The sequence below is a fragment of the Roseovarius nanhaiticus genome, assembly GCF_900156535.1.
Taxonomy (GTDB): domain Bacteria; phylum Pseudomonadota; class Alphaproteobacteria; order Rhodobacterales; family Rhodobacteraceae; genus Roseovarius; species Roseovarius nanhaiticus.
The window spans coordinates 1-48,408 of record NZ_FTNV01000006.1; the positions used below are offsets into that span (position 1 = coordinate 1).

Annotated in this window: 46 protein-coding genes and 2 pseudogenes; 20 read left to right on the plus strand and 28 right to left on the minus strand. The window is 63.6% G+C overall.

Annotated elements, in window-relative coordinates; translation table 11 throughout:
- Positions 1–149 precede the first annotated feature (149 nt).
- From BW975_RS17090 to BW975_RS17130, 8 genes and pseudogenes are all read left to right on the plus strand, one after another.
- Positions 150–890 carry a helix-turn-helix domain-containing protein gene (locus tag BW975_RS17090; protein ID WP_170846627.1) on the plus strand — a complete coding sequence of 247 codons (741 nt, stop codon included), beginning with the start codon at positions 150–152 and terminating at the stop codon, positions 888–890.
- A gap of 102 nt (positions 891–992) precedes the next feature.
- Positions 993–1,499: a 2Fe-2S iron-sulfur cluster-binding protein gene (locus BW975_RS17095; RefSeq protein ID WP_076535595.1), complete on the plus strand. Its 507-nt coding sequence runs from the start codon at positions 993–995 to the stop codon at positions 1,497–1,499.
- Complete coding sequence (locus BW975_RS17100; RefSeq protein ID WP_076535550.1) at positions 1,496–2,488, plus strand: FAD binding domain-containing protein; 993 nt, start codon at positions 1,496–1,498, stop codon at positions 2,486–2,488. Before BW975_RS17095 ends, BW975_RS17100 begins: the two co-directional genes overlap by 4 nt.
- On the plus strand, positions 2,485–4,692 hold the full coding sequence (locus tag BW975_RS17105; RefSeq protein ID WP_076535551.1) for a xanthine dehydrogenase family protein molybdopterin-binding subunit: 2,208 nt from the start codon (positions 2,485–2,487) through the stop codon (positions 4,690–4,692). The genes BW975_RS17100 and BW975_RS17105 overlap by 4 nt, the downstream gene beginning before the upstream one ends.
- A 220-nt stretch (positions 4,693–4,912) precedes the next feature.
- Positions 4,913–6,769: a chemotaxis protein CheB gene (locus BW975_RS17110; protein WP_076535552.1), complete on the plus strand. Its 1,857-nt coding sequence runs from the start codon at positions 4,913–4,915 to the stop codon at positions 6,767–6,769.
- Entirely contained in the window at positions 6,711–7,733 is a 1,023-nt protein-coding gene (locus BW975_RS17115) for a PAS domain-containing protein (protein WP_076535553.1), read from the plus strand. Before BW975_RS17110 ends, BW975_RS17115 begins: the two co-directional genes overlap by 59 nt.
- A 99-nt stretch (positions 7,734–7,832) precedes the next feature.
- A pseudogene (locus BW975_RS18315) lies at positions 7,833–8,837 on the plus strand (sensor histidine kinase).
- Positions 8,815–9,171 (plus strand): response regulator, encoded by a 357-nt coding sequence (locus tag BW975_RS17130; RefSeq protein ID WP_076535556.1) that lies wholly within the window; start codon positions 8,815–8,817, stop codon positions 9,169–9,171. The pseudogene BW975_RS18315 and the gene BW975_RS17130 overlap by 23 nt, the downstream one beginning before the upstream one ends.
- A 65-nt stretch (positions 9,172–9,236) precedes the next feature.
- Here the strand turns inward: BW975_RS17130 and BW975_RS17135 are convergent, their stop codons facing one another.
- The 7 genes from BW975_RS17135 to BW975_RS17165 all read right to left on the minus strand — a co-directional run bounded on the left by BW975_RS17135 (position 9,237) and on the right by BW975_RS17165 (position 15,175).
- Positions 9,237–10,253: a C45 family autoproteolytic acyltransferase/hydolase gene (locus BW975_RS17135; RefSeq protein ID WP_076535557.1), complete on the minus strand. Its 1,017-nt coding sequence runs from the start codon at positions 10,251–10,253 to the stop codon at positions 9,237–9,239.
- A 111-nt stretch (positions 10,254–10,364) separates the two neighbouring features.
- Positions 10,365–11,444, minus strand: coding sequence for an extracellular catalytic domain type 1 short-chain-length polyhydroxyalkanoate depolymerase (locus tag BW975_RS17140; RefSeq protein WP_076535558.1), 1,080 nt, complete (start codon positions 11,442–11,444; stop codon positions 10,365–10,367).
- Between the two features lie 27 nt (positions 11,445–11,471).
- Positions 11,472–11,888 (minus strand): CopG family transcriptional regulator, encoded by a 417-nt coding sequence (locus BW975_RS17145; protein WP_076535559.1) that lies wholly within the window; start codon positions 11,886–11,888, stop codon positions 11,472–11,474.
- Positions 11,889–11,953: 65 nt separating this feature from the next.
- A complete protein-coding gene (locus tag BW975_RS17150) occupies positions 11,954–12,898 on the minus strand; it encodes a YihY/virulence factor BrkB family protein (RefSeq protein ID WP_076535560.1) in 945 nt (314 codons plus the stop codon).
- Between the two features lie 69 nt (positions 12,899–12,967).
- Positions 12,968–14,221: a DUF3618 domain-containing protein gene (locus BW975_RS17155; RefSeq protein WP_076535561.1), complete on the minus strand. Its 1,254-nt coding sequence runs from the start codon at positions 14,219–14,221 to the stop codon at positions 12,968–12,970.
- Positions 14,211–14,609 carry a phage holin family protein gene (locus BW975_RS17160; RefSeq protein WP_076535562.1) on the minus strand — a complete coding sequence of 133 codons (399 nt, stop codon included), beginning with the start codon at positions 14,607–14,609 and terminating at the stop codon, positions 14,211–14,213. The genes BW975_RS17155 and BW975_RS17160 overlap by 11 nt, the downstream gene beginning before the upstream one ends.
- Positions 14,606–15,175, minus strand: coding sequence for a hypothetical protein (locus BW975_RS17165; protein ID WP_076535563.1), 570 nt, complete (start codon positions 15,173–15,175; stop codon positions 14,606–14,608). The genes BW975_RS17160 and BW975_RS17165 overlap by 4 nt, the downstream gene beginning before the upstream one ends.
- Before the next feature lie 307 nt (positions 15,176–15,482).
- On the opposite strand from BW975_RS17165, the gene BW975_RS17170 reads away from it, so the two are divergent.
- A complete protein-coding gene (locus BW975_RS17170) occupies positions 15,483–17,645 on the plus strand; it encodes a PAS domain-containing sensor histidine kinase (RefSeq protein ID WP_170846626.1) in 2,163 nt (720 codons plus the stop codon).
- A 196-nt stretch (positions 17,646–17,841) separates the two neighbouring features.
- On the opposite strand, the pseudogene BW975_RS17980 reads toward BW975_RS17170, so the two are convergent.
- A pseudogene (locus BW975_RS17980) lies at positions 17,842–17,949 on the minus strand (transposase domain-containing protein); the annotation flags it as partial.
- Between BW975_RS17980 and BW975_RS18475 the strand changes: the two are divergent.
- Complete coding sequence (locus BW975_RS18475; protein ID WP_418314386.1) at positions 17,896–18,132, plus strand: hypothetical protein; 237 nt, start codon at positions 17,896–17,898, stop codon at positions 18,130–18,132. The pseudogene BW975_RS17980 and the gene BW975_RS18475 sit on opposite strands and share 54 nt — an antisense overlap.
- A 76-nt stretch (positions 18,133–18,208) precedes the next feature.
- On the opposite strand, the gene BW975_RS17180 is transcribed toward BW975_RS18475, so the two are convergent.
- From BW975_RS17180 to BW975_RS17210, 7 genes are all read right to left on the minus strand, one after another.
- Positions 18,209–18,919 (minus strand): RraA family protein, encoded by a 711-nt coding sequence (locus tag BW975_RS17180; RefSeq protein ID WP_076535566.1) that lies wholly within the window; start codon positions 18,917–18,919, stop codon positions 18,209–18,211.
- 38 nt (positions 18,920–18,957) lie between these two features.
- Entirely contained in the window at positions 18,958–19,716 is a 759-nt protein-coding gene (locus tag BW975_RS17185; RefSeq protein WP_076535567.1) for an SDR family NAD(P)-dependent oxidoreductase, read from the minus strand.
- A complete protein-coding gene (gene hisD / locus BW975_RS17190; RefSeq protein ID WP_076535568.1) occupies positions 19,713–21,041 on the minus strand; it encodes a histidinol dehydrogenase in 1,329 nt (442 codons plus the stop codon). The genes BW975_RS17185 and hisD overlap by 4 nt, the downstream gene beginning before the upstream one ends.
- 25 nt (positions 21,042–21,066) lie before the next feature.
- Positions 21,067–21,819: an HpcH/HpaI aldolase family protein gene (locus BW975_RS17195; protein WP_244512632.1), complete on the minus strand. Its 753-nt coding sequence runs from the start codon at positions 21,817–21,819 to the stop codon at positions 21,067–21,069.
- Positions 21,819–23,723 (minus strand): TRAP transporter permease, encoded by a 1,905-nt coding sequence (locus BW975_RS17200; RefSeq protein WP_076535570.1) that lies wholly within the window; start codon positions 23,721–23,723, stop codon positions 21,819–21,821. Before BW975_RS17200 ends, BW975_RS17195 begins: the two co-directional genes overlap by 1 nt.
- An 80-nt stretch (positions 23,724–23,803) precedes the next feature.
- Positions 23,804–24,769 (minus strand): TAXI family TRAP transporter solute-binding subunit, encoded by a 966-nt coding sequence (locus BW975_RS17205; protein ID WP_076535571.1) that lies wholly within the window; start codon positions 24,767–24,769, stop codon positions 23,804–23,806.
- A gap of 88 nt (positions 24,770–24,857) precedes the next feature.
- Positions 24,858–25,895, minus strand: a complete 1,038-nt coding sequence (locus BW975_RS17210; RefSeq protein ID WP_244512631.1) for a LacI family DNA-binding transcriptional regulator — start codon at positions 25,893–25,895, stop codon at positions 24,858–24,860.
- A 267-nt stretch (positions 25,896–26,162) separates the two neighbouring features.
- On the opposite strand from BW975_RS17210, the gene BW975_RS18480 reads away from it, so the two are divergent.
- Positions 26,163–26,498 (plus strand): beta family protein, encoded by a 336-nt coding sequence (locus BW975_RS18480; RefSeq protein ID WP_472506461.1) that lies wholly within the window; start codon positions 26,163–26,165, stop codon positions 26,496–26,498.
- Positions 26,499–26,720: 222 nt separating this feature from the next.
- Here BW975_RS18480 and BW975_RS17220 read toward each other — a convergent pair whose 3' ends face one another.
- The 11 genes from BW975_RS17220 to BW975_RS17270 form a co-directional block, all read right to left on the minus strand.
- Positions 26,721–27,614, minus strand: a complete 894-nt coding sequence (locus tag BW975_RS17220; protein WP_076535574.1) for an amidohydrolase family protein — start codon at positions 27,612–27,614, stop codon at positions 26,721–26,723.
- Entirely contained in the window at positions 27,601–28,488 is an 888-nt protein-coding gene (locus BW975_RS17225; protein WP_076535575.1) for an ABC transporter permease, read from the minus strand. Before BW975_RS17225 ends, BW975_RS17220 begins: the two co-directional genes overlap by 14 nt.
- Positions 28,485–29,450, minus strand: a complete 966-nt coding sequence (locus tag BW975_RS17230) for an ABC transporter permease (protein ID WP_076535576.1) — start codon at positions 29,448–29,450, stop codon at positions 28,485–28,487. The genes BW975_RS17225 and BW975_RS17230 overlap by 4 nt, the downstream gene beginning before the upstream one ends.
- 19 nt (positions 29,451–29,469) lie before the next feature.
- Positions 29,470–31,032 carry an ABC transporter substrate-binding protein gene (locus BW975_RS17235; protein WP_076535577.1) on the minus strand — a complete coding sequence of 521 codons (1,563 nt, stop codon included), beginning with the start codon at positions 31,030–31,032 and terminating at the stop codon, positions 29,470–29,472.
- Between the two features lie 28 nt (positions 31,033–31,060).
- Positions 31,061–32,737 (minus strand): dipeptide ABC transporter ATP-binding protein, encoded by a 1,677-nt coding sequence (locus tag BW975_RS17240; RefSeq protein ID WP_076535578.1) that lies wholly within the window; start codon positions 32,735–32,737, stop codon positions 31,061–31,063.
- Positions 32,734–33,771 carry a dipeptidase gene (locus tag BW975_RS17245; RefSeq protein WP_083687181.1) on the minus strand — a complete coding sequence of 346 codons (1,038 nt, stop codon included), beginning with the start codon at positions 33,769–33,771 and terminating at the stop codon, positions 32,734–32,736. Before BW975_RS17245 ends, BW975_RS17240 begins: the two co-directional genes overlap by 4 nt.
- Positions 33,768–34,490, minus strand: a complete 723-nt coding sequence (locus tag BW975_RS17250; protein WP_076535579.1) for an RraA family protein — start codon at positions 34,488–34,490, stop codon at positions 33,768–33,770. The genes BW975_RS17245 and BW975_RS17250 overlap by 4 nt, the downstream gene beginning before the upstream one ends.
- Entirely contained in the window at positions 34,487–35,458 is a 972-nt protein-coding gene (locus BW975_RS17255) for an NAD(P)-dependent oxidoreductase (protein ID WP_076535580.1), read from the minus strand. The genes BW975_RS17250 and BW975_RS17255 overlap by 4 nt, the downstream gene beginning before the upstream one ends.
- Positions 35,458–36,417, minus strand: coding sequence for a LysR family transcriptional regulator (locus BW975_RS17260; RefSeq protein ID WP_076535581.1), 960 nt, complete (start codon positions 36,415–36,417; stop codon positions 35,458–35,460). The genes BW975_RS17255 and BW975_RS17260 overlap by 1 nt, the downstream gene beginning before the upstream one ends.
- Positions 36,418–36,609: 192 nt before the next feature.
- Positions 36,610–37,014, minus strand: a complete 405-nt coding sequence (locus BW975_RS17265) for a hypothetical protein (RefSeq protein WP_076535582.1) — start codon at positions 37,012–37,014, stop codon at positions 36,610–36,612.
- Positions 37,015–38,030: 1,016 nt separating this feature from the next.
- The gene (locus BW975_RS17270) at positions 38,031–39,596 is read right to left on the minus strand and encodes a phytoene desaturase family protein (RefSeq protein WP_076535583.1); all 1,566 of its coding nucleotides are present in this window, start codon (positions 39,594–39,596) and stop codon (positions 38,031–38,033) included.
- A 156-nt stretch (positions 39,597–39,752) separates the two neighbouring features.
- On the opposite strand from BW975_RS17270, the gene BW975_RS17275 reads away from it, so the two are divergent.
- The 6 genes from BW975_RS17275 to BW975_RS17300 all read left to right on the plus strand — a co-directional run bounded on the left by BW975_RS17275 (position 39,753) and on the right by BW975_RS17300 (position 43,576).
- Positions 39,753–40,439, plus strand: coding sequence for a YoaK family protein (locus BW975_RS17275; protein ID WP_170846625.1), 687 nt, complete (start codon positions 39,753–39,755; stop codon positions 40,437–40,439).
- Positions 40,440–40,576: 137 nt separating this feature from the next.
- Entirely contained in the window at positions 40,577–41,863 is a 1,287-nt protein-coding gene (locus tag BW975_RS17280) for a sulfite oxidase (RefSeq protein ID WP_076535584.1), read from the plus strand.
- Between the two features lie 57 nt (positions 41,864–41,920).
- Positions 41,921–42,313, plus strand: a complete 393-nt coding sequence (locus BW975_RS17285) for a cytochrome C-552 (RefSeq protein ID WP_076535585.1) — start codon at positions 41,921–41,923, stop codon at positions 42,311–42,313.
- 130 nt (positions 42,314–42,443) lie between these two features.
- Complete coding sequence (locus tag BW975_RS17290) at positions 42,444–42,701, plus strand: type II toxin-antitoxin system ParD family antitoxin (protein WP_076535586.1); 258 nt, start codon at positions 42,444–42,446, stop codon at positions 42,699–42,701.
- A complete protein-coding gene (locus BW975_RS17295; protein ID WP_076535587.1) occupies positions 42,698–43,033 on the plus strand; it encodes a type II toxin-antitoxin system RelE/ParE family toxin in 336 nt (111 codons plus the stop codon). Before BW975_RS17290 ends, BW975_RS17295 begins: the two co-directional genes overlap by 4 nt.
- 60 nt (positions 43,034–43,093) lie before the next feature.
- Positions 43,094–43,576: a nucleoside deaminase gene (locus BW975_RS17300; protein WP_076535588.1), complete on the plus strand. Its 483-nt coding sequence runs from the start codon at positions 43,094–43,096 to the stop codon at positions 43,574–43,576.
- A gap of 58 nt (positions 43,577–43,634) precedes the next feature.
- Here BW975_RS17300 and BW975_RS17305 read toward each other — a convergent pair whose 3' ends face one another.
- Positions 43,635–44,183 (minus strand): DUF421 domain-containing protein, encoded by a 549-nt coding sequence (locus tag BW975_RS17305; protein ID WP_076535589.1) that lies wholly within the window; start codon positions 44,181–44,183, stop codon positions 43,635–43,637.
- A 329-nt stretch (positions 44,184–44,512) separates the two neighbouring features.
- On the opposite strand from BW975_RS17305, the gene BW975_RS17310 reads away from it, so the two are divergent.
- The 3 genes from BW975_RS17310 (at position 44,513) to BW975_RS17325 (ending at position 46,502) form a co-directional block, all read left to right on the plus strand.
- Positions 44,513–44,833 (plus strand): hypothetical protein, encoded by a 321-nt coding sequence (locus BW975_RS17310; RefSeq protein ID WP_175610732.1) that lies wholly within the window; start codon positions 44,513–44,515, stop codon positions 44,831–44,833.
- A gap of 32 nt (positions 44,834–44,865) precedes the next feature.
- A protein-coding gene (locus BW975_RS17320; RefSeq protein WP_212634903.1) for an IS3 family transposase occupies positions 44,866–45,992 on the plus strand; the annotation gives its coding sequence in 2 pieces (ribosomal slippage) (positions 44,866–45,136 and positions 45,136–45,992; 1,128 coding nt in all).
- Positions 45,993–46,055: 63 nt separating this feature from the next.
- Complete coding sequence (locus BW975_RS17325) at positions 46,056–46,502, plus strand: phosphatase PAP2 family protein (protein ID WP_076535593.1); 447 nt, start codon at positions 46,056–46,058, stop codon at positions 46,500–46,502.
- A 47-nt stretch (positions 46,503–46,549) separates the two neighbouring features.
- On the opposite strand, the gene BW975_RS17330 is transcribed toward BW975_RS17325, so the two are convergent.
- On the minus strand, positions 46,550–48,133 hold the full coding sequence (locus BW975_RS17330) for a phospholipase D-like domain-containing protein (protein WP_244512630.1): 1,584 nt from the start codon (positions 48,131–48,133) through the stop codon (positions 46,550–46,552).
- Between the last annotated feature and the right edge of the window lie 275 nt (positions 48,134–48,408).

The following is a 48,408-nucleotide window of genomic DNA, read 5'->3' on the forward strand; positions in this document are numbered from 1 at the left end:
CGAAGCACTCGAGGCATGGAAAATCGCGGCCAATGTCGCTTGATGTGAGATCGGCACGCCAACCTGAAGACTGGCTGAGTTAATGTGACAACACCCCTTTTGCTGTAAATCTGGCCTATGCCTGCAGCCTGCTGCCCTCGATCGCCGAGGTGTGCCGCCGCATCGGCATCAATCGCCAGCAATTCAACAAGTATCTGGCCGGGGCGGTGCGCCCGTCGCGGCACAATATGCGGCGGATCTGCGACTTTTTCGGTGTGACCGAATCCGAGCTGCTGATGGAGCCTGCGCGCTTTGCCGGCCTCGTGTCGCTGCGCAAGCCCGCAGGCCGGGGCGCGGCGCCGCAATATCTGGACGCGGTCGAAAATCTGCACCGCCTTTCGGGCGAGATGGGCCAGTATGTGGGCTGGTATTTCCGCTACTTCTACACGTTCGGCTATCCGGGCCATATCACCCGTTCGCTGGCTGTCATCACCGAAAAGGACGGGCGACACCTGTGGAAGAATATCGAGACGGGCACAGATCCCGACAAGGCGCAATCGCGCTTCGTCGGCAAATACGAGGGGCTGGCCTTTCATCTGGGACACCGCATCCACATCATCGAATATGACGTGCTGGCGGCCAGCTCGATCACGCAACTGATGCTCTACCCGTCCTATACGCCGCGCCCTGGCCATCTGCGCGGGGTGCAGACGGGCGGTTCGATGCGGCGGGGCCGCAAGCCCGCGGCCTCGGCCGTGGTGCTGGAATTTCTGGGCGAGCGCATCGACATTCGTCGCGCCTTGGCCCGCTGCGGCCTGTTCGAGCCCGATGAGGTCGACGACTGGATCAAGCGGCTGATCGAGAACAGGATCGACGCGGGCGAATGGGTGTTTGAGATCGACGAGATCTGACGGCGCCGCCCATCCGCCGCCAATCCCCGGTGGAACCGGGATCCCCCCGGCGGGTTGTAGCCCCATGCGGCAGCAACGCCATGCGCGGGAGCAACCTCAATGATGAAGACCACCCTGACGATCAACGGCACCTCACATGATCTGGAGGCGGACGCGCGTACCACGCTGCTCGATGCGCTGCGCAACCATCTGGATCTGACCGGGTCCAAGAAGGGCTGCGACCACGGGCAATGCGGTGCCTGCACGGTCATCGTCAACGGGCGGCGCATCAACAGCTGTCTCACGCTGGCCTGCATGCATGACGGGGACGAGATCACCACAATCGAAGGGATCGGAACACCGGGCAGCATGGCCGCGCTGCAGGATGCCTTTGTGCGGCATGACGCCTATCAATGCGGCTATTGCACGCCCGGCCAGATCTGCTCGGCCACGGCGATGCTGGAAGAGCTCCGCGAGGGCTGGCCCAGCAATGTATCCGACAGCCTCGATGCAGAGGTGCGGCTGACCGCGCAGGAAATTTCCGAGCGGATGAGCGGCAATCTCTGCCGCTGCGCCGCCTATCCCAACATCGTCGCCGCCATTGCCGAGATCGCGGAGGACAAGACATGAGGCCCTTCGACTACGAGCGCGCCACCGATACCCAAGGCGCGGCCCGCGCCGCAGAGGACGGCGCCACGATCATCGCGGGCGGCACGAACCTGCTGGACCTCATGAAGCTGGAAGTCATGGCGCCGGAGCGCCTGATCGACATCACCCGGCTCGACCTGAAGCGGATCGACGAGACGCCGGAGGGCGGTTTGCGCATCGGCGCGCTGGTCACCAACAGCGATCTGGCCGCGCATCCCGCCGTGCGGCGCGATCATCGCGTATTGTCGCGCGCCCTACTGGCCGGGGCATCGGGGCAGCTGCGCAACAAGGCGACGACGGGCGGCAACCTGTGCCAACGCACCCGCTGCTATTATTTCTACGACACCGACATGCCCTGCAACAAGCGTCAGCCCGGCTCTGGTTGCCAGGCGATTGGCGGCGCCACGCGCCTGCACGCAATCCTTGGCGCCAGCCCGCAGTGCATCGCCACCCATCCCAGCGATATGGCCGTCGCGCTACGCGCGCTCGGTGCCGAAATCGAAATCGAGGATACCGGGGGCGAAACCCGCCGCCTGCCCCTGCAAGAGTTCTACCGCCTGCCCGGTGACGCGCCCCAGCATGATAACACGCTTGCGCCCGGCGATCTGATCACAGCCGTGATCCTGCCCGCGCCGGTGCCCGGGGCGCGGCACGTCTATCGCAAGGTGCGCGACCGCGCGTCCTATGCATTCGCGCTGGTGTCGGTCGCTGCCGTGGCGCGCATGGACGAGGGCCGGATCGGGCATATCGCGCTGGCCTTCGGAGGGGTGGCGCATATGCCTTGGCGCGATGGCGCGGTCGAGGATTTGCTGGCAGGAGAGACGCCTTCCGATGCGCTTTTTGCCGAGGCGGCGGATTTGCTGCTGAAGGAGGCTCAAGGCCATGGTGGCAATGATTTCAAGATCCCGCTCACCCGCAGAACGCTGAAGGCGGTGCTGCGCGAGGTCTGCAGCGCGGAGGACGCGGCATGAACAAGACGGTCACGATGGACGCACCCGCAACCGAGCGGCGCCTGGATGACATGGTGCAAGGGCTGGTGGGCAAGCCGCTGGACCGGCCCGATGGTCCCCGCAAGGTGACCGGAACCGCGACCTATGCGCATGAATGGAATTTGGCCGGGCGCGCCTATGGCGTCTTTGTTCCCGCGCCCTTTGCCCGCGGTACGATCACCTCGCTGGATACTGAGGCGGTCGAGGCGATGGACGGCGTCTTGCGCGTCATCACTGATGCACGATTCCTGCGCAATCCGGCGCAGGGCACCGCGAATGAGGCGCCCATCCAAGGCTGGGATGATGTGCATTACATGGGCCAGCCCGTCGCGTTGGTCGTCGCCGAAAGTTTTGAAGCGGCGCGGCATGGCGCGCAAAACCTGTCGATGACATGGGAGGCGCGCGACGCGACTTTGGACCCAGATACGGCCCCAACCGATGCGGGCGAGGATTTCGCCCAAGGCGATCTGGACGCCGCGATGAAGAACGCCCATGCCAGCGTCGATGCCACCTACCGCACCCCCGGCCATAACAGCGCGGCGATGGAGCCGCATTGCTCGGCCGCGGTGTGGCACGGCGATGAGCTCACCCTTTATGGCAGCTATCAGATGGTGAATTTCAATGTAAACGAGCTGGCCGATGCGCTGGGGATTGACGCCGAAAAGGTGCATATGCGCGTGCCCTATGTGGGCGGCGGCTTTGGCTCGAAACTGGGCATCGCGCCCGAAGCGGTGGCCGCCGCCATCGCCGCCAAGGAATTGGACCGCCCCGTTGTGGTCGCGCTCAGCCGCCCGCAAGTGTTCGAGGCGACGATGCGCCGGTCGGAAACGCGCCAACGCCTGCGCCTTGCGGCGGATGCGGATGGCAGGCTGACCGGGATCGGACACGAGGCTCTGGTCTCGAACCTTACGGGCGAGGAATTCTCCGAGCCGGTGACGCAGTCCACCCATTTCCTCTATGCGGGCAAGCACCGCAAGCTGGCCATCGATATCGCGCGGCTGAACCGGACCTGCGCCGGATCGGTGCGCGCGCCGGGCGAAGCGGTGGGCATGCCCACGCTGGAAAACGCCATGGACGAGCTGGCCGAGAAACTGGGGATCGATCCCATCGAGCTGCGCAAGCGCAACCTGCCGGACTGCCACCCCGAAAGCGGGCTGCCATATTCGTCGCGCAAATATGCCGAGGCGATGGATGCCGGCGCCAAGGCGTTCGGCTGGGACCAGCGCAACCGCACGCCCGGCGCGCGGCGCGAGGGCGAATGGCTGATCGGGCATGGCATGGCGGGCGCCAGCCGCGTCAATATGATCGGCCCGGCTTCGGCGCGGGTAACGCTGGATCTGGATGATGCTGGCCAGCTGCGGGCCACGGTCGAGACGGACATGACCGATATCGGCACCGGCACCTACGCCATCCTCAGCCAGATCGCGGGCGAGATGCTGGGCCTGCCGATGGATCGCGTCACGGCGCGGCTTGGCAATTCGGACCACCCCAGCGGCTCTGGCTCGGGCGGTTCGATCGGTGCGTCCTCGACCGGCTCGGCGGTGTTCCTCGCCTGCGAGGATCTGCGCGCGGCGATCTGCGCGCGGCTGGGCTGCGACGAGGGCGAGCTGACGCTGAAGGACGGCACCGCAACTGCGGGTAATGTGCGCCGGGCGCTTGGCGATATTCTGGACGGAGAGGCGCTGTCGGCGACAGGCACCGTGCAGCCCGGCGACACCGCCAGCGATGTCAGTCAGGCGTCATACGGCGCCTATTTCTGCGAGGTCGCGGTCAATGCCGTCACCGGCGAGACGCGCGTGCGCCGGATGACTGGCGCATTTGGCGCGGGGCGCATCCTAAACGCCAAGACCGCCACATCGCAATGCTATGGCGGCATGACCTGGGGCATCGGCATGGCCCTGACCGAAGAGCTGATTCATGACGCGCGCGACGGCCATATCGTCAACGCCGATCTGGCCGAATACCATGTGCCGGTCAATCTGGACGTGCCGCAGCTGGACGTGATCCTTCTGGACGAGCGCGACGACTGGGCCTGCCCGATCCAGACCAAGGGCATTGGCGAGCTTGGGTTCTGCGGCGCGGCGGGGGCGGTGCTGAACGCCATCTACAACGCGACGGGCGTACGCGTGCGCCACTATCCGGCGACGCTGGACAAGATCATCGCAGAGCTGCCCGAGCCGGACTGACACGCGGGCGCGGGACGTTGGATGCGGCGCGTAACCTGTCATCGATCTGGTCTGCGCCGATGCCTCATCACAGATCACACCCCGCCCCGGCCACGCCGCCGGTGCTGGCAATTCGCGCTTGGTTGCTCTTTCGAACATACTTTGCTTTTATCGGTCCACAGCATTTGCAATTCCCTCTTTGGTTGACTGAAGCGAATGTCTTTTAAGGAAAAGAGGGCCGATGGACGACGCGCGCGACGACACCCACCAGATTACGTCTCACCCCATCGTCGGAATCGGCGCCTCGGCCGGGGGTCTGGAGGCGCTGCAGGAACTGGTCGACCGTATCTCGCCCGATAGCGGGGCGTCCTATGTTGTCGTGCAGCATCTGTCGCCCGACCACACCTCCATCATGGATCAGCTGCTGCAGGCGCATACCCGCCTCAGCGTCCGCCAGATCGAGGACGAAATGACGCTGGAGCCGGATGCGATCTACCTCAATCCGCCGGGGTCCGAAGTCACCGTCGAAGGCCTGACATTGCGGCTGCACGACCGCCCGTCCTCGGGGCATCTGCAGGCGCCCATCGACAGGTTCTTTCGGGCGCTGGCCGATCAGCATGGGCGCGGCGCCTATTGCGTGATCCTGTCCGGCACCGGATCGGACGGCACCGAGGGACTGCGCGCGATCAAAAGTGCGGGCGGCATTGCCATCGTGCAGGAGAGCGGCAATGCGCGCTTTCCCGGCATGCCCAACAGCGCCGCCGCCACCGGGCAGGTGGATTTCATCCTGCGCGCCGCGGACATCCCCGCGCGGCTTGATGACATCATCCGCCACCGCACGCAGCTGAACAGCGCCGCCGACCGCGACGCGATCCAGTCCGATATCGAGAGCAAGCTGCCCGAAGTAGTCGCGGTGCTGGAGCGCAATTACGACCATGATTTCTCGGAATACAAACCCGGCACGCTGGTCCGGCGGATCGAGCGGCGCATGTCGCTGCAACGGCTGCGCTCGGTCGATACCTACCTCAGCCGTCTGGGCGAGGACGAGGAGGAGGCCAAGCGTCTCTTTCAGGATTTCATGATCGGGGTCACGCGGTTCTTTCGCGACGAAGACAGTTTTGACGCACTAAGAAAGCAGGTAATCGAGCCGCTGATGGCGCAGCGGCCCGATGCCATCCGGGCGTGGGTGCCGGGCTGCTCGACCGGCGAAGAGGCCTATTCCATCGCGATCCTGCTGGTCGAGGCGATGCGCAAGGCGGATATGCAGATCCCGCTGCAGGTGTTTGGCAGCGATATCGACGTTGCGGCGCTGAGCCATGCACGCGAAGGGCTCTACCGGGCCGGTGCCGTCAATACCCTGCCCAATCCGATCCTGAACGCGTATTTCCGCGAGGAGGAGAAGGGCTGGCGCACCATCCCGCTTTTGCGCGAGATCTGCGTGTTCGCGCCCCATAACCTGATCCAGGACCCGCCCTATTCCCGGCTTGATCTGATCACCTGCCGCAACCTGATGATCTATATGTCCTCGACCCTGCAACAGAGGGTGATCCCGCGCTTTCACTTTGCGCTGAACACCAGTGGCGGTCTGATGCTTGGCCCGTCCGAGGGGCTGGCGGGAGAGGACGCGCTGTTTGATGTGGTTGACAAATCGCACAAGATTTTCCGCCGCAACGACACTGCGCCGGTGCATTACACCGCCCTGTCGGACCGCCGCCCGCAAGCGCGGGCTGGCCGCACGGCGCAGACAAAGGTGGTTCCGCCCGGTGATCCGTCCAGCCGAACCTACAAGGACCGCACGTCTCATGAGAGGGACGCCGAGCGCGCCTATTTGGCCGAGCATGCCGCGCCCTTTGCGCTGATCGGGCGCAAGGGCGCGGTCACGTATCTGTCGCGCGAGATGTCGCGCTTTGCCCGTCCCGCGCATGGCACGCCGTCGACCCAGATCGACGCGTTTCTGGCCGAGGAACTGCGCCTGCCGGTGCGCGGCGCCATCGCCCAGGGCGGCGGCATCGTCGAAGCGCGCCGAGCTGCGCAACATCGTGGTGCCGGACGACGGCGAGAACCGGCTGTTCGACATCACCGTCGCGCCGGTCGATGACCGGACGGACCAACTGCTTTTGGTGCTGCACCCGGTCCGGTTTCGCGGCTCGGGCGACGCGGCCAAATCTGTCGAGGCGCGCAAATCCGAGGACCGCTTCATGCTGGAGCGCGAGCTGGCCTCGGTCCGCGAACAGCTGAGCCAGATCCAGCACGAATACGAAAGCTCGACGCAGGAGGCCGACAGCTCGCACGAAGAGCTGCTCTCGATGAACGAGGAATTGCAGAGCAGCAACGAAGAATTGGAGACCTCGCGCGAGGAACTGCAATCCATCAACGAAGAGCTGGAGACCGTCAATTCCGAGTTGAGCGAGAATAACCGCCAACTTGTCCGTGCCAATAGCGACCTGAAAAACCTCTTTGAGTCCACCGATCTGGCGACCCTGTTCTTGGACAAGTTCCTGTCCGTGCGCAGCTTTACCCCCGCCACCACGCGGCTGTTTGGCGTCAAGGACCGCGATATCGGGCGGCCTATCCGCGATCTGTCCTCGCGCATCGACTATCCCGAACTTGAGGCCGACGCCGAAGAGGTCCAGCGCAGCCTGCAGATGATCGAACGCGAGGTGACGATTACCGCCACCGACGAGACCTTCATCCTGCGCATCCGCCCGTACCGCACCACCGATGACCGGCTGGATGGCTATGTCCTGGCCTTCTACGACATCTCGGAGCGCAAGCGCGCCGAGAAACAGCTGGCCCGCAACGAGCGCGATCTGGCCCGGCGATATGGCGAGCTGGAAACCCTTTATGACACCACGCCCGTGGGCCTGTCGCTGATGGACCGCGAATTGCGCTGGCTGCGGATCAATCAGGAACTGGCCGATATCAACGGCTTTTCAGTCGAGGACCACATCAACAAGCGGCAGGAAGAGCTGATCCCCGATATCGACAGCCGCATATCGGACCAGATGCAGCGCGTTTTCGAGACTGGCGAGGCCATTCGCGGCATTCGCGTGGACGGCTAGACCCCAAAAGACCCGGATCAGGTGCGCCATTGGATCGTCGATTACTTCCCCGTCACATCCGACGGTGAGGTGTTCGCCCTTGGCACCTGCGTGCGCGAGGTGACCGAGGAGTATGCCCTCAGCCGCGATCTGGCGCAAAGCGAGGCGCGCCTGCGGACCGCTGCGACGCAAAGCCCCATCCATTTTGTCCAGATTGATGAGCATGCCAGTATCGTCTGGGCGCAGGGCGGCCTGCCGGGCCTGCCCACACCCGATGACACATTGCGCGCGCTCAACGAAGGTATGCCACGCGATGTCAGCGAGGCCATCGAAGCACAAATCGTAGCCAATCGCGAGGATGACCTGCCCAAGGTCTTTGACATCCGCCTCACCGTCGACGGCGAGGATCTTTGCTATCAGGTCAATCTTGACCGGTTTCGACAGGTTCCGGCCGAGGATGACTATATTCTCGTCTTCACCGATGTGACCGAGCGCCGGGCGCTGGAAGATCGCCAGCACGTCCTGCTCAGCGAATTGCAGCACAGGGTCAAGAACACGCTGGCGACGGTCTCGGCCATTGCGCGTTTCCTGGTCGCGGGCGCCGACACGCCCGAAGCCTAACGCAAGAGACTGGACGAGTGTCTCAGTGCGATCTTGCGCACGCATGACCTGCTGACCAACGCGGATTGGAGAGGCACCACATTGGGCGAGATCATCGAGATCGAAGCCGCCGCCTATACCGACCGACCGGACGAGCGCATTCGCCTGACCGGGGACAGGTTGGTGTTCAACCCGCGCGAGGCCGTCAGCATCGGCATGGGCATCCATGAACTGCTGACCAACGCCGCGAAATACGGCGCGCTCAGCACGCGGGACGGCGAAATCCACATCAAGACCGAAAACCACGGTGGCCGCCGCCTGATCTGGACGGAACGAAACGGGCCGCCTGTGGTTAGACCCGATAACGAGGGATTTGGTAGTTTCCTGATTCAAAAGGTATTGCGCGCCGAATTGCAGGGCCATATCGAAATGAACTTCAAAAAGGCAGGATTGGAATGCCGGATAGAGCTGCCCCCTACGGCTCTGTCGGAGGAGGAAGCCCATGCGCCGGATACTGGTTCTTGATGACGAGGCATTGATCGCGCTCGATCTGGCGGGGGTGCTGGAGGATGAAGGCTTTGCCGTCTGCGGGCCGTATAACAGCGTTGATGACGCCCTCGATGCCATCGACGCGCACGCGCCAGACGGGGCCATTCTCGACGTCAATCTGGGTCAGGACAAAACCAGCGCGCCTGTCGCTGACCGTCTCGGCCAGCACGACATCCCCTTCGCCTTTCTGACAGGCTACGAGCAGATCGACGAGAAGCTTGAAGAGAGGCATCGGGACAGGCCACGGCTGGGCAAGCCGTTTGACCGGACCAGAATTGCCACCCTCGTGAGGGGCATGCTTGGAAATTGAACGCCCCTATTGCCGCCCTATCGCGTGCCCCCGCCGCCGAGTTGCGGGGGCCAAGGGCAGATGCACTACCATGACGCGCCACAAGCCGGGGACCGCGGCGGGATCTTACTCAGGTAGTATTCAACGCTTTTGTGATTGCCGGCGGCGTAATCGCGTCCGACCTCGCACCAGTCGACCAGCGCGGCGCGCGTCCAGTCGGGGCCGCCGGTTGCCAAGGCAGCAGGCTTGCCGGGCAGGCGCGCGTTGGCGCTGAACGTGATCTCGCGGGTTCCCGGCTCGAACCTCTCCAGCGATTGGTGCCACTGTTCATATGGCCAGATCAGCCGCATGGTGCCCGCCTCGGGATCATATTCGGCGGTGAAAAGCGTGCCGAACCCTTCGGCAAAGCGGTCCTGATATAGCGGCGCGCGCGCAAACCCCTTGTGCAGATCCGCCGACTTGGCATCGAGGCCGAGCAGATGCGCGTGCCTTTCGAAGGTTCGGGTGAAGTCCGGCCGGTCGGGGCGGCCAGCGCGCTGATGATTGGTCGCCACGGCGTGCGGCATGACATTGGCGCCGCCGCCGGGCAAAACCTCGACGCTGGCGCTGTCACCCGCGCGGTCCGCCAGGACGATGTTATAGGCCATGTGGGACGGCACGCGTTTCAGCACCGCAATCGCCTCGGAGACGGTCTCGCATGTCTCCAGCACGTAGCGCAGGATCGTTGTGATGCCAAAGCCCTTGGCGGTCTCGGATCTGCCGCCATAGGCGAGGGCGACGGCGAGGCCCGCATCATTGATGCCATCGGACAGACCCCAGAGAAATTCGACCATGCCCATAACGGGCCGCACCCATTCGCTGCGCAGCAAAAGCCCCTCGTTCAGCTCGGGCGAGAGGTCGTAATTCCGCACGAGGCGCACGCCCGTCTCGTCCGCCAGCGCAGCCAGAGAGCAGCCGCCCAGATAGGTCGGCGGGCACCATGTCGCCAAGAACCGCGCCGCGCGGTCGCTGCCGCCCGAGACGGCGACCAGCTGATCATAGGTCGCCACCAGTTCGGGCATGTGGCGCAGCATCGCGGCCCGGCAAGCGTCCCGGTCCGGCATCGCCGCCGCGCCCTATGAACCAAGCCTCGTAGGCGGGCCACGAGCGTTGCCAGCGGGCGTGCCACGCGGGCCCGGCGCGCCGCTCGGAGACGGCATCGAATGTCATGGTGGTCATGTCAGGTCATCTTTCGCATCTGGCTCCAGGAAAAAACGGATCATTTCGGCGCTGGCATCGGGGCCGGCGGGGTCGGCATAGCTGCCGCCCGGCTGTCCGCCGGACCAGGCGTGGCCCAGCCCCTCGATGCGCCACTGTTCGGTGTGAATTTGTGACTCGGCGCCCCATGTCAGGCTGCGGTGATAGCGGCGCCCGCCTGCGGTGCCGCGCTCCTCGCTTGTGAGGACGGGGCCTTTGACGCCAGCCTCGGCCATTGCGGCGATGGCGCTGCCATTCGCGGGGTGAACGGTGCTGTCATTCGCGCCATGCAGGACAATGGTGCGGGGCGCGAAGGTGGCGGGGGGCCGTGTGACGCCGCCATTACCGGCCATCGCGGCAAAGGCCGACGGCACGTCATGCGCGGCCCCCAGCGGCAAACCGGAATGCGCGCCGACGGCGGCAAAGACATCCGGATAGGCATGGCCCAGGATCACCGCCATCGCGGCGCCCGCCGAAAGGCCCGCCACGAAGGTGTGCCGGGGCGCAATGCCATGGTGCTGCGCGATCTGGCGGGTCAGGCCCGCGATGATCTCGGGCTCGCCCCGGCCACGGGCCTGATCGCCCTTCGAAAACCAGTTCCAGCAGGTTTGCGCATTGGCGCCGCGCGATTGCTCGGGGTAGATCACGATCAGGCGGTGCGCTTCGGCATGGGCATTCATCCCGGTGCCAAGGGCGAAATCCTCGGGCGTCTGGGTGCAGCCGTGCAGCATGACGACGAGGCCATTTGCGCCCGCGCTGGCGGAGGCGGGGATATACGTGCGATAGGCGCGCGTGCCGCTTTTGCCGCTGTGCTGGCCGCGCGCGAAAGTCGCGCCTTGCGGCAGGTCCGGCGCCGTCTCGCCGCGCGCGCCTTGCCCCAGCCCGGCCCGCGCCAGCGCATCGCGGATGATGCCGCCCGCCCGGTCACCGCCAGTGCCGCCGCCATCGCCCAGCCCGTGGCGGGCCAGTGTCTGCCGGACCAGCGCGGCTGGGTCCATCTGCGCGTTGCGCATGCCTTCAGGAGCCGTGCGCCATGCGCCGGCGTTCAGTCGTTTCATGATCTTCTTTCCGATTGGGGGAGGGGGCTATCTGATCCGGTCGGCCAGTGCTGTCTTGATCTCGGGCGAGGCCTGAAGCGCGCCCAGAACGGTGATCGAGCCGATGGTCGCTAGGGCCAGCTCGGGCGTCACGTCGGGTGCGATGCGCGCGAGGCCCACCACCTTGACATGCAGCACCTCGCCGCGCGCGCGCAGATCCTCCAGATCGGCGCTGGTGTAGTCCCGCAAGCCCAGCTCCATCGTGTGCCGCTCGACCGATTTCGAGACGATCTCGGACTGGGCGTCGATCTGGTTGCGGATGGCGGTGCGAATGAAGTCGCTTCGGTTGGAATAGAACCCCTCCTGCACCAGAAGGTCGATCCGGCCCAGATCCACAAAGCCCAGATTGATCGTGATCTTTTCGTTCTCGGGCTGTTTGTCGCGCAGCTGTTTGACGTTGGTCATCTTATATCTCCATCCATATGGATGGTATATGGATGTTTTTCATCCCACGCAAGCCTTTTCGTCGCTCAGCCCTGCGCCTCGCCCAGCCGGTCGGCCTTTTGCGCGTCGCGCTGGCCCATCGGCTGATCCTCGCCCACGGTGGTGTCGTACCGCGTCTGGGCCTCCATCTCGGCATTCAGCTCGGCCCCCATAAGGACGATATAGGCCGAGATCCAGAGCCACATCAGCAGCACGATCGCGCCGCCAAGAGAGCCGAAACTCTCATTGTATGATCCGAAATTGGCCGCATAGATCGCAAAGCCGATCGAGGCGACGAGCCAGACAAGACAGGCAATGACGGCGCCCGGCGAGGCCCAGGACCATTCGGGTTGATCGCGGTCGGGGCCAAAGCGGTAGAGGCAGGCCAGCGCCACGGCCAGAAGGACCAGCAGCAATAGCCAGCTGGCGCCGGTGATCGCCATCTCCACTACGGGTCCAAGCTGCACGAAGGCGAGCACCGCGGGCACGGCGGCCATCAGGGTCAGGGCGACAACGGCCCCCAGGATCAGCGCCAGGGTCAGCCCGAAGGTGATGACCTTGAGCCAGAGAAAGCCGCGCTCTTCCTCTTCGTCATAGGCCACGTTCAGCCCCTCGATCAGGCTGCCGACACCCTTCGACGCCGAATAAAGCGCCAAGAGGATGCCCAGCACGGCCGCAAGTCCCAGTCCGCCCTCGCGCGAGCCGGCCACACCCTCGGCCTGGTCGATGATGATGGTCGCCACTTCCTGCGGCATGACATCGGTCAGGGCCTGAAGCTGGGTCACGATCTGCGATGGCTCGACCAGAAGCCCGCCGATGGCCAAAAGCGCGGTCAGCGCCGGAAAGATCGCAAGTAGGGCATAAAAGGCGACGCCCGCGGCAATCAGGCCAACATGGTCGCGTGCCATCTCGTCCTTGACGCGCAGGGCGATATCCTTCCAGCCCTTGGCCGGGATCCGGGTGGGCTTTTCGGCGTGGCGGCCTCGGGTCATGTGGGTCTGTCCTTCCGGGGTGCGTCATAAAATGCGGGCGGCCCCGACAAAGGGCCGCCCGGCGACGTGTCAGCTCTCGCGCTTTGCGTCGTCCTTGATGTCGCCAAGATTCTCGTGCTTGGCCTTTTCCGTCGCGGCATCGGCAACCTTGTTGGCCGCCGACTTGGCCTTGTCCGCGGCGGTCGCCGCCGCGTCCTTGACGTCGCCTTCCAGGTCCGAGGCCACCGTCTTGGCCTCGTCCACACCGGCCTGGACCACCTTTTGGGCCTTCTCGACCTCCTCGGCATAGATGCGCTCGGCCTCTTCATAAAGGTCATCGCTATAGCCGCCGATATATTCGTCCTCGGTGCGGGTGCGGGGCAGGGCGCCCGCAATGGCGGCACCGACGGCGAAGGCCACGGCGCCCACGACGAGCGGATGATCGTCGTAGAAATCGGCGGCCTGATCGGCGCCGCGGTTCAGGCGGCGGCCCGCCTCGTCCCGCGCATCAAGGGCGCGGGCGCGCGCAGCGGCGATGCGCTCGCGCGCTTCCTGGGACAGGTTCTCGGTCCCTTCGGTCAGGCGGCGCTGCACCGCATTGGCGTGATCGCTGGCGCTGCTCCAGACATTGCCTGCGCTGTCGCGCACCCGTTGGGCAGCACTGCTGGCACTGTCCGACACGGTTTCGGCGGCGTTGCCTGCGCTGTCACGCACCGAGTCCGCTGCGGAGGAGACGGCGCCCGCCGCAGAGGAGGAGCCGGAGGCGACCTTGTCGCGCGCATCCTCTGCGGCGCTGCGGGCCTTGGCACCCAGACCGTCCGAGGAGTGGCCCGAGGCGGTGCCCCGGCGCTCGCCTTCGTCCCAATCGCGCGCCCACGAGGGCGCCGACGGGTGGCGCCCGCCGGTCACGGTTTTCGGACCCGCATAGCCGGCACCGCGCCGCGCGGCACGGTCGGGTGCGCTGTCATCGAAATGCCGCGCGTGACCGTGATCCGTATCCCACTCGCGGTCCCGCACGAATGTGGCAGGCGGCCGGGCGTCGCGGGTGCGATAATCGCGGTCGCGGTCGCGGTCATCGCGGCGGTCGCTGCTGCGGTTGCCTCCGAACATCAGCCAGGCAAGGCCCGCGCCGGTCACGGCGAGGGCGACGGGGTTTTCCCGCGCCGACCGCGCGACCGAGCGGCCAAACTCGCCGCCATGTTCGCGGAATTGGTCGCCCAACTGCTGGAATACACCGTCGAGTGAGAAACGGTCCTGCAGCCCTTCGATCGAATCCTTCAGGCCATCACGCTCGCGCTCGATTTCGCGCTCGATTTCTTCGGGAGTTCTGGAATCATTTGTCATCGTAGGCTTCCTTAACTGCGTTGGCATCCCGCTGGACGTTCTTCGCGGTGCGCGAGGGCGCCAGGCTGGACAGCTTGAGATCATTCGTACCCTTGCCGAGAAGGACGAAGGCGATGATTGCCAGTACGACACCGACGATCAGCGCGCTCCATCCGCCATCAATGCCCGCCTCGGTCAGCGCCGCGACGAGGGCGGCGGACAGCACGTTCAGCGAGGTGAGCGCGATGATCGCCGCAGCCACGATAAGCCCGATGGCGACGCCGGCACGGTTGAGGTTTTCGGACACTTCCGCGCGGGCAAGGTCGACTTCCTTGCGCACCAGCGAGCTGACATGGTTCAGCGCATCGCCCAGCATGTCCGTGGTCGATTTTTTGGTCGGATCGCTCATGATGCACCTCCTGTGGTGGTTGTGCCCGTCGCGGCCGTGCCGTGAACGGCGGGCGCTCCGGTCTGGACGTTGGTTTGCACGGCGGTCCCGCGGCTGGCATGGACCGAACTGGCCGAGACCGGCGCCGATGTGTCCGCGCCGTCATCGCCCCGGCGCGCCGAGGCCGTCGCAAAGCGCGTGGCCGCAAACCCGGCCAACGCGGCGCCGCCCAGAAAGAGCAGGGGATTGCGCTTGGCAAAGCTGCTGATTTCATTGGCCATCTCGCCCAGATCCTTGTCGCGGATCTGGTCCGAGACGTCCGCGAGGCTCCCGGCGATCTGGCCGAAGGTACGCTCTTGCGGCGATCCGTCGCGCATGTCGTCGGCGGCCTTGCGCAGGGCCGAGGCCACGTCGGACACTTCGCCGGCCACGCCCGATTTGGCGCTTTCGGCGCGGCGGCTCGCTTCGCTGCGCACGGCGCCGGCGGCGTCCTTGGCGGTCTCGCGGGCGCTCTCTTTCAAGTCTGCAGTTGCCGTCTTGGCCTGCTGCTTGAGGTCTTCTGACGTCTTCGAGGTTGGGTCGGTCATGATGCTCTCCTTTACAGGTTAAAACGCGAGATTGAGGATGGCGAGGACCACCACGATCAATCCAATGAGGTAGATAACTGCGTTCATGGGGGATCTCCCTTCAGCTTGCGTCTTCACATGCGTGTGACATGCCAAGACAATCTCGAAAGCGGTCAAAGGTTCCCGTTTTGCGCGAAGAGCGGGCGGGCGCATAATAATTTTCATTTGGATGGACCTGTGGTAAACACGAGCTTGTGACGCGACCGCGTAAGTCGTTGACTGCCACCATCGAGCCCGGCTGGCGCGTAACTGAGATGTGGGGGGTATGATGAAGGCGCAGGGAACTGCAGGTGACTTTCCTATCAGCGATACGATCCCGAATACGGGCGGCTACGAATGGCGCGTGGCGGAAAACAAATTGCGCTGGTCCAATGGGGTGGCCAAGATCTGTGGCGTCACGTTTGGTCCCGGAGACGAGGCCGGATTTCTGGATTTCGTGCATCCGGACGACCGGATGCAGGTCGAGGCCCGCATATCGTGCTACCTTGGGGCGGGGTCCAATTATTCACACAGCTTTCGCATCGTCCGCCGCGATGGGCAGGTCCGCACCATTCTGGACCGTGGCCAGATCGAGCGCGCTGCCGATGGCACCGTCACAGCGTTTCGCGGCGTGGTGATTGATACCACGGATGATGTAATGCCGGCAGCGCCCCCGCCAAAGGCAGAGCCCGACGCGATAAACCGGCATTTGTCCCGGTTGGTCGGCCGCGCCTCCGGTTTGGGCGCATATGAGCTGGATGTAGAGACCGGTGCTGCGACGTGGTCAAAGGAATTGCTCCGGATATTGGGCCGCCCGGATGCTCTGTGTTCCGGGTCGATGGAGATGGCGTTGCAGATGGTCCACCCCGATGACCGCCAGAGGGTGCGGGGCGACATGGCGTCGGCGCTGGACCGGACCGGCCCCTATGATCTGGAATATCGCCTGTTACTGGGAAAGGGCGACGTGCGCTGGGTTCGTGATCGCGGCGATGTCATTGGCGGCGGTCCGGACAGTGCGGACGGCCCGGCGCGGGCGGTCGGTGTCCTCATTGACATCACGCGCAGAAAGATCGCCGAGGAATCTTTGGCCTCTACGGATGCTTTGCTTGAGGCGCTTTTCGAAAATTCGCCTGTCGGAATCGGTGTCTGGGACCGCTCGTTCCGATACCTGCGCGTCAACCGCAAGCTGGCCGAAATCAACGGCCTGCCGGTCGAGGCCCATATAGGCAGGACACCAGAAGAGCTTTTGCCTGGTCTCGAAGGGATTCAAGCGCTTTATGCAGGATGGCGCCGCATCCTGAGAACTGGTAAGCCCTGGCTGGACGTCCAGTTGACAGGCAAGACACCGGCGGATCCCGACGCCCTCAAGGTTTGGCGGGTCCATTTCTTTCCGGTCGAGACCGGGGGCGAGATCGTCGGGATTGCAGCAACCGCAGAAGATGTCACGGCAGAGCATCACGCCGAAATGGCTCTGCGAAACAACGCGCTTCAACTCCAGCGTATTCTGGATGGAACCGTCGGGTTCGTCGGCATTCTGGATATCGACGGCACCGTTACCGAAGCAAATGCACCGGCGCTGACGGCCGCGGGCCTGGTCCGTTCGGATGTCATCGGACGACATTTTTGGGATACCCATTGGTGGAGCTATGACGCGGACGTCCGCGCGCGGCTGAAATCGGATGTGCAACAGGCCGCCGCGGGTCAGCAGATCAGGCACGATGCCAAGGTCCTGCTCAAGGACGATCAGAAAATCACGATCGACTTTCAGCTCTCACCGGTGACCGATGACACGGGCCGCGTGACGCATATCATCCCTTCGGGCTTTGATGTCACCGATCGTAACGAGGCGTTGGACCACCTTCAGATGTTGATGGCCGAGGTCAATCATCGGTCAAAGAACGTCCTTTCGCTGGTTCAGGCAATCGCGCGCCAAACGGTCAAAACCAGCCCGGATGACTTTCTGGAAAAATTCTCGTCGCGCATCGGCGCCCTTGCGCAGGCACAGGATCTGTTGGTTCAGGCCAACTGGGCCAGCGTCGATCTGCGTACCTTGGTCACCTCGCAGCTGGGCTATTTCAAGGACTCCATCGGCCAACGCATCCAACTTTCGGGGCCCGATGTGATGCTGTCGGCACAGGCGGCACAAAGCCTGTCGATGGTATTGCACGAGTTGGCAACCAACGCGGGAAAATACGGCTCGCTTTCCAATGCCGAAGGTCGGGTAGACATAGATTGGACCGCCGAGAACATTGAGGGCATGCCCTTGTTGTCTTTGACATGGGCTGAACATGGAGGGCCTCCGGTGACGCCTCCTCAACGCACTGGGTTTGGCTCTTTGTTGATCAACACGATGATTGAATCGGCGTTCGACGCCAAGTCCGAGATGACCTACGATCCAGCAGGCGTCGCCTGGCGTCTGACGCGCGGCGCGACGGGAGTCAGACACACGTGAGCCAGCCATCGCTGATATCGGCACAGATGGCGGCGCGCAGTGGGGGTCAGACAATAAAAAACCAGACCGCACTGCGCATTAACATAATAAACCTTATCAGAAATGCTGCTGTAATAGCGGCACACTCTAAACTGGGTTGCGACAAATCCCCTATCTTGCTGGAAAGCAAGGAGAACAGTAGATGTCCCACGCGGGTTCAGCTTGACGGCGAGAAGTTCCATGGCAGGAGTTCGTCGATCCTGCTTTGCGGATGACCGGCGGCGATGGCTTCGAGGGTGGCCGTGAGATAGGCGAAGGGCTCGACGCCTTTGATGCGGACAGCCCGCTTCGTCAGATCATTGGAGACCCGATTGCTGCCTCGGATGCCTTTGTCCAAGGCCAGTCAGTAAACTTCAATATCATCAGCGCCGAGCGCGTCTCCGACGGAAGGGGCTTCAAATTCCTCACCGATATCGTCGTGATGTATCTGCAAAACTCAGACCCATGAATTGTTTCTCTATTGTTTTCGTAGTGGTCGAAATATGCTGCTTCGGGCCGGGCAAGCCTGCAAGTCAAGGAGGGCATCAAGTCCTTTCGGCTTCGAACTTGGCCCAAGCTTTTTCGAGTCTAGTGATGTCGAAACCGGGCGCACGCGCGGCGTCGAGGATGATCCGCTCGTTGGCAAATACAGTTTCTACCGCCTGCTTCAGGGTCGGAATAACCTCGGCCGGGATGACGAGCGCGCCATGACGGTCGGCATGGATCAAGTCTTCTTGCCCCACCCGCATTCCCATGATGCTGACCTCGCTGCCAATCTCGGTGATATGGACATAGCCATGGCTGGGGCCGATGGATCCGGCGAGCACCGGAAAGCCCTCGTCGATCACATCCAGATCGCGCAGGACGCCGTTGGTAACGGCACCAGCCAGCCCGAGGCCTTTGTGGACGGCCACATGTACCTCGCCCCACCAGCCGGCGATGCAGTTCGGGTAATCGACATCCTCCACGACCGCAACAGTCGGGCCGGCTCCACCCGCCATGGCGCGGAAATAGTCGAGCCTTCTGGCGCGCACGACTTCCGGCGGCTCGGTGGAGGGGGCGACGCCGGAGATACGGGCGGTTCTGGCATAGCCCACTATCGCGGCTGTACCGGGCTGCGAGTGCTGCATGGTGCCGCGCGTGAACCTGCCAAAACCCCGCTTGCCTTGCGCCACCTCGATGGCATTGCAGACGGTCGGCGTGTCTACCTGTCGTAGCAGGTCTAGCAGGCCTTCGGGTAGTGCGCTTTCAGACATGCGGCTATCATCCTTTTGTCAACAGTCTTGGGAAGGCCTCAGCCCGCAGTCCACCCTCCGTCGATCATCTGCGCCGATCCGGTGACGAGGCTTGATGCGTCCGAGGCCAGGTAGACAACGGCCCCCATGACGTCCTCGACCTGCCCGACACGTCCAAGCTTGATCTTCCGCTCGAGCCATGCGCGTTTCTCGGGGTCCGCGAATGTGCTTTCGGTCAGCGGCGTGCGGATGAAGGTCGGGCAGACCGTGTTGATGCGGATGCCGAGGGGGCCGAACTCCATCGCCATGGCCTTGGTCATCCCCTCGATGGCATGCTTCGAGGCGCAATAGACAGCGCGGTCGATTCCGCCGACATGACCCATCTGGCTGGAGATATGGATGACCGAGCCGCCCTTGCCCGCGCCCTTCAGCGCGCGGGCGGCACGTTGCGACAGGAAATAGGCGGCGCGGAGGTTCACGTTCACCACCGCGTCGAAATCGCCTGGTTCAGTGTCGAGTGCCGGACTGTGACGCGCCAGACCCGCGGCATTCACCACAACGTCGAAGGGCCGGGCGAAGAGCGCGTCCAGCGCATCGAGATCGGTGATGTCGGCCGTTTGTGCCTCGGCCTGCCAGCCTTGGGCGCGCAATGCCTCGGCGGCCTCTGTCAGCGGTCCGTCGCGCCGCGCGGCGCAGGTCACATGCGCGCCCGCTTCGGCCAATGCGGCGGCGCAGCCGAGGCCGATCCCCGACGAGGCGCCGGTCACGAGCGCGCGCTTGCCCTCGAGACGGAAGGAGGGCGTCCGGGGGAGCGTCATTCGGCCGCGTCCTTGACCTCGGCCGCGGCCCCGTAGGCCACGTTGTCCCCGCCGTAGCGGCGCACGCGCAGATTGCACTGCTCGGCATGGCCGACGAAGCCCTCGAGCATGCAGAGCCGCGAGCCGACGCGCCCGATCTCGGCCGCCGCCGCGTCACTCGTAACCTTCTGGTAGCTATGCGTCTTGAGGAACTTGCCGACCCAGAGCCCGCCGGTATAGCGCCCCGCCTTTTTCGTGGGCAGGGTGTGGTTGGTGCCGATCACCTTGTCACCGTTGGCGACGTTGGTGCGCGGCCCGAGGAAGAGCGCGCCGTAGCAGGTCATGTGCTCGAGGAACCAGTCGTCGCGGTCCGTCATCACCTGCACATGTTCGGACGCGATGTCGTCCGCGACCTCGAGCATCTCGTCATAGGTGTCGCAGACGATCACCTCGCCATACTCCTCCCAGCTCACGCGGGCGGTGTCGGCGGTGGGCAGGATCTGCAGCAGGCGGCCCACTTCCGAGAGCGTCTCATCGGCCAGCTTGCGCGAGTTCGTGACCAGAACGGCCGGCGAGTTGTAGCCGTGCTCGGCCTGGCCCAGAAGGTCGGTCGCGCATATTTCCGCATCGACGGTCTCGTCGGCGATCACCATGGTTTCGGTCGGTCCGGCGAAAAGGTCGATCCCGACGCGGCCGAAGAGCTGGCGCTTGGCCTCGGCGACGAAGGCATTGCCCGGGCCGACAAGCATATGCACCGGCTCGATCGTCTCGGTCCCGAGGGCCATCGCGCCCACGGCCTGGATGCCGCCGAGGACATATATCTCGTGCGCGCCGCCGAAATGCATGGCGGCGATGACGCCGGGATTGGGCTCGCCCTGCCAGGGGGGCGTCGCGGCGACGATGCGCGGCACGCCGGCGACCGAGGCGGTGGCGACCGACATATGCGCCGAGGCGACCATCGGGAACTTGCCGCCGGGCACGTAGCAGCCGACGGATTGCACGGGGATGTTCTTGTGCCCGAGGATGACGCCCGGCATCGGCTCGACCTCGATATCGGTCATCGAGGCGCGCTGCGCTTCGGCGAATGCCTTGACCTGGTCCTGGGCAAAGCGGATGTCGGCCAGCTCCTGCGGCGACAGCTTGGCGATGATGCGCTCGATCTCGGCCTCGGACAGGCGGAAATTCTCGGGCGAGTAGCCGTCGAATTTTTCACTGAGCTCGCGCACGGCGGTGTCCCCGCGCGCCTCGATATCGGCGAGCGTCCGCTCGACGATCGCACGCGTCTTGGCGTCGTCCTCGCCGCGTTCCGCTTCGGATTTGCCTCGTTTGAGATAGTCGATGGTCATGATGTCGTCCCCCGTTCTGCGGTGGTCATTTCGGATCGGAGAGGCTGCCCTGCCAGTCGGCCACGGGCGCGCCCCGGAGAATGGCGGTGTGATCGGAGCCCACAACGAAGAGCCGCGCGCCCGCCGCGTGATGCGCCGCCAGATCCTCGTGCGGCGCGCAATAAAGCCCGGTCGCCGCGCCGGGCGTGCCGAGGATCCGGGCCGTTGCCTGCGCGATCTCGGGATCGAAGAAATCATCCTTGCCCGAGCCGACGGCCAGATCGGCGCGGCCCACGAAAAGGCCGTCGACGCCCTCCACGGAGGCGATGTCGGCGGCGTTCTCGGCGCCCTCGGGATCCTCGATCTGGCAGATGAGGGCCACGTCGCCGCGGTCCGCGCCGAGATGTTCATGCAGGGGCCGCTTGCCATAACCGGCGGCGCGCGTCGTGCCGGCAAAGCCGCGCCCGCCGGCGCCATAGCGCATGGCGCTGAGGATGGCGCGGGCCTGCCCGGCGGTGTTCACATGGGGGATCAGCAGGCCGGCCGCGCCCGCATCCATGACCTGCAGGATCGTCGCGGGCCGGTCGTCGGGGAGCCGGACCACCATGTCCAGCCCCAGCGCGCGGCCGGTTAGAATCGCCGTGTCGATCTCGGCGCGCCCGAACGGCGCGTGTTCCGCGTCGATCACCACCGTATCGAAGCCGGCCATTGCCAGGATCTCGAGGATCATGGGGTGCGGGGTCTTGTAGAAGGTACCGAGGACCGTGTCCCCGGCGTTCAGGCGATGTCTCAGCCTCATCATGCTGCCTTTCGCTGGGTCGGGGTGGCGGGGGTGTCGCGGTGCCGTGCTTCGGCCCAGATGAGAAGGGCCAGCAGCGCCGCACCGCCGAGGGTCGCCCACCATGGCGCCAGGAGGGCGAGGCAGGCCGGAGCGGCCCAGACCGGGATCGTCCAGGCGCGGCCCTGCAGGCGCGCGCCGCCCAGAAGATGCGCCATCGAGATGGCGAAGACAGCGCCCGATATCAGGGCGCGGGCGATGCCTTCGACGCCGCCGCCCCCGAGCATTCCGGGGTAGGCGAGAAACAGCATCGGCAGGACGTAGGCGGTGGCCCCGAGCCGCAGCGTCTGCCCCGCGACCTGCATCCACGGCGCCTTGGCGATGGCGGCGGCGACGAAAACGCCGAGGCAGACGGGCGGCGTCATCACCGACAGCGCGGCGTAGTAGAGCACGAACATATGCACGGTCAGCGGATCGATGCCCTGCTGGATCAGCGCGGGGGCAAACACGGCGGCGACCATCACATAGGCCGCAGAGGTCGGCAGGCCCATACCTGCGATGAGGCATACGACGGCCATCAGCGCCGCGATGAGAGGGATGTTTCCCTGCCCGACCGCCAGAACGGCGGAGGTGATCGCGACCCCGAGGCCGGTGAGATTGATCAGCCCCACAAAGACTTGCGCGCCCACCAGAAGGATGCCGACGATCACGATACCGCGCCCGCCCTCTTCGAGGGCCCGCACGACGATCCACAGCACCTCGCGCAATTCCTGCCCCGCCCATACTCGCGCCGCGATGACGGCGGCGATCATGGCGAGCATTCCGTAGCAGGCGGTAAGCTCGACCGAGTTGCCGTTGATGATCCCGAAGGCCAGCCCGCCGAGCCCGGCAAAGATCGGCGCGAGCCGTGGCAGCGAGACCGCGCCGCGCCAGTCGGGCAAGTTCTCGGGGCTCACCGGCTGGAAGCCGCGTCGCCGCGCGATGACGTGGACGGTGGAATAGACGCCCAGATAGAAGAGGATCGCCGGGACGATCCCGGCAAGGGCGATCGACCAGTAGTTGATGCCCACCAGCTCGGCCATGACGAAGGCCGCGGTGCCCATAATGGGCGGCGCAAGCTGGCCGCCGGTCGACGCGACCGTCTCGACCGCGCCGGCATAGGCGGGCGGGTATTTCAGCCGCTTCATGAGCGGAATGGTGAAATTACCGGTGGTTGCCACATTGGCGACGGTCGAGCCGTTGATCGCCCCGAAGAACCCCGATGCGAAGGTCGCGATCTTGGCCGCTCCGCCGGGCCGCGCGCCGCCCAGCCGCGCGGAAAGCTCGAAGAATGTCTCGCCCGCGCCGGTATGCAGCAGGATCGCCCCGAAAAGGACAAAGGCTGCCAGCGTGGTCGAGGCGACATTGACCAGCATGCCCCAGAGGCCGCGGTCCGAGAGGAAGATGATCTCGGTGATGTAGGACGCGTCAAAACCGCGATGCCCGAAACTGCCGGGGATCATGTCGCCGAAGAAGGCATATGCCACCGACAGCCCGACGATGATCGGGAACACCAGATTCGAGGTGCGGCGCGACAGCTCGAGGATGACCGCGAGCGTGCCGAAACCCATGAGCATGTCCCAGGTCGTCGCCCAGGGCAGCTCGGTCATGATGCGCTCGAAATTGACGATGATGTAGGTGATCGAAACCGTCACGGTCAACACCATCACGGCATCGATCGCGATCCCCAGCGGACGCAGGCGCGAGTCCGGCCAGAGTGGATACATTAAAACTCCGAGCGTGGCGATGATGCCGACGAAGATCCCCCTTTGCACGAGGGATTCGAAGGGACCGGAAAACGACGTGTAGAAAATGAAGATGCCGAGAAAGATGGATAGCGCCGAGATGATGCGGCCGCGCAGGGTGGGCGGTTCAGCACTCGCCATGTCGTGATACTCCGGTTTTCATCATGCGATACGGTCAGGATCTGGCGCCGGCCCTGATAGGGGCCGGCGCCGCAATCATGTCAGCGCAGTCGATCTGGGACGGTGTAGCCGGCCTCTTCGTAGTAGCGGATGGCACCCGGATGCAGCGGACTGGTCGCGTAATCCAGCGTCAGCTGCGCGAGGTCCTGCCCCTTGACGGTTGGAAAGGCGGCGGCCTGTGCATCCATGTTCTCCATCACCGCCTTAGTGATGTCATAAGCCGTCTCATCGTCCATGCCGGGACGGGCGGAGACACCGATCATGAAGCCCCAAGTCTTGTAGGCGCTGGTATTTTCCATATCGCCACCCGGCATTTCGACGATCGAAAGCTCCGGGAGGTTCTCCTGGATCTTGGCGACCTCTTCGTCACTGAGGCCGACGACCTGAAGGGGCGTGAAGGCGGCGATGTCTGTGGTCAGTGCGTCGAATTTCGTGCCCACGGCCGATTTGACGAACCCTTCCGAGCGGTCATCTTTGATTGCGTTCGCGAGTTCCCCGTTCGTCCCGCGGACCCAGTCCGGCTGGATGTCGAGGAGGCCGAAAACATCTTCGGAGGTAGCTTCGGTCGAGGAGCCGCGCATTCCCGGCCCCATTGTTACACCGTCGAGGTCGGACAGAGATGCATATTCGCCGTCGCGCTGCATCACGACGTTCTGCGGTGCCAAAGAGTAGGCCCATAGTAGCTTGGACTCGATGGGATTGCCTTCGAACGCCTTTACGCCGTTATAGGCATGATAAAGCGACGACGTGGTGATCAGACCGATGTCCAGCTGGTCGCGCGCCATCCGTTTGAGATTGTCGACTGTCGCGCCGGTCTCGACAACGCTTGCCTGATATTCGTCGGAAAGCGCGTCGTTCACGATGCTCGTGAGCGCCGCAAAATAGGCATAATGCGCGCTCTGAGAGTTTGTCGCGCCAAAAGCGAGACGCTCTTGGGCATCGGCGCCGCCTGCAAGAGCGCCGGCGGCTACGAATGCAGCCCCGCCGAGTATGGATTTGGTGAACATGCTGGTCTCCTCCCGAGATGCGTTAGCAAAAAAAGCAAACTGCTTCGGCGAAAAGATTGCAATATTTTCCAATTCGAATGAAATTATTTCATCCGTGGGTCGCGCGAAGGCGCATCTCGCCAGGCAGGATCCGGATGCCGCCGTGCGCGCTGTCAGGATCAAAGATCATACCCACCGCCTGATGCAGCATCCGGCGCACTGGCTGGCGCACGGTCGTGAGGCGATAGCTTTCCCATGAGGCCATGGGAATGTCGTCAAACCCCACCACCGCCACGTCCTCCGGCACCCCAACGCCCATACGCCGTGCGGCGTCCAGCGCGGCGAGTGCCATGAGATCGTTGCAGCAAAAAAGGGCGTCGATGCGCGGTCTGATTTGGAAAAGTCGCTCTGCGGCCCCAAACGCGGCTTCATATTGAAAGCCGCCCACTTCGGTCGCGAACACGTCCTGTGCCGCGTCGCGCAGCGCATCCGAAAGCCCGCGCGCGCGCTCGAGATGAGTGGAGGTATCGATCCTGCCCCCGAGGAAGCTAACCCTTTGCCGCCCTCCGTTGATAAAAAGCGCTGCGACATCGCGCGCGCCGGCATAATTATCGCAACAGACCGCATTCGAGTGCCTGTCTGCCTGTATCCGGTTGTAATGGACGACCGGCATGCGGGCGGCCTTGCAGGCCCGTCCGAGCCGTGACGACATCACCGCCGACGCGACGATCGCCCCGTCTACCCGGTAGTCTAGCACTTGCTCGAGGACATCATCGACCAGTTTGCCCTCGGGGATCGTATGAAAGATCATCCGGATTCCACGCTCGAACAGGATTTGTGACATCACCTCAATGGTCGCCGGATAGAAGGGGTTGAGAATGTCCCCCACGACAAGCGCAACAGTTGGGTGGGCGAAACCGTCCGAGAACCTTGCAGTGGGCCCCGAATACCCAAGCTCCTTGGCGACGGCAAGTATCGTGGCGCGTGTGTCCGAGGCTATGGACGCACCGGGACGAAAAGCTCGGCTGACCGCAGAAACAGAGTAGCCTGTCCTATACGCGATGGTCTTTGCTGTCACCTTGGTCAAACCGGAACGGTCCCGTTTTTCTGGACAGGCTCGCGGCGGTGCCGAACCTGTTTTGATCATTCATCCCTGTTCTGGCTGAGCTACACCCGCGACACCAGCTCGCAGACCTGCGTGGATATCGGCTTTTGCCATGGCAACATATCCCGATAACACGTCTGCAGATAAGAATTTGTCCATGATTATCGAGACCAGTCAACATCATCGCTGATCTGCCCCCGCCGAGTGGTCCAGTTTTATTGTTAGTGCATCGTCAGCCTCTGGTCCATTGGTACGAATGCTCCTGGTGCGGGCGGGCAAATCAACTTCCCAACGAAGAGGGGTGCTGCAATTCCTATCCCTCCCGTTCGCCATACGACCAAAACGGATACAGTTTTTCGTTGGAAGGCTGCCGGAAAACAATCTGAGGTGATGAAGGCCGTTCGAATAGAGCTTGTTGGACGACCTGACTTCGCGGGAAAGATGTTGTCGTATGCGGATCGCAGGATATGGGACGCTGCCAACGGTCATGTCACGCCGGGCAATGCAAATAAATGGCGCGAATGGAACATGGCACGCCATATCACTCGTGTTTGTTCCGAATTAGCAACGATGTCCGGTCTCTGGTTCGTGGACGAAGTGGAGTATGACGAGCCTGAAGAAATTAACATTTTCGCTGATAGCTAGTTGTTTCATTCAGATGCACCCACAAGTTCACCCTGCACAAAAGTTGGCTGCAACGAGCTGCTAGGTCCAAACTATGATGGCCGGCGAATGGCTGGTTTAATTTGATGGTTGTTGATGACAACGCATAGATGTGCCGATCGTTAGATACGACGAGATAAAAACTCTATTGGCGCCGCTGATCACCTGCATGCATCCTCCGGTCAATGGGGGCTGGACGGCGGGCTAGAAGCGGTAGAAGCGCCGCGCGGTGCCGCCGAGGATCTGCGGCAGATCATCCGGCGCGACATCGGCGATCAGCTCAAACGCATCGCGGTAAAGCAGATGTAGCTTGTCCACCGGGAAGTTGCTTCCGAACATGGTGCGGTTCGCGCCGAAGAGGTCAATGATCTCGGCTGTCAGATCGCGGGCACCCTGACCCATGTCAGTGCCAAAATACATGGCATATCCCGACAGTTTTACATGAACATGATCGAGCGCCGCCAGTGCCGCCATCCCGCGTCGCCAGCGCGCGGCGCCCGCCGCACTCAGGTCATACGGACTACCAAGGTGGTCGATGGCCACCGGCACTTCGGGATGACCGGCCAGAAACTCGGCCGCCGCCTGCATCTGCTCCGGGTAAAGCTGCAAATCGAAGCTGAGCCCTCGGGCGCCCAAGCTGGCAAATCCCGCCCGCCACCCAAGGTCGCGAAGGTAGTCACGCGGGGCAAAGCTGATCTCGGGTCGATCCTCCTGCCGCGCGATAATCTGGCGGATGCCTCGAAAGTTCGAATAGGCCATGTGCCGATCGAGTAGGTCATCCAGCTCCGGCGCGGCTAGATTGACGAACCCGACAATCATGATGGGAAAGCACGCGCTGTCGCTTATTTTTTGTATGAACCGCGTCTCGGCTACCGGGTCGGACAGGCTGTTATCGACCTGAACATGCACCGACCCCGCAACGCGATCCGGCGCCGCCTCGTTCAAAAACTCGGGCAAGAGATAATCCCGCTGGATGGGCGCCGGATCGCCAAACTGGCGGCGCCCCGATTTTTTCAGCCAGACCCAGCCGACGCCCTCGGGGTCCGTATCGGGTGCCCAAATGTGGTGATGTGCGTCAACGACGCTAGGCAAAACCATGTCGCGGCCCCGATGCATCCCGTAGGCGATCCCCGACGAGATTGATCGAGAAGATCAGTATGAGGAGCGCACAGCCCGGCAGGAGCGAGATCCACCACTCGCCATTCAGAAGGTAGGAAAACCCGTTCGAGACGAGGCGCCCGAGGCTCGGTTCGGTGATGGGCAGACCGACGCCGAGGAAGGACAGCGTCGCCTCGAGCGTGATGGCATGCGCGAACTCGATCGTCGCCACGACTGAAAGTGGTCCCATGCAATTGGGCAGGATATGGCGTAGCAGCAGCCGCGTGCTGGAATAGCCCATGAGGCGACCCGCCTGCACATACTCTTTGTGCCGCTCCGATAGTACCGAGGCGCGCACGGTGCGGGCGAAATAGACCCACTGGACAGTGACCAGCGCGATGATCGTATTCTCGACCGCGCGGCCAAGGATGGCAAGCAGCACCAGCGCTACCAGGATCGCGGGGATCGACAGCTGGATATCGACGACACGCATCACGATGCGGTCGGTCCAGCCGCCGTAATAGCCGGCGAGCAGCCCCAGCGCGGTGCCGATCACGAAGGCGAAAAAGCCGGACACTGCGGCCACCATCAGGCTGATGCGCAAACCATAAAGGATCGCACTATAAAGATCGCGCCCCTGATCGTCCGTGCCCAGCGGCGGCGCGCTGCCCGAGAACGACGCCTCGCCGGGCGCGAGACGCGCATCGAGGATCGAGAAGGTCGAGAGGTCATAGGGATCGTGGATCGCCAGCCATGGCGCAAAGATCGCGGCAAGGATCAAGAGGATCAGAACGATTAGGCCGATGGTCGCTAGTGGCGCGCCCTTGATGAAACGGCGCATCGGCGCCCAGCGGGGGAGAGTTGCAGTGCTCATTTCAACTGTGCCCTCGGATCGAGCCATCCATAGACCAGATCGACGATCAGGTTGATGGCGATGAACAGGACCGAAGTGACCAGCATGTAGGCCACGATCAGCGGGCGATCGAGCTGGTTGATCGCGTTGATGATCAGCCGCCCCATACCCGGCCAGGCAAAGATCGACTCGGTCACAACGGCGAAGGCGATGAGAATGCCGAATTGCAGTCCGATCATCGTGACGATGGGGATTGAGATGTATTTCAGCACATGGAGGCGCACCACCCTGCCCCGGCTGAACCCCTGCGCGCGGGCGAAACGCACGAAATCGAGGCTCATCGCCTCGCGCATGCCCGAGCGGGTCAGGCGGATGAGGAAGGCCATGGGAAAGATCGACAGGTTCAGCGCCGGCATCAGGACATGGCTCCACCCATCGGCGGTGAAGAGACTGGACCGGACGCCGAGAAAGCTGCCGACGTCGCCCCGTCCGCCCGAGGGCAGCCAGCCCAGCCAGACAGCGAAGACCATGATGAGCAGCAGACCGACGAGGAAGGTGGGCAGCGAGAAGCCCATGATCGAGCCGGTGACGATCCCCCGGTCCAGCATGGTGCCGGGGTTCATCCCCGCAATCAGGCCCAGTGGGATGCCGATGAGAATGGCGAACATCATGGCCACTGCGGCGAGTTCCAGCGTGGCGGGCAGACGCTCGAAGATCACCTCAATGGCCGGCTCGCGGAAATAGAAGGATACGCCCAGATCGCCGCGCAGCGCATTGCCGAGGAACGCGAGATATTGCTCGGGCAAGGACCGGTCCAGCCCCAGCTGCGCGCGGAGCGCCGCCTCGGCGACAGGACCGGCGTCCGAGGACAAAAGCAGGTTCACCGGGTCGCCGATGGCATAGATGCCGACGAAGACCAGCAGCGAGACGAGCGCAAGCGCGACCAATGCCTCGATCAGTCGTTTGATGAGATATGTGGTCATGCCCGCGCCCGCCCTTGATTTACTTCGTGATGTTATGGGCGCGGAACGCCTCGTCGGGCATGGTGGAATAGCCCATGTCCCCGCGCAGCGCGACGATCACATTTTGCGCATGAAGCGGGATCAGCGCGTGCTGGTCCATGAACATGCGCGTGGCCTTGGCCAGCTCGGCGTCGCGCTCCTCCAGATCCATCAGCTGCTCGGCCATCTTCAGCTGTTCATCTCCTTCGGGATAGCTGAAGCCGCCATTCCAGCTGCCAAAGCCCGCCTCGGCGTCCTTGGTCACCAGAACCGAGCGCAGCATCGAGCCGCTGTTGCCCTGCGCGTTGCCCCAGCCCAGCATGAAGAAAGGGAACTCGCCCGCGCGCATCCGCTCGAAATAGACGGATTTGGGCATGGTATCGACGGTCAGGTCGATGCCCACCGCGCCCAGCATCTGGCCGACCGCCTGACAGATCTTGGCATCATTGACATAGCGGTCATTGGGGCAGCCAAGCGTCATGGCAAAGCCGTCCTCGTAGCCTGCTTCGGCGAGCAGGGCCTTGGCGCGCTCGGGGTCGTATTCCACCGGGCCGAGCGTGTCGTCGGTGCCCATGAAGCCTGAAGGCACAGGCTGATTGATCGGCGTGGCCAGCCCTTCCATGATCCGCTCGATGATGAGGGGCTGGTTGACGGCCAGCGAGATCGCCTCGCGCACCTTGACGTCGCGCAGCGGGTTCGTGTCGAGCGCGCTGCCATCCTTGGCGGTCAGCATCGGCGCCTGCTCGGGCACGGTGTTGAACTGCAGGAAAATGGTGCGCGCCGAGGGGCCGCTGACGATCGAGATCTCGTCATTCTCTTTGAGGCGGCTCACATCGAGCGGCGGCACGCCGTCGATGATGTCCACATCGCCAGCCAGAAGCGCTGCAACACGTGCGGAATCATCCGGCATTTCACGCATCGTGACCTCGTCGGCGGCAGGCGCGCCATCCCAATAGTCGGGATTGCCCTTGAGGCGCAGCGCCTGCCCGCGATCCCAGCCGACAAACTGATAGGGGCCAGTGCCGATGGCCGCCTCGCCGCTGTTGAACATGTCTGTCGTCACGTCCTCGGGCAGCTCGTCCGAGATGACGAACGCGGTATAGAGCAGCGTCAGAAGGTCCGGCGTCGGCACTTCGGTATGCAAGCGGATGAGATGCGGGTTCAGAACCTCGACTTCCTTGATGGCCGACATCTTCTCGGCGTTGAGCCCGTCGGAACCGGGCACATTCGGCAGACGCTCCAGCGTCGCGATCACGTCCTGTGCGTCGAAATCGCTGCCGTCGTGGAATTTGACGCCCTCGCGCAGCTTCATCTCCCATGTGGTGTCGTCGATCACGGTCCATTCCGTGATCAGCGCCGGGGACGGCTGAAGGTCGGCGTTCGACAGGATCAGCGGATCGTAAATGTGGCGGTAATACGCCTCGTCCGAGCCGAGCGCGCCCAGTTGCGGGTCCATCGAGGACGGGCTGACGGAAATGCCGACGACCGTCTCGGCGGCCAGCGGTGCGGCGAGAGCGGTCGCCGCAAGTGCGGTGCTGGCCAGAAGGTTTGATAGTCTTGTCATTGGTCTTCTCCCTGTTGCGGTTGCTGTGTCAAACATGCGCCGGCGCCTCCCGCGCCAGCGTCGCGCCGGGCGCGAATTTCGGCGAGGTCGCCAAAAGATGTTGGGTATAAGGGTGCTGCGGGGCGTCGAAGATCGCCTCCGTCTCGCCGATCTCGCGTATCTGGCCCTGCTGCATCACGGCGATCCGGTCGCAAAGCTGGCGCACGACGGCGAGGTCGTGACTGACGAAGAGAAGCGTGAGGTTGAGGCGGCTGCGCAAGTCTCCGAGGAGGTCCAGAACCTGCGCCTGAACCGACACGTCCAGCGCCGAGGTCGGCTCGTCGCAGATCAGGAAATCGGGATCGAGCACCAGCGCGCGGGCAATGGAAATGCGCTGGCGCTGGCCACCGGAAAATTCATGCGGGTATTTTGCGCCATCGGCCTCACTGAGGCCCACCAGCTCCAGCGCATTTATGCCGCGGTCCCTGGCCGCCGCGCGGCTTTCGGCCTTGCCGGTGACCATCTGCGGTTCGACCAGCGCGGCCAGCACGCGTTGGCGCGGGTTGAGCGAGGCGAAGGGATCCTGAAACACCATCTGCATCTGCAAAACTTCGCTGCGCATGGCGGGTGTGACCGCCAGCCGGGTGATGTCGCGCCCCTCATAGGTGACGCGCCCGCGCGTGACGGGTTGAAGCCCGCAGATGACACGCGCCAGCGTCGATTTGCCCGAGCCGCTCTCGCCCACGATCCCGAGGCTCTCGCCGCGCGCAATGCTGAGGCTGATATCCGACAGCGCATGCACCTCGCGCCGCGCGGCGGCGCGCAGGCGGCGCGGCCCCTCGAAGACGACGCCGACGTTCTGCACCGAGGCAATCGTATCGCTCCCGGCCTCGGGCGCGTCATGGGCGAACCGCTCCATTCGCGTATCCGAGCGTGGCACCGAAGCGATCAGCGCCTTGGTATAGCTTTCCTGCGGGTCAAAGAGCACATTGGCCTTGGCCCCCGCCTCGACGACGCGGCCATGCTGCATCACGACGACGCGGTCGGCGATCTCGGCCACCACGGCCATGTCATGCGTGATCAGCAACACGCCGATCTGACGCTCGCGCGCCAGTCGCTCGATCACCTGCAGGACTTCGGATTGGACCGAGACGTCGAGCGCCGTCGTCGGCTCGTCCGCGATCAGCAAATCAGGCTCGCCCGAAATGGCGATGGCGATCACGATACGCTGGCGCTGCCCGCCCGAGAGCTGGTGCGGATACTGGCGCAGGCGCGTTTCCGGCTCTGGGATGGCGACCTGCTTCAGCAGTTCTATGGCCTTGGCGCGGGCGGCGGATTTGCCGATCTCGGCCGCGTGCATGATGGCGGGGATCATCTGCTGGCCGATGGTCAGCACCGGGTTCAGCGACGATAGCGGATCCTGGAAGATCGCCCCGATCCGCCGCCCGCGCAGGCCGCGCATCCGCGCCTCGGGCAACTGGGCAAGGTCGGTGCCATCGAGCATGATCCGCCCCGTCTCGATCCGCCCCGGCGCGTCGATCAGGCGCATGACGGCAGCGGCGATCGTGGATTTCCCCGCCCCGCTTTCGCCCACCACGCTCACGATCTGGCCGCGCTCGATTGTCAGACTCGCCTCGCGCACGGCCATATGATCCGCCACGCCCTGCAGCGCGTCGCCCGGATACCGGATGCTGAGACCCGCGATATCCAGGAGCGGGTGGCTCATTTCCAAACTTCCTCGCAGACGCGGGCGAAATTCTCGCCCAGAACGCCGCGCACATCCTCGTCCGACCAGCCGGCTGCCAGCATGAGGTCGATGAGCTCCAGCACCTGCTCGGGCTGGGCAAAACCGGCCCGGCGGCGCTGCACCGGCGGGCTTTCGGGCCACATATGCGGGAATTTCTCGACCCAATCCCAGAACCCGCCCACGTCGAGGACGAAATCGAGGCCGAGGCCCAGATGCCGCGGGCCTACAAGCTGCGCCATGTAGTCAAGATGCTTGAAGATCGACTGCGAGGACGCCTTGGGATCGTCGAGGAATTCGCCGAGGCCATTGACGCCGATCACGCCGCCGGTGGCCGCGCATTTCACGATCTGTTCGTCGCGGATGTTGCGGTAGTGCGGCACCACGCCATAGGCGTTGCAATGCGAGAAGATGAAGGGTGAGGTCGCCACATCCATCGCGTCCATCGTGGTGGTGACGCCCGAATGCGTGCCATCGACCAGCATCCCGACGCGGTTCATCTCCTCTACCACGGCCACACCCCAGTTCGACAGGCCGCTGTCGTTTCGTTCCGAGCAGCCGTCACCGACGCGGTTGCGCGCGTTATAGGCCAAGAGCGCATGGCGCACGCCCAATTCGTAGAAGAGGCCGACCATCCCCAGATCGTCGTCGAAATGCTTGGTTTCCTGAAGGTTGTAGATCAGCCCCAGCTTGCCGGCCGCCTTGGCCGCGCGGATATCGGCCACGCTGCGGCAGCGGACCATCGTCTCACTGCGCGCCTCGATGGCCCGGCCCACGCGGGCGAAATGGGCGATGGTTTCGGCGAGGTTTTTTTCCGGCCCCATGACGGTCAGCGAAATGAGGTCCACGCCCGCCGCCGCGAAGCGCGGCAGGATGCGGTCCGTTTCGACATAGTCCGGCGTCCAAGGCAGCGTCATGTCCCAGACCAGCGCATCCTCCAGCATCGCCAGCGCCTCGGGCGTGGCGGCGGCGCGCACCTCGTCCAATTTCAGGCTCTCGTTGTAGCGCTCGGTCATTCCGCCGCCTCCTCTTGCGATTTTCCGGTGATGAGCGCCCGGAGCGCACCCAGATCGGCCCGCTCGGCCTGGGCCAGCGCCAAGAGCGGCGCCTCGCGCGCCTGCACCTTCAGCGCGGCTGCCTCCAGAACGGGCGCGGCACTTTCGGGGATCACGACAGCGCCGTGGCGGTCGGCGTGGATAATCTGGCCATCCTCGACGCGCATGCCGAAGACCGAGGCGCCCGCGCCGTAATCCAGCCAGTGAACATGTGCATGGCTGGGCGCGACCTTGCCCGCGATGATCAGGAAACGCGGGTCGAGATCGCCCAGATCGCGCACGACGCCATTCGTGACCGCGCCGACCGCGCCCAGGGACCGATGAAGCGCGGAATGCACCTCGCCCCAGAAGGCACCGATGGGGTCGGTATCCGTGTCCTCGACCACGAGGATCGTGGGCAGATCGCAATTCGCGACATATTCGTAATAGCCGATCTTGAGGGCATTATTCTCCTCGGGGCCGCGCCCATGCGGCGCGCGGGCAGCGATGCGCGCAGTCTTGGCGCGCCCGCAAATGGCGCGCGCGCCCTCGGGCAAGCTCGCCCCGTCGGGCGCCGCGATCATCGTCTGGGTGGTATATCCTTCCAGCCGCGTCGCCGGGTCGATCAGTTCGAGCGCGTTGCAGATCGTCGGCGTGTCGAAACGCGCCAGCGCCGCCAGATGGTCGGATGTGACGGTCATGATATATCCTCGAGATTGGCGATCAGATGCGGCTGCAATGTGCCATCGAGCGCGGCCAGCGCGTTCTCGGCAGTGATGCGCGCCATGCGCAGACCCGTCTCGACAGTCAGCGCGGCGGAATGCGGGCTGGCGATGATATAGGGGCTGGCGAAAAGCGGATTTTCGGGCTGCGGCGGCTCTATGGCGAAAACGTCGAGGCCTGCGCCGCCCAAGGTGCCTCCGGCATCCGGCAAGGCGGCCATAAGCGCAGCCTCGTCGATCAGCTCGCCCCGCGCGGTGTTGATCAGGAAGGCGCCCGGCCTCATCGCCGCCAGCCGCGCGGCATCCATCAGCTTGTCCGTCTCGGGCGTCAGCGGGCAATGGAGCGAGACGATATCGGCGCGCTCCAGCGCGGCCATCAGATCTGCCTCGTACACGATGCCCTGCCCGGCCTGCGCCGCCTGATCGGCCACCGGATCGAAGGCCGCAACCTCCATGCCAAAGGCCTGTGCCAGCCGCGCCACGCGCCTGCCTATGCGACCCACCCCCACCAGCAGAAGGCGCCTGCCCGAAAGCTCATGCGTCGGCCACTCCGGATCGTTGATATAGCCACCCGAGCGCGCCCGCGCGTCGTACTGCATCACGCGTCGCGAGAGGGCCAGCATCAGCATCAGCGCATGCTCGGCCACCGATCCGGCATTCGCATCGCCCACAGTGGCAACGGGAATGCCCCGCGCCGAAAGCGCCTCCATCGGCAGGTTGTCGAGGCCGACGCCGTGTTTCGAGATCGCCTGGAGACGCTCGGCACGGGCCAGCATGTCGTCGGTCAGCGGCGTGTTCTTGATGCAGATGACATCGGCCTCGCCAATCAGCTCCATGATCCCCTCGGGCGTCGGCGCGTCGAGGCGGATCAGCCCGATATCCTCGCGTGCCGCCAGCAGCGACAGCCCGGCCTCGTGAAGCGGCTTCAGGATCAGCACCTTGGGCATCACCGCCCTCCCTTGCGCGGCGCGGTCGCAAGAGGCGTCACGTTGCTGTCGCGGTAGCGCCCATCCGGCCAGCGGCGCACGTAATCCTGCGCGAGGGCGGCGAAACGGTCGGTCACCGGGTCCGCGCCCGACTGCCACGCCATGTCGGTCTGAAGGCTGGCGCCCGCGTCGATGATCGGGCACAGGACGATCCCGCTGCGCGCCGCGTTCTCGACGCATTCGGGATAGATGGTGATCCCGATCCCCGAGGCGACGAGGCCCATGACAACGGATGTGTCCGGCCCCTCGGCCACGATATCGGGAAAGGCGCCGACGGTCGCGTAGACCCGGCGCAATTCGTTGCGGTAGACCTGCCAGCGGCTGCGATCGCCGATGACCAGGGGCTCGCTCACCGTCTCGGCAAGGCTGAGCGCCTTGCGCCGGGCCAGCGGGTGCGTCTCGGCCATGACGGCCACAAGGCTCTCGCGCCAAACGCAGGCCACGTCGAAGCGCGCATCGCTGACCGGGCCGATCCCGAACGCCACATCGATCTCGCCCGCCGCGAGCCGCGCCATCTGCGTCTCGGTGCCCGAGCGGACCATGCTAACATGCACATCCGGCACGGTGCTGCGGAAGGCCTGCACAATCTGCGGCAAGGGACCGGAAATGGCGAAGTCGTTGTAGCCGATGCGAATTTCGCCCACCGCGCCCTCCTCGGCGCGGCGCGCGCGCGTGAGCGCCGTCTCGAGCTGGGCCAGAACCTTTGGCGCTTCGCGCTTCAGCGCCGCGCCCGCGCCAGTGAGGCGAACCTGCCGAGTCGTGCGCTCGAACAGCTTCATGCCGATCCGCGCCTCAATCCCCGCCACCCGGCGGCTGAGCGCGGATTGGTCGACGTTGAGCCGCTCCGCCGCGCGGGTGAAGCTCAGATCCTCGGCCACGATCAGGAACGTGCTGAGATCGCCGATGTCTATATTGGCCACTAGTCGTCCTCCAGGATGCAACAGAGGGAAAGCAATGCCCCTGAGCGTATGCTAGACGTTACCGCAGCGATAATTGCGAAAACATGGCAAAGTTAGCCTTGATTAATGCGATAATTGCATGGGTAAGCAGACGGCGATCTGCGCTGTTGATGGCAAGGTCGGTTCCAAGTGAAACTCGGGGCGGGGCGCGACCTACTCTCCGCCGATCTCATGGAGACTATTTGTGACCATGATCGACGCAAGCGCCATCGCGGCAAAAATCAACAGCGTCACCTGCGGCCCGGCCAACGAAGCCAGTGCGCCGAAAAGGCCCGATCCCAGCAAAGCTACTCCTATTACTGTGTTCGAAACTGCCGTATAGGCAGCACGGCGATCATGCGGGGCCATATCTACCAGATAGATCACCCGTCCTTGCCGCACGCCGTGATAGGCAATCATCAGCACGAACAGGACCAGAGGCAGCGCCCAGATCGTGCCCGCCATGCCCGCCTGCTGCGCCGTCCAGCGCAGCTGCACCAGCAAAATGGCCAGAACGGTGATCGGCGCCGCCGCAGCCAGCCAGTGAAGGGCATCCAGAGGGATCAGGGAATTGTCCATGGTCAATCACTACGCCTTGCGGAGGGTTTAGGTACGCAGCGGATGCGCGCGGATGGCCTGCGCAGCAGGCGCGCGCGCCCCGCGAAGCTGCAGATCGGCGCAGATCCAGAGTACGAATGCAAATGGCAGAAGAAAGACGGTCATAGGAGCAGCCCCTCGGATTGGTAACGGCCCTCAGATCGGGGCCATTGACTCTTTCAGGCTCGCATACCGGCAAAGGCCGTTCATTGATCCACGTTAACCTTGCCGAGCAATCCGGCAAAAGCGGAGGCAGCACTCAGAATGTACCGGATTTGGCAGCACCCGCAGGCTATCAGACGACATGCAAACCGACCTTCGTGACAGACCTCCGACCCTGATCGCATCTCGATAGGCGGAGCGTTCTTCAGCACGAGGCGCGGCGAAGGCACGAAAAGAGCCCAGATCTACCCTTGTTAGAATCTAAGGAGTGTTCATAATAACTTTGATATCAACGGGTCTAACACCATGATTTATGCATTCTGCGCCTCTGTCATCTTGGCTATCATTTTCTCTTCTGTAGTTGCGGGGAACAAATTTCCGACAGCGGCGCGTTTGCCAATGCAATGGGGGTTGAACGGTAAGCCTACATGGTCAGCGCCTCGCACCGCTGCACTTACATTCACGCCAGTCTTGGCAATTATCGTCACAGGCTCTTTTATCGTTGTCGCGGGGGCTGCAACTCATATCGTCGCAATAGTGGTTAGCTTGTTTTTCGCAGCACATCTCCTGCATCTATGGCTGGTTTATCGGCATTTGATGCGGCCCTGAAGGTCCGCAATGTCCGCTCACCGCACCTTCGCGCGTCTTTCGTCCTAGGCCTGGTCCGTATCAGAGATGTTGGTCAGGTGGATTGGCTTCGCTGACGGAGCCTGCCGATAGGTTTCCGCAAACCGAACGCGACGTATTCCTTTTGCAAAACATTCGTCAACAGGTCCCGGCCCGCAGATGCGCATAGCGTGGCTGACAGGGCGCGCGAGGCGCCCTGCCCCTCTGCCTCAGGTCAGCATTTTGCCCAGAAGCGTGCCGGGCCCGCCGCCCGTGCTGGCGCCGGGCCAGACGGCGGCGCCGGTGTGATAGAGCCCGTCAATCGGCGTCGTGCCGTCCGAATAGCCGCGCACGGGGCGAAAGATCGCGTTCTGCGACAGGTGGTGACTGCCGCAGACCTGATCGCCGCCCACAAGATTGGGATTGTCCGCCTCCAGATCCAGCGGCGAGACGCAGCGCATGCCCAGCACCCTGCCCCGCAGACCCGGCGCGTGCCGCTCGACCAGATCCAGCACGCGCTCGGCAAAGGGCGCCAGGGCGCCGTCCCAATCGGTCGCCGTAATCTCGCCCGCCGCATCCCCCGCGATCTCGCCCGGCACCATGCGCACTTGCAGCCAAAGCGTATGCTGACCCTCGGGCGCGCGGCTGGGGTCGATGGCTGTCGGCTGGCCGACGACGACCACCGGCTCTTCGGGCAGAAGGCCAGCCAGCGGCTGTTGATAGGCGCGCGCCATGACGTCGAGTGTGGGCGCGATGGTGACATAGGCATACTCGCGCAGCTCCGGTCCCGCGCTCCAATCTGGCAGGTCCGAGACGGCCAGATGGATCATCACAGTGCCGGGTGCATGGCGAAACTCGGCCAGGCCTGCGTCGTAATGCGCGGTGCCCGTCCCGCCGGTCAGCCGTGCCAAAGCGCCGGGTGCGACGTTGGCGATGACCGTGCCCGACTCCAGGCTGCGCCCGTCCGCCAACTCGACGCCGCGGGCGCGCCCGCCCTCATGGATGATGCGCGTGACCTCGGCGCTGCATTCCACCGTGCCGCCTTGCGCCTCGATCTCGGCCACCATGGCAGCGATGATGGTCCCCGAGCCGCCCCGGCCCAGCCACATCCCGCCCGCCTGATCGCCGAACGCCTCAAGATAGGGAAAGATCGCGCCCGAGGCGATGTCCGGCGCGTAGTCGATATGCATCCCCCACGGGGCCAGCGCGGCGCGGATCTTGTCGCTTTCAAAGGTGCGGCCCAGCCAATCGCGCGGCGATGACAGGCAAAACCGCGCCAATTCCAGTGAGCCGCCCCAACCGAACTGGCGCAGCGCGCTCCAGCCCAGCCCCGCAAGCGCGGTCCATTTCATCGGGCTGCCCATCAGCCCGCCGATGACGCCCGCCCGCGCATCAAACCCGTCGCTGAGCGCGCGCCAGGTCTTCGTGTCCTGCTCTGACAGCGCCTTGACGCGCGCCAGGTTGGCCTCGCGATCAGTGCCAACGCCAAACCACGAGCCGTCATCATAGACAGAGGCAAAGCAATGCTCGGCATGGGCGAATTCGGCGCCGCGCACCTCCAGCGCCTCGCCGAAATCGGCGTAGAAGGCCGAGTTGCGGAAATTCGACAGGTTCATCGCCGCCCAGTCATGGTGAAAGCCGGGCTTGGTCAGCTCGGACGTCTTGACGGCGCCGCCGGGGCTGCCTGCCTGTTCCAGCACGCGCACCGACCACCCGGCGCGCAGCAGATACAGGGCGCAAATCAGGCTGTTATGTCCCGATCCGATGATAATGGCGTCTTTGCTCTCATGGCTCATGGCTGGCTCCCGGCAAATCGTCCCCCGGCAGGGGGGTGTCATTCGTGCAGTCCTTTTGACCTATGCCCTGCCGCGCAAAGAGCAAGGCACGCTCTGTTGCGCGGGCCCGTACCGGCAGGCTATGACGCCCCATCGCCGTTCAGCAAGGACAGTAAAATGCCGCACTCACAGGACAATTCCATCCGGCGACACGGCCTCAAACCCGCCTGGGCCGAAGTTGTCCTCGCGTTCCTTCTTGCGGCGATCGCGGGCTGGATCGATGCGGTGGGCTTCTTGCATTTCGGTGGTTTGTTCGTGTCGTTCATGAGCGGGAACACGACCCGTCTGGGGGTCGATATCGGGCATGCGGATCCGCTTCTGATGCTCCTTCCGGCGGTGGTCATCGCGTGCTTTGTGCTGGGTGCCTTTGTCGGAACGCTGATTTATCGCGGCGCGCGCGGCTATGGCGGCGCATTGGTGCTGGCGGTCGTTGCGCTGACGCTCTGCGCCGCGCTGGTGCTGCACGGTCGCCACGGGATCGAGGCGGTCTTTGCGGGCCTGCTCGCGGCGGCGATGGGAATGCAGAACACGGCGATGCAGGGGGTGGCCGGTCATGCGGTCGGCCTGACCTATCTGACCGGGAACCTGACCAAGCTGGGACAGAACCTGGCCCTGATGATATTGGGCGAGGATACGGGGCGCAAATGCCTGCTGTTCGCCGGAATATGGGCCGCCATGTTCAGCGGCGCCATCGGGGGCGCGCTGGCCCATACCCGCGCGGATCTGGCCGCGCTCGGACCGGTGATGGTGCTGCTTGGGATCATTGCCATCCTTCGGGCAGCTTATGTCCGGATGCGGCATTAAAGCCCCATAGAGGCCTGCCCCACCACGCGGAAAAGCGCGCGGCGCGGTGTTTGCGGCGCCGTGCGTCCAGCGCGAGACGCTTGGAAAAAAAGCCGGGTTGCTGTACCATTCATGGCTATCCATGGGAGGATGCTGACATGACCGACAAGACAGTAACCGACACGGCACGGCCCGACAGCGCAGCCGTCACCGAAGCCGCAGAACAGCCCTCGCGCCGGGCATTTTTGGCGACGACCGGCCTGACCGCGCTTGGCGCCTACGCCGGAATGGCGATTCCCAATGGCGACGGCCTGGCGGCCTTCGCCCAGGCAAGCGGAACGACCGTCGAGGAGATCATGGCGGCCAAGGACGGCCTTGTCCTGATGAACGATCGCCCGCTCAACATGGAGACGCCCGCGCATCTGCTGGATGCCGACGTCACCCCTTACGAGCATTTCTTCGTCCGCAACAACGGCATGGTGCCGGAGACTGCTCTGGACATGGACGCCGAAGGCTGGACTCTCACCATCGACGGCGAGGTGGACACGCCGCTGGAGCTGAGCCTTGATGAGCTGAAAGAGCGGTTCGAGACCGTGACACAGCGGCTTGTGCTGGAATGCGGCGGCAACGGGCGCGCCTATTTCAATCCGGGCGCCTCGGGCAACCAGTGGACCACCGGCGCGGTGGCCTGCGCCGACTGGACCGGCGTGCGCCTTAGCGACGTTCTGAATGCCGCGGGGGTCAAGGACAGCGCCGTCTATACCGCCCATTACGGCAACGACCCGCATCTTTCGGGCGATCCGGACAAGGACGCAATTTCGCGCGGGGCGCCCATCGACAAGGCCATGGCCGAGGGCAGCATGATCGCGTGGGAAATGAACGGAGAGCCGATTCCGGCGGTACATGGCTTCCCTCTGAGGGTGGTGATCCCCGGCTATCCCGGCTCGGCCTCGCAGAAATTCCTGACCCGGATCTGGATTCGGGACCAGGAGCATGACGGCGCCAAAATGACGGGCTATTCCTACCGCGTCCCCGCCTACCCCGTCGCCCCCGGCACCGAAGTGCCCGAGGAGGATATGGTGGTCCTGACCGAAATGCCGGTGAAATCGCTGATCACCAACCCCCGATCCGGCACCGAGACCGCCGCCGGTCAGGCAACGGAAGTGCGGGGCCACGCTTGGGCGGGCAGCGGCGATATCCAGTCGGTGGACGTTTCGATCGACTTTGGCCAGACTTGGACCAAGGCCAATCTGGACCCCGCGAAAAACAAGTTCGCCTGGCAGCGGTTCCGTGCCGATGTGACCCTGCCCGAGGCAGGATATTACGAGGTCTGGGCGCGCGCCACCGACATGAACGGCGTGATGCAGCCCCCCGTTGTGCCGGGCTGGAACCCGCGCGGCTACGGCAACAACATGCAGCACCGTATCGCCCTGATCGCCACCTGACCGCAATGCGGGGGCAGGGCCAATGCGCCCTGCCCCGCTCTTATCCGAGAGGGCTCAATGACTTATACTACAGCCACGCCGCGCGCGGCGCTCCTTGCGCTCGGGCTTTGCGCAGCCAGTGCCGCGCAGGCCTATGACCCGATGGCGCCCGCCGCCAACCCCCTGACCCCCGCCGCGCCCCCCGCCGCGCCTCAGGCCGAGGCCAGGCAGACCGCCGCGCCCGACCCCGAGCTGGGGATGCTACCCAAGGGCGACGGCGCCGAGGCGACCTATTATCAATGTATCGCCTGCCACTCGACCGCGATCATCCGCCAGCAGCACCTGACCGATGCCCGCTGGGACTATCTGTGGACATGGATGGTCGAGGATCAGGGCATGTCCGAGCCTGACGAGGAAACCAAAGAGCAGATCCTCAGCTATCTCAAAAAGCATTTCTCGTCCGAACGGTAAGGCGCGGCCCCTGCCCCGCCGGTCAGGCGGTCATCCAAAGGCCGCATCATGGGCAGGTCGCGCGCCGATATCCGGCTCCGTTGACCGAAATCGGCTGTTGGCATATATTGCCAAAAAAGGAGATTTGCCGATGGTAACCCGCAACGTTGTCCTGACGGAAACCCAGGACCATCTGGTTCAGGCATTGGTGGCATCCGGGCGTTTTCAGAACGTAAGTGAGGCAATGCGCGCTGGTCTGAAACTGTTGGAGCAGGAGGAGGCACAGCTTGCCGAGATCCGAAAAGGCCTGCTTGAAGGTCTGGCGCAGGCCAAGGCGGGCGATCTTGCTGAGGGCAGCGGCAAAGACGCGATCCGCCGGGCCTTTGCGACTGCGCGCGCCCGTTCATGAGCCGATCCTTTCGGCTGACGCGTCGCGCAGAAGCCAGCCTTGTCGAGATCGCCCGCTGGACGATCGAGACTTTTGGGCCGCGCCAGTCAAAGCTTTACGAGGCAGAGTTGCTCAACCGCTGTGAAGGCATTTTGAGCGGCGCGGCGCACAGCCGCAGTTGCGCCGCCCTTGTGAACCAGGCCGATGACTTGCGGTTCATCAGGGCAGGAGAGCATTTTGTGGTTTTCTGGGACCAGCCCGAGGAGATCGTCATCGTAGATATCCTGCACTCTCGCTGTGATCTATCCTGTCACGTGGCGGCGCTGATGGCGCTGAAAAACGAAGGCGTATGATCAAGCGTGCCTGCCGCGCGCGCACATGGACAGGACCGCACAAGGAGGGTTGGCGACCGTATGCGAAACGAACAGACAGACGAGCGCGTCACGCCCACCGAACGCCGGGCGTTGCAGGATGCCATCGCGCGCGCATTGGAGGCGGCACGCGCCTCGGGCAGAACCGGCATCGCGGCAGCGATCGTTTCGGGCAACCGCGTGCTCGAAATTGCAGAAAATACTGTCCACGCTGCAAGTGATCCGACCAAGCACGCCGAGATGGTGGCCCTGGCCGCTCTGTCACAACGACAGGACCGCGAGGATCTGAGTGATTGCACACTAATCTCGACCCTGCAGCCCTGCGAGATGTGCCTTTCAGCGATGAGATTTGCGGGCATCCGCAAAGTCGTCTTTGCAGCACGGCAGGAAAATGTAGCGGCAAAGTATTTTGTCTTTCCACGGCTGCGCATCGAAGATTTCGCGGCCGCGGGCGAGACCTTCGAGCATGTCGGCGGCATCGGCGAGGCGGACGTTCTGTCGCTGTATGAGTGCGGGCAGGAATAGGCGTTGCCGTAATCCAAGGCGAACGGCGCGCGCCTTGCAAAAAGCCGGGCCAAACACCTTATCCCGGCTTTTCGGCACTTCCGGGCCCGGCCGCATCCAATCTGACGCCTTGAAGCAGCACAGCATCCATTCTGGTGCCATGGATCACCGAAATATTGCCCGTCGTCTCAAGGATGACCGCCCGGATCCGGGAAATGTCGCCCGCATTGGCCTCTCGCAGCTTGGCGATCAGATCGTCCTCTGTAACGCGGGTCTGCCGCAGTGCATCCCGAAGGATGACGCCGTCCTTCATCAAGAGAAGGGGCGTATTCTGCACCACCTCATCAAACCGGGAGGATGCATAGCGCAGGCGCGATACGGCATATTGAACACCAAACAACGCCGCCATGGCAGCCAGCGTTTGAACCAGCGGCGCCCACCCGCCCGACTGCGATGCACCTGCCAGAAGAGAGCCCATTGCGACGGTCATCACGAAATCGAAATTCGTCATTTTCGAAAATGACCGCAACCCGACGACGCGTACCAGCAATATTACCCAAGCAATCCCCAAGGTGCTGAGCAGCGCGCCCTTGGCCAGTGCGTCGAGTAGCGGTGGCTCAAAAAACATGGGACCTCCCGTGAAAAGGGCCGCACAATCGCCGGCGGCTCGGATGCCCATTCGAAACGGCAGACGCGGGATATTCGTTCCGCGACAGGCCGTGCGCGCAGCCGGGGGGCGCAGGCGGCGGCCGTCACCCGCAGGGCCCTGCGATCCTCCCACATCCGGCCGGGAAATAGCCGAACCTGCGCCGGTCATGGCGGGCAGGACCGCGATCCTGTCCGGCGGTCTAGAGCGTCACAGGGCGCCCGATCTTGCTGCGCCGATAGCGCAGAGGCCCGTCGCCCGGCACACCCGGCGGACATGGAACTGTCTGATCCGGCCAATGGTTTACCCATATGAATTCTGGAATCTTACCTTTTATGATCGGCTGGTGCCGCCGTCATATCGAAGCGACGTCACTGATCCTTTTGAGTATCAGTATCGGTGCCGTTTGGATGCTTGCCGAATTGACCGACGAGGTTGTCGAAGGCTCTACCCGAGACCTTGACCGCGATGTCCTGCTGCTGCTTCGCACGCCGGGCGATCTGTCCGATCCAATCGGTCCTTGGTGGCTGGAAGAGATGGGCCGCGACATCACGGCCCTCGGCGGTGTTGCGGTCCTGACGATCACGACGCTTATCATTGAAGTGGTCCCAGAAAACCGGACAGTCGGCTAAGGTGTATCCCAAAACTTTGAAGGGATACGAGAATGGCGAAGCGCCGGAACTTTACAGACAAGTTTAAAGCCAAGGTGGCGTTGGAAGCGCTGCGTGGCGATAAGACCGTGCAGGAGATCGCAGCAAAGCATCAGTTGCACCCGAACCAGGTCAGCACATGGAAACGGCAAGCTATCGACGGGACGGCTGATGTGTTTTCTGGTGGCAAGCAGAGCGGCCCGACGGAAGCGGAGGTCAAAGAACTGCATGCCAAGATTGGGAGGCTGGCCGTCGAGAATGATTTTTTGTCCGAAGGGCTGAAGCGGTGAGCCCGGCAGAGAAACGCTCCATGATCAAGCGGGATCACCCTGAGCTGAGCATCAGCCAGCAGTGCAAACTGGTGCGGCTATCGCGGTCGGCGTTTTATTCTACGCCCGTCGGGATCGACGCGGATACGCTGGCCATGATGAAAGAGATTGACCGGGTCTTCACCAAATATCCGTTCTTCGGCAGTCGTCAGATCGCTGCCTATCTACGAAGAGAGGGCACAGTAGTCGGGCGTCATCGCGTCAGGCGATTGATGGCGAAGATGGGCTTGGAGGCAATCTACAAACGCCCCCGAACCAGCCAACCGCACCCGCAGCACCCGGTCTATCCGTATCTGCTTCGAGGCATGCAGATCGACCGCCCCAATCAGGTCTGGTGCGCTGATATCACGTTCGTGCCGGTCAAGAACGGCTTCCTGTATCTGGTCGCGATCATGGATTGGGCTACGCGCAAGATGCTGAGTTGGAGACTGAGCAACACGATGCACGCAGACTTTTGCATAGACGCTTTGAATGAAGCCATTGCCAAACACGGTACACCGGAGATCATGAATACGGACCAAGGATCACAGTTCACGGGATCGGCCTGGATCAAAACGCTGACCGAGGCTGGCGTGCGCATCTCAATGGATGGACGCGGACGCTATCTGGACAACATCTTCATCGAGCGATTGTGGCGATCCCTGAAGCAGGAAGCGATCTATCTCGAAGAGATCAATGACGGCTTCCAAGCCCGGCATGTCATCAAGAACTGGATGGCATTCTACAACGCAGAGCGGCCCCATTCCGCGCTTGATCGGCAAACGCCTGACGACGCATACTGGACCGGCTTGGAAGAGCAAAAGGCAGCATGAAACCTAAACCCGATACACCTTAGAAACGCTGCAAACCTGTCCGAAAAAGTGGGACCACTTCACATGTCGTTGTTTTTTCTGCTGCTGCGCCGGTGGAGTTCGGCGCTCTACATGATGATCACCGTTGGTGGGGGCATCTTGATCAGCAGTTTCGCCAAGGATTTCTTCGGTCGCCCGCGACCTGACCTCGTGCCCCACGAGTCGATCGTTCATACCGCCAGCTTTCCATCGGGCCACTCCATGATGGCCGCGATCGTGTACCTGACGCTGGGCGTTCTGATCGCCCGAGTGCAGCCCAAATTCATCCTGAAGCTCTACGTCATGATCGTGGCAAGCGTTCTGACGCTGTGCGTGGGTATCAGCAGAATCTACATGGGCGTTCATTGGCCCACCGATGTCGCGGCAGGCTGGCTTGCCGGGGGGGCGTGGGCGATGATCTGTCTGATTGTGGCCCGCATCCTGGCGCAGCGCGGACATATCGAGGAAGAAGTCGTCGAAGAGGCCGGATAAGGCGGGCAACGCTGCGCCTGCCCGCAGACCGGCTCACAGCACCCCGGTTAGTGTCGAGGGCCCCCGCCCTTGCGCAAGGTCCACGCCTTCCACCCCAGATATGCCAACGCCGCCGCACCGGCCATGAATGCCAGATGCCTGGGCCGCACGCCTTGCCCCGTCGAGGTTGACTGCCCCGGCAAATAACGCGGATCCAGCAGGCGTGTGTCGGCAAGGAAGCTGCCTCTCCAATTCTCGTCCCCCGGCACGATGTCGCGCAGGCCGCGTCCCTCTGGCGCGTTCAGGCTCTCAATCGCTGCGATGAGTGTGCCCTTTTCCTGCAAGGCCGCGTCAAAGACCTCAGGCGATACATCCAGATGTTCGGACAACAGGCGGGTGCGGAAACCGTCAATCAGATCGCCCGGCCCCTCAATGGCCACATCGCACTCGGTATCAAATCCCATGGAACGGTCGTTCAGATTGCTGGATCCAAGACGCAGGATACGGTCATCGACGATCATGATCTTGGCGTGGACATAGATCGGCTCGCCCGCGCTGTTTGCAGGATAATGGATGCGGAAACGGTCGCCTTTACCAGCCTTTTTCAATCGCTCGATCATACGGCCGCGCAAGACGTTCATCGCATCGTCTTCCAGCTGCGACTCGGCCTCGACGGGGTTGATCACCACGATTTCGGGACCGTCCTCCTCGGCCAGACGCCTTTCCAGCGCTGCGCAAATCTTCTCGGCGGCGAAATATTGGGATTCGATGTAGATCGCCTGTGTCGCCACCTCGATACAGCGCAGATACAGCGCCTCGACCTCGTTCGTCAGCGCCGCGCCATCATATGGCGGCTCGGTGCGCGCGATTGCGACCTGAATGTCCGTCGCATCCGCCTCCAGCGTGTCGGGCCACGCCATCTGGTCCGCAGGATCCGGGCGCGCCAGTTCCTCGCCAGTGGCGCGGTACCAGCGCATGCGCGACAGCTCGGCCAGAGCCGATGCCGCGGGGCCGGTCATCGCGGAGGTCGCATCATGCCAGGGGCCCGACAGCGTGCCGTCCTTGCGCACTCGTCTGGGATCATCCGGCTTGTGATCCGATGTGTCCCACCGGTCCTCGGTCGCGTCGATACCGCCGCAGAAGGCCAGGCTGTCATCGGCCACAACGATCTTTTGGTGATGGCACGCCCCGAACGGATGATGTCCGTCGAGCGCAAAATGGATACGGTCGCTGCCGAATGTCGCCAAGGCCAGCGAAGGCAGAACCGCGCCCGGCGCCGCAAGAACCGCGCCGTTCCACTTCAGCAAATAGACATTCAGATCGGGCGATTGCTCGACCACCGCCTCGATGAAACCGCCCAGCTGGTTCGGAAGCCCGTCGGGTGCCAGCCCGTTCTCATCGCTCTCGCCCGGCAGCATTTCCAGTTCGAAATCAAAATCCCAGCCAATGAGCAAAAGCTCTTTTCGCGCCGCGGTAAAGACCCGGCGCAAGATGCGAAAGTAATCGGCCGCATCGACGATCAGACACATCTTGTCTGCGCGCGCGATCCGCCAGCACGTCGTGTCAGGCTCAAAGATGGGCGGGACGTCTTTCAACGCAGCTCGGTCCGCTTTGGCTGGCTCCGGGTTTGCCTCGGCGCGGTTAGATTTCACATCACTCTCCATCATTGGGGCCTGCCACGCTGCGATCCCCCGAAGCATCGAGATTGGGTGCTGAATGAGCAACCGGACCGGCGCGGAAGGGTTCCAGCGATAGACCTTAAAGCTGTCACGAGCGACCATTCTTACGTCACATCACCTTGCGATGCCAACTTCCGGCCGAAACCCGATGGCCGGTGTTGTCACGTTAACGCCCTGCACATTGCTGGCCGAGGGTTGTCAGCGTAGTTGGTGGCGATGCGAAATCAAGACATCCGCTACAAGCGCCA

Coding starts and splice junctions, on each gene's coding strand:
- BW975_RS17095 (WP_076535595.1), top strand. CDS start 993: ATGAAGACCACCCTGACGATCAACGGCACCTCACATGATCTGGAGGCG.
- BW975_RS17300 (WP_076535588.1), top strand. CDS start 43,094: ATGCGAAACGAACAGACAGACGAGCGCGTCACGCCCACCGAACGCCGG.
- BW975_RS17285 (WP_076535585.1), top strand. CDS start 41,921: ATGACTTATACTACAGCCACGCCGCGCGCGGCGCTCCTTGCGCTCGGG.
- BW975_RS17270 (WP_076535583.1), bottom strand. CDS start 39,596: ATGAGCCATGAGAGCAAAGACGCCATTATCATCGGATCGGGACATAAC.
- BW975_RS18475 (WP_418314386.1), top strand. CDS start 17,896: ATGACCGGCGGCGATGGCTTCGAGGGTGGCCGTGAGATAGGCGAAGGG.
- BW975_RS17245 (WP_083687181.1), bottom strand. CDS start 33,771: ATGACCGAGCGCTACAACGAGAGCCTGAAATTGGACGAGGTGCGCGCC.
- hisD (WP_076535568.1), bottom strand. CDS start 21,041: ATGACCATCGACTATCTCAAACGAGGCAAATCCGAAGCGGAACGCGGC.
- BW975_RS17195 (WP_244512632.1), bottom strand. CDS start 21,819: ATGAGGCTGAGACATCGCCTGAACGCCGGGGACACGGTCCTCGGTACC.
- BW975_RS17180 (WP_076535566.1), bottom strand. CDS start 18,919: ATGTCTGAAAGCGCACTACCCGAAGGCCTGCTAGACCTGCTACGACAG.
- BW975_RS17110 (WP_076535552.1), top strand. CDS start 4,913: ATGGACGACGCGCGCGACGACACCCACCAGATTACGTCTCACCCCATC.
- BW975_RS17105 (WP_076535551.1), top strand. CDS start 2,485: ATGAACAAGACGGTCACGATGGACGCACCCGCAACCGAGCGGCGCCTG.
- BW975_RS17250 (WP_076535579.1), bottom strand. CDS start 34,490: ATGACCGTCACATCCGACCATCTGGCGGCGCTGGCGCGTTTCGACACG.
- BW975_RS17225 (WP_076535575.1), bottom strand. CDS start 28,488: ATGAGCACTGCAACTCTCCCCCGCTGGGCGCCGATGCGCCGTTTCATC.
- BW975_RS17185 (WP_076535567.1), bottom strand. CDS start 19,716: ATGACGCTCCCCCGGACGCCCTCCTTCCGTCTCGAGGGCAAGCGCGCG.
- BW975_RS17275 (WP_170846625.1), top strand. CDS start 39,753: ATGCCGCACTCACAGGACAATTCCATCCGGCGACACGGCCTCAAACCC.
- BW975_RS17135 (WP_076535557.1), bottom strand. CDS start 10,253: ATGCCGGACCGGGACGCTTGCCGGGCCGCGATGCTGCGCCACATGCCC.
- BW975_RS17210 (WP_244512631.1), bottom strand. CDS start 25,895: ATGATCAAAACAGGTTCGGCACCGCCGCGAGCCTGTCCAGAAAAACGG.
- BW975_RS17145 (WP_076535559.1), bottom strand. CDS start 11,888: ATGACCAACGTCAAACAGCTGCGCGACAAACAGCCCGAGAACGAAAAG.
- BW975_RS17155 (WP_076535561.1), bottom strand. CDS start 14,221: ATGACAAATGATTCCAGAACTCCCGAAGAAATCGAGCGCGAAATCGAG.
- BW975_RS17235 (WP_076535577.1), bottom strand. CDS start 31,032: ATGACAAGACTATCAAACCTTCTGGCCAGCACCGCACTTGCGGCGACC.
- BW975_RS17170 (WP_170846626.1), top strand. CDS start 15,483: ATGAAGGCGCAGGGAACTGCAGGTGACTTTCCTATCAGCGATACGATC.
- BW975_RS17200 (WP_076535570.1), bottom strand. CDS start 23,723: ATGGCGAGTGCTGAACCGCCCACCCTGCGCGGCCGCATCATCTCGGCG.
- BW975_RS17240 (WP_076535578.1), bottom strand. CDS start 32,737: ATGAGCCACCCGCTCCTGGATATCGCGGGTCTCAGCATCCGGTATCCG.
- BW975_RS17230 (WP_076535576.1), bottom strand. CDS start 29,450: ATGACCACATATCTCATCAAACGACTGATCGAGGCATTGGTCGCGCTT.
- BW975_RS17255 (WP_076535580.1), bottom strand. CDS start 35,458: ATGCCCAAGGTGCTGATCCTGAAGCCGCTTCACGAGGCCGGGCTGTCG.
- BW975_RS17310 (WP_175610732.1), top strand. CDS start 44,513: ATGAATTCTGGAATCTTACCTTTTATGATCGGCTGGTGCCGCCGTCAT.
- BW975_RS17295 (WP_076535587.1), top strand. CDS start 42,698: ATGAGCCGATCCTTTCGGCTGACGCGTCGCGCAGAAGCCAGCCTTGTC.
- BW975_RS17130 (WP_076535556.1), top strand. CDS start 8,815: ATGCGCCGGATACTGGTTCTTGATGACGAGGCATTGATCGCGCTCGAT.
- BW975_RS17100 (WP_076535550.1), top strand. CDS start 1,496: ATGAGGCCCTTCGACTACGAGCGCGCCACCGATACCCAAGGCGCGGCC.
- BW975_RS17305 (WP_076535589.1), bottom strand. CDS start 44,183: ATGTTTTTTGAGCCACCGCTACTCGACGCACTGGCCAAGGGCGCGCTG.
- BW975_RS17160 (WP_076535562.1), bottom strand. CDS start 14,609: ATGAGCGATCCGACCAAAAAATCGACCACGGACATGCTGGGCGATGCG.
- BW975_RS17140 (WP_076535558.1), bottom strand. CDS start 11,444: ATGAAACGACTGAACGCCGGCGCATGGCGCACGGCTCCTGAAGGCATG.
- BW975_RS17220 (WP_076535574.1), bottom strand. CDS start 27,614: ATGGTTTTGCCTAGCGTCGTTGACGCACATCACCACATTTGGGCACCC.
- BW975_RS17205 (WP_076535571.1), bottom strand. CDS start 24,769: ATGTTCACCAAATCCATACTCGGCGGGGCTGCATTCGTAGCCGCCGGC.
- BW975_RS17290 (WP_076535586.1), top strand. CDS start 42,444: ATGGTAACCCGCAACGTTGTCCTGACGGAAACCCAGGACCATCTGGTT.
- BW975_RS17280 (WP_076535584.1), top strand. CDS start 40,577: ATGACCGACAAGACAGTAACCGACACGGCACGGCCCGACAGCGCAGCC.
- BW975_RS17165 (WP_076535563.1), bottom strand. CDS start 15,175: ATGACCGACCCAACCTCGAAGACGTCAGAAGACCTCAAGCAGCAGGCC.
- BW975_RS17150 (WP_076535560.1), bottom strand. CDS start 12,898: ATGACCCGAGGCCGCCACGCCGAAAAGCCCACCCGGATCCCGGCCAAG.
- BW975_RS17265 (WP_076535582.1), bottom strand. CDS start 37,014: ATGGACAATTCCCTGATCCCTCTGGATGCCCTTCACTGGCTGGCTGCG.
- BW975_RS17325 (WP_076535593.1), top strand. CDS start 46,056: ATGTCGTTGTTTTTTCTGCTGCTGCGCCGGTGGAGTTCGGCGCTCTAC.